This is a genomic window from Nitrospina gracilis Nb-211 (assembly GCF_021845525.1).
GTDB lineage: Bacteria > Nitrospinota > Nitrospinia > Nitrospinales > Nitrospinaceae > Nitrospina > Nitrospina gracilis_A.
This window is the reverse complement of record NZ_JAKJKD010000001.1, coordinates 2470490-2528160: the sequence shown is the minus strand read 5'-3', so window position 1 is coordinate 2528160 and position 57671 is coordinate 2470490. Positions and strand designations below refer to the sequence as shown.

Below are 57671 nucleotides of genomic sequence, written 5' to 3'. Positions count from 1 at the left end.
GCATGATGGCGCAGGGACTGAACGCCATGCCGCGCAATTTCACCTGCGCGGAAACCATGCAGGAAATCACCGACGGCCAGATGTTCTGGATCATCAAGAACGGTACGCCCACGGGCATGCCGCCGTATCCGTTCATGGATGAGAACGAGGTGTGGAAGGTGATCCTCTACATTCGCCAGATGGCGAAATAAGTTCCGGGTTTGCCATTTGGCCAAACCCATTCAAAACCGCGTACCGGGCTGGTCACACGACCCGTCCTTTGAATACTTCCACATTGCAGGAGTTCAGGCTCCTGCAATGTGGAAGGTTTGTGGATTTTGAAAGGAGCTGTGCTATGAATGGTCTGCCTGTATCCCGACCGGGTTTTCGTCTTGTCGTTTCCGCTTTTCTGCTGTTGCTGTTCCTGCCAACTCCCTCGGTTGGCGCGGCGGATGAGTCCCTCGCCAAAGACCTCATCGAAAACAAGTGTTCCAACTGTCATAAGTTCCGGGGCAAGCCGGAGTCGAAATTCAATCTCCAGGCGCCCGATCTCATGTGGGGCGGCGTCAAGTACCAGCGCGGCTGGCTGGTGGGCTGGCTGATGGGTAAGGAGGAAAACCTGTACCCCAACGGCTACCGCTGGGATGAGAGCCGGACTCCGGCCAAACACATGACCCTGTCCAAAAAGCAGGCGGAGGCGGTGGCGGATTACATGGAAAAACATCACCGCGACCCGCGCGTCAAGGAAAACGCCATCGATCTTTCCGACTTCAACGCGATGGAGCGGCAGTTCGGCGAGCAGATCTACCGGCAGTATTCCTGCTTCGGCTGTCACCAGATCAAGGATGAGGATGGAAAGAAAATCGGCGGGCCTATCAGCGTCACCCTCTACGATGCGGGCAATCGGTATGATGTGGACTGGCTCTACCGTTTTGCGCTCAACCCGCAGGATTTCACGCCGCACAGCGGGGAATACCTGGCGGACCTGAGTGGGTTGGGGGTCCGCTACCTCGTCGGCTACCTGATGACCCTTGGCAACCCGGATTTCAAATTCTACGAGCCGTGGACCTCAAAACATTTCAAGAACGCCAGCGTGGACAACGGTAAAAAATTGTACGGGATTTATTGCGCCCAGTGCCACGGACCGAAAGGCAAGGGCGATGGCGTGGGTGCGGCGGGACTCGATCCGAAACCCGCCGTGCACGCGGAGTTGCCGTTGAGTGCCTACCCGGAAGATTACCTGTACAACGTGATCTATTATGGCGGCAAAAGCGTGGGCAAATCGCCGAACATGCCGGACTGGGGGTTGACCCTTCCACCGCAGGACCTCGCCGATGTCATTGCTTACCTGCGCGCCACGTTCAAGGGAAAATGAACCGCAAATAACACCGGGGGGCCTTTCGTATGGACCGATCGCCTGCGAGAGGCCCTTGTTTTTATCAGGACATTAAACGATGAAAAAGTTTGCCGGGGTGGGGCTTGGATGCTGGATGGTTGCGTTGTCCGCCTGCGCCGCCGCCGTGGAGGTGGAAGTGCCGGACTTCATGACGGGCAGGCAGGAGGCTCAGGTCACGCGTGTTTCATCGTCGGGCGTCTGTCCGCAAAAACGCAGTACGCCGCGCGCGCCCACGGCATTTTACAAGCGCGCCAATCCGCTTGAGGCAACCGTTGAAAACCTGGAGCGGGGAGAGATGCTGTATCAGCAGACGGCGAAACCATTTGCCTGCAAAACCTGCCACGGCGAGCAGGGCAACGGTTTGGGCGATCCGGATTTCGAAAGCACGCCGCCGGCGCGCAACTTCACCTGCGCCGTCACCATGCAACCCCTTCCCGACGGGCAGTTGTTCTGGATCATCCGGAACGGCTCGCCGGGCACCTCCATGCCCGCGTATCCGAATCTCTCCGAGACCGAAATCTGGCAGTTGATCCTTTACATCCGGAGTTTTTCCGCGACTTGAAGGAACGCCCGCCCGGCCTCAATGCAGGGTGAGTTTCTTGTACTTCGACCGGCGGTTTTCCTCGCGTCCGCCCAGCTCCTGGCGCCGCACTTCCTGATAAGCTTCGAAGTTGCCCTCGAACCAGCGCACCTTGCTGTTGCCCTCGAATACCAAAAGATGCGTGCAGATACGGTCGAGAAAAAACCGGTCATGGCTGATGACCACCACGCAACCGGGAAAATCGAGGATTGCGTTTTCCAGGTTGCCGAGGGTGGTGACGTCGAGGTCGTTGGTCGGTTCGTCGAGCAACAGCACGTTGCCGCCGCGCCGCAGGAGTTTCGCCAGGTGCAGGCGGTTGCGTTCGCCGCCCGACAGGTTGCCGACTTTTTTCTGCTGGTCACTGCCGCGGAAGTTGAAACGCGCGACGTAGGCGCGGGAGTTCATGACGCGGTCGCCGACTTCGATCTGGTCGGTGCCGCCGGTGATTTCCTCGAACACGGTTTTATTGTCATCGAGTTCATCGCGGTGTTGATCGACGTATGAGAGTTTCACGCTCGGCCCCACCTCCAGCGCGCCGCCGTCGGGTTGTTCTTCGCCGACGATCATGCGGAACAGCGTCGTTTTGCCGGTGCCGTTGGGACCGATGACGCCGACGATGCCGCCGCGCGGAATGGAAAACGTGAGATCCTCGATCAAGGGCGTGTCGCCGTAGCCCTTGCTGAGGCCGCGCACCTCAATCACCTTGTCGCCCAGCTGCGGGCCGGGCGCGATCTGGATATCGAGGCTGTTGTCGCCGTTGTCGGCTTTTTTCTGCGACAGTTTTTCGAATTCCTTGATGCGGCTTTTATTCTTGGTTCTGCGCGCGCCGGGATTGGTGTTGATCCATTCCAATTCCTTCTCCAGCCGTTTACGCAGGCTGGACTCGGTCTTCTCTTTCTGCGCCAGGCGCGATGCCTTCTGCTGGAGCCACGACGAATAGTTGCCCTCGAACGGGATGCCGCGTCCGCTCTCCAATTCCAGAATCCACTTGGTGATGTTGTCGAGAAAATAGCGGTCGTGGGTGGAGACGATGACGTTGCCGGGGTATTCCTTTAAGGTGTTCTCCAGCCAGGCAACGGTTTCCGCGTCGAGGTGGTTGGTGGGCTCGTCCATCAAGATGATATCGGGCTTGAGCAAAAGCAGGCGGCACAAGGCGACGCGGCGTTTTTCACCGCCGGAGAGCGTGCCGGTCTTCTGGTCGTCGGGCGGCAGAACCAGTGCGTCCATCGCCACCTCGATCTGCCGGTCCAGCTCCCAGCCGTCCACCGCGTCGATGGCATCCTGCAACTTACCCATGCGCTCCATGGCGCGTTCCATCTCTTCTTCCGGCAGGGCCTCGGCCATGCTGGCGCTGACTTCGTTGAACTCGTTGATCAGTTTCTGGATCGGTTCGAACGCTTCCTCCACCACCTCGCGCACGGTTTTGTTTGGATCCAGTTGCGGTTCCTGGTGCAGGATGCCGACCCGCGTGCCTTTCAGCGGTTGTGCCTTGCCCTCGAACTCCTGGTCCTCGCCCGCCATGATGCGGAGCAGGGTGGACTTGCCGGTGCCGTTTTCGCCGACAATACCGATCTTCGCGCCGTGGTAAAAATAGAGATTGATGTCCTCGAATACCGTTTTCGCGCCGTAGGTTTTGCGCAGTTGGGAAATGGAAAAAATATATTCGCCAGCCATGATGCTTTCTGTGGTGAAGGAGTGGATAAAACGTTCAGGTTAGATAATCCCTGATTTTGAGAATTTTTCAAGAGGGAACGGGTAAATTAAACGCCTGTCCGGCCTGTGCGTTGCAGAATGACGAAATCCTTGCCGTTGTCGAACACGCGCCGAAAGCCCCAGGCGCGGCCGATCCAGTCGAACGTCTCCAGCCGGTAAAAGCAGACGTGGGTGGGGTCGCGCTGGTAGTACCAGTTGAGAAACGACGAAGCATTCGGCTCCGGGCTCATCTCCGTATAAAACCGCGTCATCACCGCGAGGGATCCCTCAGGTTCCAGCAGTTGGCAGATGCGGTCCATCTCCCGCGCCGGATCATGGAAATGCTCGAAGGTTTCGGTGGAAATGACGACATCGAAACGCCTGTCCTCAGGCAAATCCGGGAAGAAAATGGAATCGTACTTTTCGGCACGGTAGCCCTCGCGTTGCAACAGGGTGGCCAATACCGGTTCGTAGCCGCAACCGTAATCGAGCGCCGTCCTGGCCCGCGGGCAGTGTTCCTTTATATGGCGGATTTTGTCCATGAACATGGCGACGTAGCCGGGGTTGTCGAGGCTGTTTTCGTGTTCGCGGTAACGCGTTTCCTCCTCCTCGCGGGAAGGGAGTGACCCGGGCGGCACGGAAATCAGGTGGCAGGTGTCGCACAGGCGGTATTTGCGTTGTGGGTTGTGGGCGAACCTCCGGGTGGGGGCGGCGCAGAGCGGGCAGTCCATGACGCGGATTGTGCCACAATTCCGCGGATTTGGCGATGCGGCCCGGTGCGCTTGTGCGGATTTTGTGATATGATCGGTCCTCGATTCGATTCGAATCCCACTCTTCCAGGTCCCGTAAACATTCACCAACCCAGTCGGCTTGCGGTCCGTATGAGCGCGCGGTGCGGGACGGTTTTGTAAATCGTTGTGCATTCAGGAGAATTTTTAGATGGCGAACTACATCAGCGGCAACTCCATCCGTGCCGGTCACGTGATCGTGTATAACAAGGACCTGTACCGGGTGATGAAGGCCGAGCACCGCACCCCCGGCAACAAGCGCGCCTTCATGCAGGCCAAACTGCGCAGTCTGAAAGACGGCACCCAGACCGAGGTCAAGTTCCGCGCTGACGAGGAAATCGAGCGCGCCACCTTGGAACAGTCGGAGATGGAGTTTCTGTACGAAGACCCGACCAGCGGCTACTGCTTCATGAACAGTGAAACCTTCGAGCAGATTTTCATCGAGGCCGACGTGCTGGGCGACGTGAAGCTGTACCTGCTTCCCAACAGCCGTGTGACCGTGGAGTTTCACGACGGCCGGCCGATCGGCGTGCAACCGCCGGAGACGGTCGAGTTGAAAGTGGTCGATACCGAGCCGCAATTGCGCGGCGCCACCGTATCCGGTTCCGGCAAGCCCGCGACGCTCGAGACGGGTCTGGTTGTCACCGTGCCGCAGTTCGTGGACATCGGCGAAGTCATCCGCGTGTCCACTTCCACCGGCGCTTACCAGGAACGCGTGAAAGGCTGAAGCTGGCCTTTTCCGCTCCACCCCTCCCCCGTTTCTTTCTTCTTCTTTCTCTGTCTTTGAATACAAGGTTCCTCCCCCGTTGGGGGACAAAGCCTCTGAATTTCCCGCCCCTTGTTATTTTGCAGATTCCCCTGATTGAATTGCTCCTCCAGAATGGGGTAAACTAAAGGCGTTTTTTTAATATATGATTGATTTTAAATAATTTAAGGCGTTCCTGCCCGGAAGTTCGCAAGCACGTTCCATCCATCACTCATAGGATTTTTCTTTCATGGAAACGCTCAATCCATCGACCATGCCTCTCAGCATCTTTGAAATGGTTTCCCGTTCCAGCACCATGGCGAAAGCGGTTCTGGTACTGCTTCTCATATTCAGCATCGTGTCCTGGGCCATCATCCTGACCAAGTTCATCGCTTACCGCAAAGCCAAGCAGGAGGACCAGAGTTTCCTGCGCGTGTTCAGCCAGAGTTCCAGCCTGGTCAACATCTACAATTTCTCGCAGAAGCTGAAGTACAGTCCGGTGGCGCGGGTGTTTCTGACCGGCTATTCGGAGCTGTATCGCTACAGCGGCAACAACGAGCAGACGCGCGAAGCCGGAATGGCGCGGGAGGTGGCGCTCTCCGAGCAGGACCTCAAGGGCATCGGCCTGTCGTTGACTAAAGCGATCAATCACGAGATCGAACGGCTGGCGCACCGCCTGGACTTTCTCGCCACCACCGGAAGCACGACGCCGTTCATCGGCCTGTTCGGCACCGTGTGGGGCATCATGCATTCGTTCCGCATGATCGGGGTGAAAGGCTCGGCCAGCATCGGCGGTGTCGCGCCGGGCATCGCCGAGGCGTTGATCGCCACAGCGGCGGGCCTGTTCGCGGCGATTCCGGCGGTCGTGTTCTACAACTACCTGAACGCCAAGATCCGCGGCTTCACCGCACGCATGGACGACTTTTCCCGCGATTTTCTGTTCATGTCCGAAAAGGACTTTCTGCGCAAACCCGTCGATTACTGATCCCCCAGGAAACACGTTATGGATTACCGCAAAGACCCCCGCCTGATGGCGGACATCAACGTCACCCCGTTCGTGGACGTCATGCTGGTGCTTTTGGTCATCTTCATGATCACCGCACCGCTCATGCAACACGGCATGGACGTGGACCTGCCGGAAGAAAGCACCGAGACGGTGGAGGTGAAGGACGTGCCCACCATCTCCATCCGCAGTAACAAGAAGGTGTATTACGACAAGGAAGAGTTGGTGACACTGGTGCAGTTGGGCGAGAAACTGCAACGCTACCTGGAAAACAACGAGAAGGGATCGGTGTATTTCCGCGCCGACCGCAATCTGGATTACGGTTACGTGGTGAAGGTCATGGCCACCATCCGCCGCGCGGGCGTGAAAAACATCGGCATGATGACCGAGCCGGGCGAATGAGTTTGCATTCTTCACAGTTTTACAATTTCAACCAGATGCTCGTCATCAGTGTGTTCGTGCACTGCCTGATGCTGACCATCGTGCTGTTCATGCCGAAGACCGAATGGGTGCAGGAGAAAATCCGGCCCGTGTTCACGGTGGAGCTGGTGGAAGTTCCTGCCATTCCGGGAGGGCAACCCGGCGACCTGCAGGAAGAAGGGCAGAAGCAGAAAACCGTGGTGCCGCCGCAGCAAGAAAAAACGATGGAGGCTCCGGTGGCGCAGAAGCCGCTGGTGAAAAAACCGTCGGCGACCAAACCGGAGCCGAAGCCCGTACCGGAACCCAAAAGCAATTTCACCACGGGGGAAAAGAGCGTGAAGGTGGATAGCCTGCCGTTTGCCGACACGTCCAAAACCAAGGCGGGGCAGTCGCTGTCCACGCTGGAACAACTCGACCAGGTGGCGAAACTGCCGCCGACGGCCAAACAGACGGTCAATAAAAAATCATCGCCGACCTTGCTGGAGGATTCCCTGCGCGAACTGGATGCGTTGAAGACGCCCTCCAAGTCTTCGGGGGAGAAAAAGAAGCCGGGGCCTTCGCGCGTGACCGAAGCGTTGAAAGGGTTCGACACCCTGCAGATGGAGAAGCACGTTCCGATTGAAATGCCCAAGCCCAATCCGGTTGCGAAGAAACAGGATCTGAGCCTGGAGGAGTTGGAGTTCGCCATGCTGGTGGAACGCAAGATCCAAAGCGGCACGCCGGACACCACGGTCACCGGCCGGAGGGAATTGCTGGATAAACTGGAGGAGTTGCAGAAGCTCAAGAAATCGAGCCAGCCCGTAGTCATCCAGAAGAAAACGGACACGAAGGAGTTTGAAACGCTCATCGTTCAGCAGATGGAATCGACCCAGCAGGTTCTGGACAAGATCGCCTCGCTTGACAAGCAACATGAAGTGGAAGTCAGCTTTGACATGGGCGAGTCCCTCAAAGCCCAGCCGGTGAAATTCAAAAGCCGCATCTGGGCGGTGCAGTCCGCCACGCTGGGCAAGGGCGTGAAGGGACAAGGCACCGGCGCCGCCGGCAAGCAGACCTTCGTGTACCAGGGCCCGGTGGGACAGGCGCAGGCGGCCGACCCGCTTTCGCAGTATGTCGGCCGTGTGCATCAGCAGATTCATAGAAACTGGAGGAACCCCCTTGGCGCGGGGCACAGCGAGGTGAAGATTTCTTTTTATATTTTCCGTGCAGGCAACATCGATCAACCGGAACTGGTGGCCAGTTCCGGCGATGAACAGTTGGACAAGCTGGCGCTCATGGCGGTCAAGGACTCGGCTCCGTTTCCCGGTTTTCCTCCCGCATTGAAAGAGCCCAACCTGCATATCACCATCAACTTCAAATACATTGCGAAAAAATAATATGCGATTCGCGTTGAAGATCGTTTTGCTATTGGCAATATGCTTCCTGCCCGTTACGGCGTGGGCCGAGCTGGATGTGGAACTCGAACTTTACAAGGAGACGGCGCCGGAGATTGAGATCGCCATTCCGCCGTTTTACGAAACCGAACCGGGGCAGGATACCGGCCTTGCCAAAGAAGCGCGGCAGATCCTGGAAACCAACCTGCGTTACTTCGAGCTGTTCCGTCCCATGGGAACCGAAGTGTATGCGGACCTGGCGGCCACCGAGGGTGGGCAGTCGCGTCCCCTGTTCCTGGAATGGAGCCGCCTCGGCACGCAGTGGCTGGTGAAGGTGCAGTACCGCACTGAAGGATTGAACGGCGGCGTGCAGTTTGTCTTTCGCCTGTACGATGTGGTGCACAACCGTTACCTGATGGGAAAGCGCTACCAGGGCGGCCGGGAGTATGTGCGCACCATCATGCAGAGATTTGCCGACGAGTTGATGGACCAGCTCACCGGCAAGCGCGGCGTGGCGGAGACGCGAATCGGTTTTCTCGCCACCAGCGATTTTGGTAAGGAATTGTATGCCATCGATTTCGACGGCGAAAACATGAAACAGATTTCGGACGAGCAATCGGTGGTGTTGTCGCCCAACTGGTCGCCGGACCGGCGTACGATCGTGTTCACTTCGTACCGTGACCGCAACCCGAACATGGTCCTCATGTCCACCAATGGCCAGAAACGCCGCACGCTATTGGACATCCCCGGTCTTAACTCCGCGCCGGCGTGGTCGCCGGACGGCTCGCGCATCGCGCTGTCGCTCAGTAAAGACGAAAATTCCGAAATCTACACGCTCAGCCGGTGGAACGAGTTGACGCGGCTGACCCGACACTTTAATATAGACACTTCACCCACCTGGTCGCCGGACGGCAAACGCATTGCGTTCACCTCCGACCGTGCGGGAACGGGGCGTCCGCAGATCTACATCATGGATGCGGAGAGCGGGGATCAAGAGGGCGTACGTCGCATCACCTTCGATTCCTGGTACAACGACAACCCCGCCTGGTCACCGGATGGCGATAAGATCGCCTATACTTCGCGGGTGGGGGATTACTATCAGATTCGGTTGTTCTTTCCAGAAACAGGAAAAACGGCGCTTTTCACCCAGGGGCCCAGCAACAAGGAAGAGCCTACGTGGTCTCCGGACGGCCGTTTTCTGGCCTACCGCGTGGCACACGGACAGTATTCATCCATTCACATCAAAGGGTTCAACGGAAACCCCAGCCGCCAGTTGACGCACCTGCCGCAGGGCAGTTACAGCCCAACCTGGTCCCCTTATCCCGGACGGTATCTGCAAAGAGAGAGCCAGTGAACCCTGCATGCATTCGTGGCAACACGGGTCAAAGCGGGGGCCTGCGGGTAAAATCGGCTACAGGGATTTCCGGTTGAAAAATGGTGGTTTAAACGGCCGGGTAGGCGGTTATTCCTTAACTGGTTGTTTTTAAAAATTTTATTTGAAAACTGGATTTGGTTTTTTTGGCAAAATTGATTACAATGATTAGAGTCATTTTCCCTGTAAATACGGCATAGTTAAAAAATCAAGAATCGGTTTGATAATATAGCTTCATAAACACAAGAGGGGAGTCGTTAACAAGAGGTTGAAAATTATGAACACTTTACTCAAGGCAAAAGAAATGCGTTTGATTTGTGGCATTGCCATCTTTATTTTGGCGGTAGGGATCACCGGGTGCGCGAAGAAACTCGCACCAGAAGTGGAAAATCCTCCTGAGGAGCCCGTCGAAACCGTGTCGGTGGAACCGGAACCCACTCCAGAACCGGAAACCCAGTTGGAAGAGGGGTTCGGCATCCAGGTTCAGGATACAGAGGAAAGTGGTGCTTTCATCACGGAGTCTCCTGAACAGCCGGTGGAAGAAACGGTGGAGTCGACCACGATTCCGGATTTCCAGGTAGAGACGCCTAAGGAAGAGGCAACCACCCAGGTCGAACAGATGGACATGACTAACGAGCCGTTTGTGGCCACACCGCAGGAAAATCCGGTTATCGAGGATACCGCCAAGGTATTTGAACAGCCGGAAGAGCCGGAAAAAATCGAAGAGGCACGCCTGCTTGCTTTCGAGCCCACGGCACAGGTGGAAGATGTCTATTTTGCATTTGACAGTTTCGACCTCGATGAAAAAAGTAAAGACCGTCTGCGCGCCAACGTGGAATGGCTCAAGCAGAATCCCAACGCGAAAGTGGAAATCCAGGGACACTGCGACGAGCGCGGCACCAACAACTACAACCTGGGTCTCGGCGAGCGCCGGGCGCTGGCCACCAAGAAATTCCTGGCCGCTCAGGGCGTGGATGAAAGCCGTCTGCACACCATCAGTTACGGTGAAGAAAAACCGTTCTGCTTTGAAAGCAGTGAGAACTGCTGGTGGCGCAACCGCCGCGCGCATTTTCTGATTTCTGAATAAGGTTGACGATTCAGCAGTTAGAAAATTTGCTCTTCAAGGGATCGACCGCAACAGGGTATACTTGTTGCGGTCGATTTTTTTTTTGCCTTCGACTTTTGTAAGCCTGTCATCGTCTTTTTCTACAAAGCCGATCCACTTTCAACCCAATCTTTTCGCGGGAAGAAACCATGAAAACCAAGCCTCTGATTATTTTCTTGACCGCTCTGTTTGTTTTGTTTCTGTTCGGTTCCAACGGTTTTGCCCAGTTGTTCGGCGGGGGAGACGTCTCGGATGAACAAATCCACGCCGAACTCAAAAAGCTGAACACACGTATCGTCGAAAACCTGTTTCCCGAACTGGCGGCGGTGAAAAAAGCGCAAAGTCAATTGGTGGAGCAGATGAACAAGCTCAACGAGATCACCCTCAAACGCCACAACCAGGTGGCCCGGCAGGTGGACCTGCTGAACAGCAGTCTCGCTTCCCTGCAGGGTTCCATCGAGCAGAACCAGGTGATCAACCAGAAAGCCAACGTGAAGCTCGACGACGACATCACCCGCGTTAAAACCCAGATGAACAGCCTGGAGGCGAAACTCACCGGTGATCTGAAAAATCAGTTTGCCGGTCAGATCGAGGCTTTGAACCGGCAGGCGGAACAGCAGAAAGTGGATCAGCAGGCGTTCATGAAAAACCTGGAGAATAATTTTCAGGCTCTCCAAAAGGGATTGGCGCAGGACATGGACCGCATCGGCCAGGCTCAGGAACAGCGCATCGGCCGTGCCGTGACGGCAGTGACGGAGATGGCCAACCTGCAAAAGCAGAACAGTCAGGTGATGACCAGCGGGTTCCAGACGCTCAACAAGCACGATGAGAACATTCTCGCCGGTGTGTCGCGGATGGAAGTCGCGCAGAAAAGCGATCAGGAAAAAAATAAAAAGCTGATCGACATCCTCTCCGACAGCCTGAAGCAACAGCAGACGGAGCTGATCAAGCTGGACGAGGTGGCGGTGCGCCAGCAGGGGAACAAGCAGGACATCGAATTGACCCGCGAGACCATGAAGAAGTTGAAGGAAATCGTGGACAAGCGCCTCACCGAAACCGCGCAGACGCAGGAGGCGTTGCGCGTCATGAACCAGCAACTGCTCAAACAGCAGGAAGTGATTCAGAGCAATCTGCTGGTCTCGGATGAAAAGATGAACAAACTCGCGGCGGGACTGCAATCGCTCGATTCACAGAACGCCGCCACCAAACAACAGTTGGACACGGCGAACCAGAAGCTGGACCAGGTGCGTCTTTTGAATGAACAGATTGACGGCAAGTTCATCAAGCTGGTGGACACCACCAAGAGCATGCTCACCGGCACGGCGCAGGTCAGCGAGAAAATGGATGCGGTGTCGCAGAAAATCGATGCGGGCCGCACCGAGGCGAACCTGAGCAATGAAAAGCTTTCCAAGCTGGTGGAAATCCTGAAAACCATCGCCCAGGAACAGGACAAGCTGGCGCAGGTTCTCGGCAATCAGAACCAGATCAACCAGAACATCCAAACCGTGACCGGGTCGCTCAATGAAACGCACAAGGAATTCCGCGACCGTCTGGAGGACCTGCGACGGAAGGGCAACGTGGCCATTGCCCGTGGCGACGACATCCTGAAACTCTTGCAGAAATAACGAGGTCGTGTTCCGTATCGGTTCAAACCTGCGGTTCCACCGGTTGACTCGAGAATGAATCCATCATGGCGAAAACCCTGACCGCGTTTGTGTGCCAGTCGTGTGGGCACCGCGCTCCCAAATGGATGGGCAAATGCCCCGCGTGCGAGGACTGGAACACGCTGGTGGAGGAAGCCGCGCCCCCGGCGGCGGATCACAAACGCGCTCCCCGCATTAAAAAAGAAACACCGTCCCTGCAACCCATCACGCAGGTGTCGGAAGCGCCGTCCTCGCGCCTGCCCACGGGGATCGAGGAGTTCGACCGCACGCTGGGCGGCGGGCTGGTCCCGGGGTCGCTGGTGTTGATCGGTGGTGATCCGGGCATCGGCAAGTCCACGCTTGTTCTGCAAAGCATGTGGCGCGTGGCGCAGGCGGGCAAAAAGGTGCTGTACGTTTCCGGTGAGGAGTCCCCGGAACAGATCAAACTGCGAGCCCAACGCCTCGGTTGTCTGGATGACAACCTCATCATCGGTGCAGAGATCTGCATTGAAGAGGTTCTGCGCCTGGTCGATCAGGCCAAGCCCGATGTGCTGGTGCTCGATTCCATCCAGACGTTTTACACCGTGGATCTGCAATCCGCGCCGGGGAGCATCGGCCAGGTGCGCGAGGTGGCGTTCAAGGTGTTTCAGGAATGCAAGACGCGCTCGCTTCCGGTGGTCATCATCGGTCACATCACGAAAGAGGGCGCCATCGCCGGGCCCAAATCGCTCGAGCACATCGTCGATGCGGTGCTGTATTTCGAGGGCGAGCGCGGCCACTCTTATCGTATCCTGCGCGCCATCAAGAACCGGTTCGGCGCGACGCCGGAGATGGGCGTGTTCGAAATGTCGCAGGAAGGATTGACGCCTGTCGGCAACCCGTCGGAAATTTTTCTGGCCGAGCGGCCGCAGGACACCACCGGGTCCGTCATCGTCGCCACCATGGAAGGCACGCGTCCTTTATTGGTCGAAGTGCAGGCGCTGGTCAGTGCGTCGTCCTCCATCGGCATGCCGCGTCGCATGGCGACCGGGGTCGATCCCAACCGCATGACGCTGTTGGTGGCGATCATGGAAAAGCGTCTGGGATTGAATCTCGCCGGTGAAGACATTTTCGTCAACCTGGCCGGCGGCATCAAAGTGTCGGAACCGGCGGTGGACCTGGGCATCGCCGTCGCCATCGCCAGCAGTTTTCAGAACCGGCCCGTCGATCCCGGCGTGGTGGTGGTCGGCGAGGTCGGCCTCACCGGCGAAGTGCGCTCGGTGGTGCAGTTGGAGCCGCGTCTTTTGGAAGCGGCGAGCCTCGGGTTTTCGCGTTGCGTGGTGCCGCACAGTGCGCGCAAGGCGCCGGGTGGTGGTTCGCCCGCCATCGACGTGGTGCGGGTGAAAACGCTTGCTGAAACGCTGGAAACGATTTTATAGTGGACACCATCCCATCTCTTTACTTGCAACAGGAACGATCATGAAAGTGGCCGCCGTCATTCCCGCCGCCGGACAGGGTGTGCGCATGGGAACGAATGTCCCAAAACAGTTTTTGACCCTTTGCGGAAAACCCATTCTGCAACACACCCTTGAAGTGTTTGAACGGTGTGGTGCGGTGAATGAAATCGTGCTCGCGGTGCCGGAGTCCGATCTCGACATGGTGCGGCAGTTGGCGGAGTCGGTTTCCACCAAAATCAAAAACGTGGTGATTGGCGGAAAACAGCGGCAGGACTCGGTCTATAACGGCTTCCAGGCGCTGGATGCGGATACGGACCTCGTCGTGGTGCATGACGGAGTGCGGCCGTTCGTGCGAACCGAACACATTGAAGCGTCCATTGCCGCCGCACGGGAGGACGGTGCGGCGATCGTCGCCATTCCGCTCAGCGACACGATCAAGAAAGTGAACAAGGAACAGTTCGTCGAACGCACCGTGGACCGGACCGGGTTGTGGCGCATGCAGACGCCACAGACGTTCCGTTACGCGTTGCTCAAGGAAGCGTTTTCAAAAGCTCTCGCGGATGGGTTCTACGGCACGGACGAAGGATCGCTCATCGAGCGGCTGGGACATCCGTTGAAAATCATTCCCGGTTCGGAACTCAACATCAAAATCACGCGGACGGAAGACCTGGCGCTGGGTGAAAAAATCGTCGAACTGCTTGCAAACGGGTGACAACGATGGAGGATCGGAGCCTGAGCAAACGCATTCTCGTGGCCGTGGCGGGCCTGCTGGGCCTGCTTTATCTCATCAACCCCACCGCCGGGGTTTTCGAGTTGATCCCCGACAACCTGCCTCTCGTCGGCAATCTGGACGAGGCCGCCGCCTGCGCCCTGGTGCTGGCCGCTCTCCGGTATTATGGTATTGATCTTACAGCCTTTCTCGGTCGCGGGCTGAAGCCCGGCGACACCGGGGACAAGGACGGTGGCAAGCGCCGTCCGTGAAGTTTTTAAACCTCAAGACACCGGGCCTGCATCCTATCCTGAAATGATCAAATGGTCGCTTGTCAAATTCATCGCCCAGACCCTTTGGGACCGTATTCTTGGAAGGAGGAGACAGATGCTGCAAGTTGGAACGGAAGCACCGGATTTTCTGGTCAACGATCACAACGGGAATCGCGTCACGTTGAAAGACCTGCGGGGCAGGAAGGTGATCCTGTGGTTTTTCCCGAAAGCAGACACGCCCGGTTGCACCATGGAGGGACAGGGCTTCCGCGATGCGTTCGACCAGTTCAAGGAAAAGAACACGACGATCCTGGGCGTCAGCCTGGACAATGAAGCCGACAACAAGGCGTTCGCCGAAAAATTCAATTTTCCGTATCCCCTGTTGTGCGACGTCGGGCGGGAAATTTCCCTCGCGTACCATGCCATCAAGAGCAAGGACGATCAGTACGCCGCGCGCATCACTTACGTTATCGATGAAAACGGCAAGATTGTGGAAGCGATCGACCAGGTGGACACGAAAAACCACGCTAACGACCTGTGCTCCCGCATTTGACGCGGTGTTCCAGCGGTGCGGGCCGTTGCCATTTCTTCTCCGGGCTTGATTTTGAAGGAATGGAAGGCTATGATTCCCATTTCATCAGCAAATAACCGGAGTAGAAATGGCCTACAAAGATTTCATCAAAAGTCTTCATCCCCTCGATTCCGAAGAAAAAAAGCTCAAAAAAAACCTGCTGAAAACCAAAATTTCACCCATTGACTACGCGCAGATCAAAAGCGTGGCCGACTTGGTGGATGCGTTCAAAGACTCGTCGATCCAGGCGCGCAATGTGGGCATGTGCGCCAGCATTTTTGAGAGAATGCTGACCGACAAGGAACGTCCGACCATCATGCTGGGGCTGGCGGGTCCGTTGATTGCGGCGGGATTGAGGAAGGTCATTCGCGATCTCATTCATCACAACATGGTCGATGTGGTGGTTTCCACCGGCGCGATTCTGTACCAGGATTACTATGCGGCAAAAGGATCCGGCCATTATCGCGGCAGTCCGCATGCCGACGACCGGGTTCTTCGCGACCTGTTGATCAACCGCATCTACGATACGTATGTGGATGAAGAAAAGTTCGCATACTACGATTCCATGATCGGCTCGTTTGCCGATACGCTGAAACCGCGTGCCTACTCCAGCCGCGAGTTTTTGCATTACCTTTCGAAGTCAATCGACGATCCGGAATCCATCCTCGTCACCGCGCGCAAAAAAGGCGTGCCCATTTTTTGCCCCGCCATCAACGATTCCAGCATCGGCATCGGGTTGACCGAGCATTACTACGTTGCCAAGCAGGAGGGCCGGAAGCCGCTCACCATCGACTCCATCCGCGACAACTACGAGATCACGCAGATCGTCTGCAAATCCAAACGCACCTCGGCGTTTTATGTGGCGGGCGGCGTGCCGAAGAACTACATCAACGATTCGATCGTGATGAGTTACATCTTCGGCAAAAACACCGGCGGGCACAAGTACGCGATCCAGATGACTACGGATTCTCCTCACTGGGGTGGGTTGAGTGGCAGCACTCTGGCGGAGGCGCAGTCCTGGGGCAAGATCAACAGGGAAGCGAATCACTGCATGGCGTTCGTAGAGCCCAGCGTGTCCCTGCCGCTTATCTTTGGCTCGGCTTTTCAGAAAAAAGCGCACAAAAACCGGCCGAAGTTGTCCATCAAGTGGTCCCGCGAAAATCTGAAAGAGTTCAAGGTCAAAAAATAAAGCCGGTTCAAGCCTCCCCGGTTCCCTCGTAGGTCGCCTTGTACCCCAGAATATAAAATTCGTTGAACTCCAGCGGCTCCAGCGCGGCGGGATAAACCATGTCCACGAAGCGCCTCGTCGCCGGTGACCGCTGGTGCCGTTCCACCGCCTTGTCGTCCTCGAAGATCATCACGTGGAGAAAACGTGTCGGTCGCCCCATCTCCTGGTTGGCCATGTAGAACAGGGTGGTGGGTTCGTTGATGCGGATGTACTTCACGAACTCCTTCACCGTTCGCTTGACCTCCTCCACCATCTCCGGTTCCACCTGGTAACGCGCCGTCATGCAGATTGGCATGAAACTCCTTTCGTTAAGATAAAGGCTCATTCGGTCTCGAGGTACACCCGCACTTCATCCACGTGATCCAACGCGGAAAGACGTTCCTTGAGTCCCTGCACCGTTTGGATTTCCTGTTCCCGGCTGAGGGACGCCTCAAGTCTCACATACACTTCCAGCACGACCTTGCCGTGATGGAAGTGCGTGCGGATTTGCGTGCGCTCGGCCACACCGGGCGTGTCGCTGATCACCGGATCCGCGAGGCGGATCAAATCGCCGCGGTTCATCCGGTAGATCGGTTCGAAATTTGTATCGTCTTCGGTATCGACGTGCACCATCACGTCTTGAATATTGCCTTCTTCCCGGATCAGCCGCCGGCGTACCGATTCCGCAATCTGGTGGCCTTCCGTGACCGATGCCTCCCGATCCACCTGGATATGCACGTCCAAAAGAAAATCGCCGCCAATCTTGCGCGAGCGCAGGTCGTGCGAACGGATGACGCCGGGAACGCTGTTGATGAACTGCGTGATTTCCAGCGCCTTCGACTCACTCATCCCCGCGTCCATCAAATCATGAATCCCGTTGCGCACAATAACGTACCCCACGTGCAGGATGCCGATGGCGACGACCGCCGCGGCGATCGGGTCCAGAATCGGGTATCCCATCATGGCGCCTGAAATGCCCACCAGCGTGGCCAGCGACAGGCCCGCGTCGGCACGGTGATCCCATGCCTTGGCCACGACCGAAGGACTGCTTTCCTTTTCGCCCATCAGCCGCGTGTACTGGTACAGCCCTTCCTTGATGACAATGGTCAGGCCGGCCACGATGGCGGCCACCAGTGTCGGTACCTGCTGGGTATCCGCCTGGATGGCGTGCCACGACTCGTAAATCAAACCGGCGCCCACGGTGATGATGACCGCGCCGATGATGGTGGAACCGATATTCTCCACCTTGCCGTGCCCGTAAGGGTGGTTGTCGTCGGCGGGAATCTGGCTGATGCGGTAGGTGAACAGCACCACCGTGTCGGTCAGCAGGTCGGACAGCGAATGCACACCATCGGCGATGAGCGCGGTGCTCCGCCCGACCATGCCGGCGACGATCTTCATCACCGACAACACAAAATTGCCGAGCGCACCGACCAGGATGGCTTTCGTCGCGGGCGTCAGTGTGATGATGGGTTTCACGTATTGAATAACCGTTAAGATTTCGTTTTTGAGCCGCCGTTTTGAATGAGGTGGTTCACGATTTTCACATTGGCGGCGGGAAAGGTGTACTTGTCCAGTTGGCGAAGAGCAACCCAGCGCCATTGTTCGCAATGCGTGGGACGCAGGCGGCCGGATTCCACCGTGCAGTCGAACACATGCAGGGTCACGCGGAACCGGGTGTACGCGTGCCGGATGGTCATCACCTTTTCGCGGATGGCCACCTGCACGCCCAGTTCCTCCTGAATTTCGCGCACCAGACAGGCTTCCGCGTTTTCATGCGGTTCGCGTTTGCCGCCGGGGAATTCCCACAAGCCTCCCATGAGGCCGTTCCGCGGGCGTTGCTGGATGAACACCTTGCCTTCTTTTTGGATGATGGCGGCACTCACTTCGATTTTTTTTGTTGCAGTACGCTGTTTGGGCGGCGGGTACTTTTCCGGCTCGCCCTGCCGGTGCGCCTCGCAGTGCTGAACGATGGGGCAGAGCAAACACATGGGATTTTGCGGCAGGCAGAGCGTGGCGCCCAGCTCCATCAGCGACTGGTTGAAGTCGCCGGGCCGGTTTTTGGAAAGCAGGGATTCGGCGTGCTCCCACAGGGTGTTTTCGGATTGCTTCGTCGCACCGTTTTCCGCAAGCCCGAACAGGCGGGATACGACGCGCTTCACGTTGCCGTCGAGAACGGGCACGGGTTGGTCGTGGGCGATGCTCAGCACCGCACCCGCGGTGTAGCGCCCGATGCCGGGAAGCGACAGGATGCCCTCCAGCGTGTCCGGAACTTTTCCGCCGTGATCGCTCACGATTTGCTTGGCCGCCTTGTGCAGGTTGCGGGCGCGGGAGTAGTAGCCCAGTCCTTCCCAATGCTTCAGCACCGTGTTCTCGCGGGCGCGCGCCAGTTTCTCGACAGTGGGAAACGATTTGACCCAGCGTTCGTAATAAGGGATCACCGTTTTCACCTGCGTCTGCTGGAGCATGATCTCCGAGACCCAGATACGGTACGGGTCTTTCGTCTCACGCCACGGCATGGCGCGCTGGTCGGTGTCGAACCACTTGAGCAGAGCGCGCTGAATGGTTTTCACGTTTGCGGCGTGTTTCATGAATTCCGGCAATCCTCCGTAACGATCCAACTGGAGGAGGTGAGTGGAAAGAAGGGACGGATCAGACGCCGATGGCGTCCTTGCCCCAGATCCATTTGTGCAATTGCGTCTGGACGCGAACCGGCAGGCCGTCTTCCAGCACCCATTCGGTCAGGTCCTTCAAAGGCAGTTTGTCGTACACGGGCGAAAACAGGACCTGTGCTTTTTGATCGATATCGTATTTGCGCAAGGTGTCCCGGCTCCATTCATAATCGGTGCGGTCGGCGATGACGAACTTCACCTCGTCATGCGCCTGCAGGCGTCCGAGGTTGTCGTAGTGGTTTTGCAGTACCTCGCCGCTTCCGGGGCATTTGAGATCGACGATCTTGATCACCGCCGCGGGCACGCGTTCGATGGAAAGCGAACCGCCGGTCTCCAGCATCACCGTGTAATTACGGTCGAGGAGTGCCTGCATCAGCGGATACACCTCTTCCTGCAGGAGCGGTTCGCCGCCGGTGATCTCCACCAGCGAAATGCGATGCGGTGCCAGCGCGTCCATGATGGCATCCACGCTCATGGACTTGCCGCCGTAGAAGGCGTACTCCGTGTCGCACCAGCGGCAACGCAGGTTGCATCCCGTCAACCGCACGAACAGGCAGGGAAGCCCGACGCGGGTCGATTCCCCCTGAACGCTCTTGAAAATTTCGGTCACTTTCAACATAGGACGATTTTACCCCAACCCCCGGTCCGGTTCACGCCGAAAAACCAGGGCGGCAGGAGGGGGCCAGGCGGCGTGGCCGCTTTGGGGTGGCGGGGGGAGGAAATTTTTCCTATCATTGAAAAACTTTTCTGCATTGCGAACTTTTGAACCGAAGGAACTCATGAAACCCGTCGTCTCCGTCACCAACATTTTTTCCGAAACCGCACTCGACCGGCTTCGCCAGCGCTGCGAAGTGGTTTACAACGGCTCCGGCGTATCGCTGTCCGCCTCCGAGTTGAAACAACGTGCCGCTGAAAGCGATGCGATGGTCACCTACCTGTCCGACCGCATCGACAGCGAGGTGCTGGACGCGGGGAAGAAACTGAAGCTCGTTGCCAACTACGGCGCGGGCTTCAACAACATCGACGTCGCCTGCGCGCGGGAGAATCAAGTCTGGGTGACGAACACGCCGGGCGTCCTGCACGAGACCACGGCGGACCTCACCTGGGCGCTGATCCTGGGCATTGCACGCGCCATCGTGCCCGCCGACCGCTACACCCGCGCGGGACGCTTCACGGGCTGGCAGGCGAAGCTGTTTCTCGGCCACGATGTGTACGGCAAAACGCTGGGGGTGATCGGCTGTGGCGAGATCGGCCGCGCCGTCGCCAGGCGCGCGCTGGGGTTCGATATGAAAGTCCTGTACTGCCAGCGCAACCGCCTGCCGGAAGAAAAGGAAAAACGTCTGAATGCCACTTACGTGCCGCTCGAACGGTTGCTCCGGGAATCGGACTTCGTGACGCTCCACGTGCCGCTGACGGAGGAGACGCGGTACATGATCCGCGCCGAGCAGATCGCCATGATGAAGTCGACGGCGTACCTCATAAACACGGCGCGCGGCAAAGTGATGGATGACCGCGCCTTGGTGGAAGCGTTGCGGAAGGGGATGATTGCGGGGGCGGCGCTCGACGTGTTCGAAAACGAACCGGATCTGACCGAGGGCATGACGGAGCTGGATAACATCCTCATCCCGCCGCATATCGGCAGTGCCAGCCACGCCACGCGCGAGGTGATGGCGAACCTGGTGGTGGACAATGTGTTCGATGCGCTGGACGGCACCACGCCGCGCACGCTGGTGCCCGGCTGGAACGGAGGCTGAGCCTCAGCCGGATTGCACCATCAGTCCGCGTTGCACGAAACGGAAATCCAGAATCCGCGCGTTCTGCTTTTGCAAAACATCCTGAACGGCGAGCTTCTTCTCGGGCGGAACAAAAAAGGCCACGCACCCGCCGCCGCCGGCGCCGCACACCTTGGCGGCCAGCGTGCCCGCTTTTCCCGCGGCGCGGATCATCGTCTCCATTTCCTTCGTGCAGATGCCCGGAGCGAGAGCGCGGCGGGCTTTCCATTCCTCTGCGAACAGTTTGGCGAAGCGGTTCCAGCTTTTATTTTTGAGGACGACTTCCATCTCGCGCGCGATGGTGGCGATGCGCTGCAGGTTGGTTTTGACGGAGGATTTGCCGTTGATGGTTTCCTTGTACACCGTCCAGTTGTTGATGCCGGAGTTTCTGGGTTTTCCGGTGAAGCACAGGACGAATCGGCGGGTGGTGTCGGCCGGATCGAAGGTGATGCGATTCGATGCCAGCCGGTCGTAATACGGTTGCACCGCCTGCAGGCCGCCATACATGGCGGCGAAGTAATCCTGCGTTCCTGCCGGAACGTCGATGACCTGGGTTTCGATATTCTTGGCGATTTCTATCATCTGCTCGCGCCGGTAGCCGCGCCCGGTGAATCGGTTGAGTGCGCCGTTGAGGGCGATGTTGAGCGCCGACGAGCCGCCGATGCCGGAACCCGCAGGTGCGGCGCAGTGGGTGACGATTTCCAGCCCCTGCCTGGGCGCGTAAAACTTCACCAGCCGCAGAATCAATTCCAACGGGTGTTTTGTGTCGGGCAGGTGTTTCAGATTCGCGAAAGTGACGCGCCGGTTCAGGTCGCGCGACTCGACGATCAATTTGCGGTCGCGGCGCGGACGGATTTCCACCCGTGCGTAGAGATTGATGGCGGCGTTGAGGGTCGGCGGGTTGCCGAAGAAAAGATGGAGCGGCCACAGATCCAGCGTGCCGCCTGCGAGGTCGATGCGGGTCGGGGCGGAACTTTCAATCATGCTTTGGCCGGAAAGAGAGGGCAGGGGATCAGAGTTCGTCCTTGTCGTCGGCGACGCCCGCTTCCAGATCCTTCACCTTCATGCCCAGTTTGTTCATGAGTACCGGAAACGAGTCCTTCTTGATGATCTTGTTGAACTGCGAACGGTAGTTGCGGATCAGGCTCACGCCCTCGACGATGAAATCGTACACCTGCCAGTCATTGCCATTCTGGATTAGCTTGTAATCGACGCCGATGACATCGTTCTTTCTCACGATCTCGGTTTTCACCATGGCATACTTGCCCTTGATGACTTCATCGACGTATTTGATTTCCTCGTCCCGGTAGGACTCGATTTTCTTGGCGTAGGAGTTTTCCAGGAGCTGGCCGAACAGGTCGATGAAGTCCTTCCGCTCCTGCGGGCTCAGGTCCCGCCAGTTGCTGGCGAGCGAACGTTTGCCCATTTCGATGTAATCGAATTTGGGATTGATGATGCCGCGCAGTTTGGCGCGCCGCGCCTGCGGATCGTTTTTGTACTTTTCGTCGGTGACGACGTTGACGACCCGGTCGATGGTGGACTTCAACCCGTCGGTCACCGCCGACGCCCAGGCGCCGGAGACCATGGAGAGGGCCAGCGCGAAGGCCAGCGCTCCCAAGGACAGTTTGCAAGCCGATTGCTTTTTCATAAATAGATTCCGTGGAATTGGAATGATCAAACGTCGCCGAAGACCGCTTTGCTGATCAGACTTTCGAGATCGAGGGCCGGTTCGGTCTCAAGCATAAGGCCTCCCGGTGGCACGGTTTCCTCCGAGCCGCCCATGGAAAGACTTAAAATCTTGTCGCCGATGAGCCCGCGGGTTTTCACCGACACGATGGTGTCTTCCGGCAAGGTGATGTCGTTGCGGATTTTGAGTTCCACCCGCGCCATGCCCTTGTGCAGGCCGATGTCGCCGATGTTGCCGATGACCACGCCGGCGATTTCGATTTCACCGTTTTGGCGCAGACCGGACACGGTTTCAAAGTCCGCGTACACCGAGTAGTGGTCGGTGCCGAGGAGTTCCTTCTTGCCGAGTTTGAAGGACAGCCATCCCAGGCTGAGAATGCCCACGACCACGAACAGGCCCACGGCGATTTCAATACGGCGGCTATTCATTGAACGAAGTCTCCCGATTACCTGCCATTCGATTTTCAAGGATACCCGATTTGAGCCGGGGTTGTCAGTTGTTAATTGATCTGGATGGGACCGTCGAGGTCCCCGTTCAAAAACTGCCGCACGGCGGCGTTTTCTGACTGCTTTATTTCGTCCGGTGTCCCTGCTTCGTGGATGACGCCGTCGAACAGCATGGCCACCCGGTCCACGAAACCGAACACTTCCGGAATATCGTGGCTCACCATCACGGCGGTGAAGCCGAACTGCCGCTGGGTGTCGAAAATCAGCTGGTGGATCGCTTTTTTCATGATGGGGTCGAGGCCGGTGGTGGGCTCGTCGAACAGGATGATCTCCGGTTGCGTGACCAGGGCGCGGGCGAGCCCCACCCGTTTTTTCATGCCACCGCTGAGCTCGGCGGGGAACTTGTGGTTCATGCCGACGATGCCGACGTTGGCCAGCCCCTTCTCGACGCGTTCCCTGATTTCCTCTTCCTTCATCTTCGTTTTCTCGCGCAGGGGAAAGGCGACGTTGTCGTACACGCTCATCGAGTCCAGCAGGGCCGCGTTCTGAAACAGCATCCCGAACTTCTTGCGCAATTCGTTGAGCTGGTGTCCGTCGGCCTTCGTGATGTCGTCGCCGTTCACCATCACGGTGCCGGCATCCGGTTTGAGCAGGCCGATGATGTGCTTGAGCAGAACGCTTTTTCCCGTGCCGCTCCGGCCGATGACGGCGGTGATCTGTCCGTTCGGAATTTCAAGGTTCACGCCGCGCAGAACTTCCTGGGTGCCGAACCGTTTTTGCAGGTTGTGAATTCGAATCATGGCGTCAGATCATGAAGGAAGTGATGACGTAATCCCAGACGAGGATGTTGACCGAGGACAACACCACCGCGTGCGTGGTGGCCTGGCTGACGCCCTCCGCGCCGTGGCCGCTGTAGCGTTCGACGAAATAGCCTTCAAAACAGCAGATCCACGCCATGAGGAGGGCGAAGCAGATGGATTTTACGATACCGCTGTACACGTCCTTCCATTCCACGCTGAGTTCCATGCCGCTGACAAACGATCCGGCGCTGACACCGAACATGTGCACACCCACCATGTAGCCGCCGAAAATGCCGACGACATCGAAGATGGCGGTGAGCAGGGGGATGGCGACCAGCGCGGCCACGACCTTCGGCATCACCACGTACTTGAGCGGGCTGAGCGCCATGGTGTCCAGCGCGTCGAGCTGTTCCGAGATGCGCATGATGCCGATCTCCGCGGCGATGGCACTGCCCGCGCGGCCGGTGACCATGAGCGCGGCAAGTACGGGGCCCAGTTCGCGGATGATGGTCAGCGCCACGGCGGAACCGAGCAGGCCTTCCGATCCGAATTTACGGAGCGAGTAATAACCCTGCATGCCGAGCACCATGCCGGTGAAGACGGCAGTGAGCAGGATGACGAACAGGGATTTGACGCCGATGAAGTTGGCCTGCTTGATGGTTTCGCGGAGTTTGAACGGCGGGCGGAATGTCCAGCCGATCACCTGCAGAAGAAAAATCAGCCGCACGCCCAGTTTCTGGATGAAGTCGAGGGTGAGGCGTCCTGTCGTTTGCAGAAAATTCATGTCCGGGGTGTGTTGCCTCCAGGAACCGCGTTCCGGTTCCCGTCGCTTTGAGGGGTGCCTTGATCGCAGGTTGGGTGTCGATGCCGCCCGGTGGAGCGGTGGATTGAAGCCGGCGAAACCGCCGGGTCCGTCGTGTTGCGGAAACCCGGGCCGAAGCTCACCCGGCTCCGGGTTTGTTTTTATTCTGAACTTCGAGAGTCAACAGGTGTTCCAACTGCCTCAGTTCCGTTTCCGGGATCTTCGCGTGGAAGCTCAGGTAATTGTCAGCATCCTGCTTCATCTGCCGTAAGATTTCCACGTATTTTCCGAAGTTGATGGACAGTTTTTCCATCACGTCGGACAGGCCGGTGCGCCCACCCTGCAGGGACTTGAGGCTGGTGGCGGCGGAAAAATAATAAGACCCGCCCTTGTCCATGTAGGCCTCACTGTCCTGGTATAAGTCGGAGCGGAACAGCCCCAGGTTCAGCAGAAGGAAGTCCGCGTTCACGCGGAACAGGGTGAAGCGGTTCGACTTGCTGTTGAGCGACACGGCAATGCGGCCCGCGTCGGAATTGATATCGATGAGGTACTCGTTCACGCAGGCGAGGGACCGTGGATTGGCCAGCTCGGAGAGCGTCAGCGTGATGTACTGGTTGACGTCCTCCTCGTACCTCAGGTCGTTGTCCTTGACCTCTTTCCAGTTGGCCTCCAGCCACTCTTCACTGCGTCCATCGGTGAAGATGGGATCGAACCCCTCGTTGGACTCGTACCCGGTCTTGATCCGGGCGCTCAGAAATTGATGGGAGAAAAACGACTCGGTGGTGTCCTCCTCCCGCAGATCGACGTGTGTGAACTTGATCGGCATTTCATCACTCCCACAAATCGACAGTCATTCAGTTTTCACTTGAGCAGGATCCATGTGAATCCATCCGACCCCTATTATTTTAATGCGCCGCCGGGTGGAAGCCAACGGTTAATCAAAAGAATTTGAAAAAATTGAATCTATGGGAAAACGGTGCGAGCGTATTCCCTTCTACTGGCAGGAATTTCAGGTCTTTTTGGATACAATGTTGCGTTATCCATTTCCCGAAAACCACACGCAGGTGAAAGCGCGGTTATCCGTGTGCGTATAAGAACTAATCCCATCCTTTCCGTTCCCGGACCGGAGATGGGTATCACGTATTCCAACGAACTGACGCCGCGCAATTTCATCGATCCTTTCTATTTCGGCCTGGGGTTGCACGATTTGGTAAGCCGGATGGAGATCCGTTGGAGCGATGGCGCTGTGTCCACGATTTCCAAGCCCCTGGCCGCGGGCGGGGGATACCTCATCTCCCGCAATTGAGCCTGAGCGGGCGTCCTTCCTCAATTAATCCACACAGACCCGGTCTCGACGGGATACAATGGGAAGATTGGTCCAACTCGGAACTTCCTTTATGGCCATTTATCAAAGAGCCTTATGCTGGGTCCGGCGCGATTTGCGCCTTCGGGACCACACCGCGCTCGCGGCCGCCACCCGTCAGGCGCGTGAGGTGATCGTGGTGTTCGTGTTCGACACCAACATCCTGCGCCAGCTTGAGGACAAGGATGACCGGCGCGTCACTTTCATCCATCATTCCTTAAAGGAAATGCAGGCGCGGCTGGCCAAAAAAGGGTCCAGCCTGCTTGTGTGTCACGGCGATCCGGTGCTGGACATCCCCCGCCTCGCGCAGGAGCTGAAGGCCGAAGCGGTGTTCACCAACCGTGATTACGATCCCTACGCCAGAAAGCGCGACCGCATCATCGAGCAGAAACTCAAGATCTGGGATGTCGCGTTCCATTCGTATATGGACCAGGTGGTGTTTGAGTACCCGGACATCGTCACGCGGCAGGGAGAGCCGTTCAAGATGTTCACGCCTTATAAAAACGCCTGGCTGGGGACGCTCCGGCCGGAGCATGTGGCGGAAGAAAAGCCGAACCTCAAGCGGCTGGCCCCGGTGAAGGCATTCAAGGAATGGATTGATCCGTGGGACCTGGAATCCATCGGTTTCAAGGAGAACAATCTGTGGGTGCAACCCGGCGAGGAGGGAGGCCGTGCGGCGTGGAGGAAATTTCAGAAGCACATTCACCGCTACCACAAGGACCGCGACTTTCCCTCATTGAAGCACGGCACTTCCGGTTTGTCCGTGCATCTGCGCTTCGGCACCATTTCCATACGTGACCTCGTACGCTTTGCCATGAGGCGCGAGGATGAAGGCTCCCGCGCGTGGCTGTCGGAGTTGATCTGGCGCGAGTTCTACCAGACCATTCTCGACCGCTTTTCATACGTGGTGCGCGGGGCGTTCCGCTCGGAATTCGACCGCATCCAGTGGCCGGGCAAGGAAGTCCATTTCAAAAAATGGTGCCGGGGTGAGACGGGCTATCCCCTTGTCGATGCGTCGATGCGCCACTTCGCTCGCACCGGGTGGATGCATAACCGTCTGCGCATGGTGGTGGCGTCGTTTCTGGTGAAAGACCTGCTCGTCGACTGGCGCCAGGGCGAGGCGTGGTTTGCGCGCAAACTCCTGGATTTCGAGCTCGCGTCCAACAATGGCGGCTGGCAGTGGTGTGCCTCCACCGGTTGCGACGCACAACCGTGGTTCCGCATTTTCAATCCCGTCACCCAATCCAAAAACTTCGATCCGGAAGGCCGCTTCATCCGCGAAAACCTGCCGGAGCTCGCCGGGTTCTCCAACACCCACATTCACTGGCCGCACGAGGCGCCCGAATCTGAAAAAGAGAAGGCCGGGTGCCATCTGGGAAAGGATTACCCGCACCCGATTGTGGATCACGCCGTCCAGCGGGAAAAGGCGTTGCAGTTGTTTCAGGATGTCGCCCAGACTGCCGTGACCCAGACGGAAAACTCCTGATCCCCCCAATCACCTCCCATTCCCACTCAGGGAATTTCACACCCGTTTTCTATCCCTGTCTTGATTTTTGTCTAATTTTTTTTTGAAACCCCTCCCCCTCGTAGGGCCCACAGACCTGCCTGCGCTTCCCAACCCTCAAGATAGTTGAGTAAAAACTCATTTAATATCAATGCTTTGTAAAACAACTATACAAAATAATGCTTTTTGTTTAAAAAATATTTGACAAATTTAATAAAATGTCTAATATTTATCTTATACAAAGCAACCGGGCAGTCTGAATCCAACAAACCGAAACAAAGCATAAAAGGAGAAACACCATGAAACGCTTCCACCAAATCAAACAATCCGCAGCCATTCTTTCCTTCGTCCTGATCGCGTCCGGCACCGCCGGGGCCTCGTCGGTTCACGAGCATGCCACCGTTCCGGTCAAGTGGGAATTTTCGAAAACCATTCAGTCCAAAATCGACCGCAGTCTTCAGGAAAAAATTTCTATGGGAACCTTGGGGCTCAGCAAGTTTGAGCAACGCAAGCTCGATCACTACGGCATTAAAGTGAACAACCGTTTCCAAAGTCACTACAAAGGGCATGTGATGGATGTGGAACGCACCACGATGGGCCTTCGCGTGATCGGAGTGACGGGCATGAGCCGCATCGCCGCCACCGAGACGATTCCGATTCGTAAGCTGGAGACGATCGATGCCGTGATGATGAGCGGAAGTGAAGATCATGCCGGTCACGACCATGCCGTGCGCAAGGTCGAGTGGACTTTCGGCCACGGCACGCAGGCGAAGATCATGAATCGCCTCAACAGCACTTCCGGCCCGGCCCTCGTCGGGTTGAGCGGGTTCGAGCACACTCTGTTGGATGAGTACGGCATCCGCATCGGCAACACGTTCCAGGCCGATGTCATGGGCCTGCCTTATCTGGTCACCCGCACCTCCGGTGGACTGCGTGTGGACCGGAAACTGCAAGGCGGCATGGTTGCCGAGCGGCCGGTATCCGGCCATGCGGACCGGTTCTGACCGGTCCGCACGGGGAGAAGGAAACAGGTTTTAAACCAATTTGAACAGGAGGAACCAAGCCATGAATACGATTAGAAAAAATTCCGCGATCATGATACTGTGCGCCCTGATTCTTGCCTCTGCGGGAACCGCTTCCGCCGGCGAAACCAGAGTCGGCGGCTACGAATGGATGCACGGACCCAACAGCACCGTGCTTCTCAAGCCCGGCTGGGTCACCAGTTGTCAGAACGATTTCATCATTGAGAACAGCTCATCGACCCGCGCCCGGGTGCAGGTGGATCTCGGCATCGAAAAGTTCCGCACCGATTCCATCACGAGCAACGGAAAACGGCTGTACTCGATGCGGGAAAGCCTTTCGTTCGCCAAGCAGTTGGGCAAAACCGTGCACATGGATGACGTGGCCCTGGTCCGCAACGAAAGCAAAGAAGCCGCCGTACGGGTGCACTGCTGATGAATGAGCAGGGAACCGGAATCATGAATGCCATGACCGAAACCGCCAAATGGATACCGATCGGAGAATTGTCGCGACTGACGGGGATCAGCACCCACACCCTGCGCATCTGGGAAAAGCGGTATGGGACGCCGCAGGCACATCGTCTTCCTTCGGGTCATCGCCGGTATCCGCGAGATGAAGTCCCCCGGCTGAGGGCGGTGGCGCAGGCACTGGATTCCGGTTTCCGTGCTGGACGCGTGGTGGGAGCTTCCCTGGAAGAATTGCAGGCCTTGCTTGGGGTCGGGCCTGGCAAATCTTCCAGGGGAGCTCCTGTTGCTAAGGGCGGCTCTGCCAAAGAGGCGACCCAGGCCGTCATGGTGGAGAACTGGATACACGCGGTTCATTGTTATGATGAAGCCTTGCTCACCCAAAGCCTGCATGAAGAATGGGGGCGGCATGGACCGCTGGGCTTCATTCTGGATTACGCATCGCCGTTTCTGAAACGCCTCGGTCAAGGCTGGGCGATGGGAGAGCTTACGGTATCGCAGGAGCACTTCGCTTCCGAGCGTCTGTCCGATTTTCTGGCCGGCAAGTGGCGCACCCTCAACGACCGCAAGGAGGGCCCGGCGGTGGTGCTCACCACCCTGCCGGGGGAGACGCACCGGCTGGGCCTGCTGATGTGCGCCGTCATCACATCGCTCACCCGGTTCAAGGTTCTGTACCTGGGGGCCGACACGCCTCTCAGCGATGTTTTGGACGCCGTCCGCAGATCCGAGGCGCGAATGGTGGCCGTCAGCGTGTCTTCGTGGATGGCTCGCGGGGAGGTGGAAGCCGCCCTGATGGAGTTGAGAAAGGGATTGGCAAAGGACGTGGAGCTGGTCGCCGGCGGTGCGGGTGCTCCGGACGGCCTGCCCGGCATTCACTGTTTCTCTCAGTTCCGCGAATACTTCGACTGGTTGTCCGCAAAGCCGACCGCGTCCTGACTCCCAGCCCGGGCGCATCTTTACGGCGCTTCACCCCCCTGCTTTGGAAAACGCATTAGACCTTTCCCGTGTTTTCTGTAAAAATAAATCAACGGTATTTTCCCGGAGTTTCTTCTTCAATCCATACATCCCATTCCCATGCTCTGGAACCGCTACCCAGGCTACAATATCCTTACCATTCTGCTGGCAGCCTTCAATTTGTTCCATATGGGGATCGTGCTTTCGTCCTTGGTGACGGGACTGATGAGCGGCATCCTGTGGGCGGCGGACAAGCAGGCGTGGGCGCTGGTGTTCCTGGTCATCGCGAGCGGGGGATTGTTACAGCAGGTCGCCTCCCGCATCGTCCACGTACTGTCCATCCGCGGCCTGCGTCGAAAAGGCGGTGGCTTGCAGGTGAAGAATCCCCGTAATGGACAATGGCTGGACTGGGACCAGGTGCTTTCCTTTGAGAAAACCAGCTTCCCATCGTCCGGCGTCAAGCGTTCCTACGCCAACTATCCGGGTATCCGTTTCGCACTGAAGAAAGATCCCCGGTCGGAGGAAGAGTCCTTGCTGGTGGCGGAAGACCGGTTTGGCTGGGGCATGGAGCCGGTGCGCGACCGGGTGTTTGACGACCTGCTTAGAAAGTACCCGCAAAACGGGGTGGACATGTGATGGAAAGAAAAACCCGCTCCGGCCCGCCTGACAGCCGGAGCGGGATGGGCTTCAGGGAAGGGTCCCCCTGTCCACCCAGTTGTTCAGGTAAAACTCATTTGAAAACCGCCAGATCATCCTTTTCCGATTTGGGGTTTTCCGGCAGTTGAATGCAACGGAGCCGGATGTCGGATTTCGGCCCCAGATTGATGATCACCGCCTCATCCTCTCCTTGCTGGATTTGATGGCCGTGGAATTTGGCCGTCAGTATGGTTCCCGGCAGACTGAAGGCGCGGCGTTCCTGCGGGTTCAGCAGCTCATCGACGTACACCTTGTGGCCCAGCACCACTTTGAGATCGGCCGTCTCCCCGGCCATGTTTTCCACGATGAAATCCGTTTTGCAACGTTCCGCTTCCCCGGGTTTGATCACCGTCATCTTGACCGTGGCGGGCGTGGTGACACTTTGCTGTTGTGCCGCCGCCAAGCCGGGGAAAAACAGGCACACGAGAAGCACGGTCCCCGCTATCCAATTCGTTTTGTTATTCATAACCCAACTCCCTCCAAAGTTTTGTGAGTAGGTCGGTCCGCCTGGACCCTCTCCCCCTTCCGGGCTACAGGTGGAAATGCATGCATACACCTCAATATGTTCCCGTTCTTCGGTTTGGCAAGCACTGTCGCCGCGGATTTTGTTTCGGAAAGGGTGATCGGCACGGTTTTCCAGACGGGGAAGGCCGAATGGGCCAGAATCCGTGCGAAAAATCATAATGTTCTGACAAAAATTGTCAGAAATTATTACGGGTTGCCGATAAAATTTACGCCGTTTTTGTCCTCATTAGCCCAAAGGTATTGAAAAATAACAAAAGTGAGTGAGGGGGTGCCGAACTGGCCGGGTTTTGGCACGGATTTGGAATAAAAAGGGTAAAAGGAGCGTGATTTGCTAAAAACAGGTAGGCCACGATTCAATAAACGAGAGGGAGGAACCTTGCAATGAAAAAAGCAATCGTAACGATGATGATCGTTTTATTTGTGAGCTTTTTAGCGACGGCGGGCACCGCCTTTGCCAAGCCGCCGGAGCACAGTAACTCCAAAAGCCAGGGGTGCAATGCCAGCGATCAGGGCAAAGCGCACGCCAACCCGGACCACTCGGTGCCTGGCTCCTGCGACGAAGAGCCGGCTCCGGACCCTGCGCCGACCGGCTCGGAGGAACCGACGGATCCGGCTCCGACCACCACCACGAGCACTACGGAACCCCAGCCTTCCGCTACCTGCGATGGCTCGGATCCGTTCAACCCGGCTTGCATGTAATTTCAAGCCAGGAGTAACGTCCCACAAGGCCCGGCGCCCTTTATGGGTGCCGGGCTTTTTATTTTGGCCCGGCCGGTAGGGGCATCCCGTATAATGAAGTTTCACTTTTCAGATATCAGAAAGCGGGAGGCTTGAATGCACGGGATCAAGAATGGAGTCAGACTGGCGGCGGGGTTGGTGTTCTGGGGCCTTTTCGCCGCAGGCACGGCGTATGCGGAAATCGACCCGGAAAAAGACCGCGACATCCGCAAACTGCTCCGCGTCTCCGGAATCTACCAGCAGTTGGATTACATGAAGGAAGGCGTGCTGGATGCCTATGGCGCCATGATCGCTTCCGCTTATCCCAAAGTGCCCGATGCGTTTTGGAAGGATTATTACGGCCTCGTCGGCGACAAAGAGATGAAGAGTCTCATCGACCGCGTGGTGCCGGTTTATGATTCGCACATGTCGCACGACGTGATCAAACAGCTCATCGGCATGTTTGAAAACCCGTTCTGGGAGGAATGGAAAAAGAAGATGCCTGTCATCAGCCGCGAGGCGGGGCTGGCTGGCAATGAATGGAGCCAGGAACTGGTCAAATCCGAGGCATTTCGAAAGCAGGTGGATGCGCTGGTTGCGAAACACAAGCTGGAAGCCTTGAACCCCAAAGGCACGCCTCCACCGGCCTCATCAAAATAAATTCTTCTGCAGGAACGGAAACCCGCGTCATGGACGCTTTCGCCAGGAGGAAACCATGAGCACCCAAACGGTCGATAAGGTTCGGGTCCTTTTCTTTGTGATCGCCATGCTGTGCCTGGGCGCGTCCCCTCTTTTTGCCGGCCCGGAATCTTCGGAAACCGATCCCGCCCCGGTCTGTGGAGAAAATGTTTCCGAAAAAGCGGGTGATCCCGAATCCGGATCCGCCGCCTGCGAGCCGGTGGCCGACCTCGACCCCAAGGGCGGGGAAGATCCCTCCGATTTCAAGCCCAGCGCCGGAGAGGATTCCCACAAGAAACCGGCGCCGGAGAAAAAATCCCTGCCTCAATGTTCCGATCCCCTTTATGCCGAGGCCAACCCGGGGTTGTGTTTTTAAGGTGGCAAACGGAAAGCCGCAAGCCGCAACTCACCGGTCGCGCACCCGGGCCGCGTTCAGTTTGAAGTCAGGAACGGGAGTTCGCGGAAGCCGTGACGGGGTGTTCCTCGCTGGGCCACTCGAAGATGGCGAATGAAAACACTTCAAATGGGCCGATGTCGTCGTACAGTTTCACCAGCCGCAACTCTGGATTTGCCTGCCTCGTCTGATCGAGAGGAAACATCCGCAAACTGCTGACAAAGTAAAGCCGCCTGCCTTTCAGTTCCTGCACGGAAACGGTGCGCCGGTCCTTCACCTGGTATTTGGAGGACACGGCGACGAACTCCTGGGCGTTCTTCAGGGAATGAGGGAAAGAAATCGGCCGCCACGCCTCATAGAGATCGATCCCCGGCTGATCCTTCAAATACAGATAGAGCGCATCGCTCGGTATCCCCAGCTTGAACGTGAGGAATACGGCGATCGGTCCCTTTCGACTTTCGTTTTTGAGAAAGTTCACCGCATCGGCGACGGCGTGGGGCCCTTCGGGGTACCGCACGTACTGCCAGTGGTCGATCTCCGTCCATGCCACTTTTTGCGGTGCGGCGAGGTAGCGCAGGTCCCACTTCCATGCCGGAATCAGGCAGGCCACGCCCAGCGCAAAGGCCGCCGTCCCAGCCACAAGCGGCGAACGCGGTTGCAGGGCGTTGTTGACGTGCGCCATCAAAACGCGCAAACCGTCCGCCGCCAGAATAGCCAGCGGCGGCAGGGCCACGAGGAAGTAACGCGGATACGCCACCTCAGCAAAAATGAGGAACACCGCCGTCGGCAGAAAAAACCACATCAGCATAAACACGGCGGTCCGGGGTTGAGATCGGAGTCCCATTGCCGCTCCCACCACGGCGAGGATCAGCACCGGTAAGGTGACGTACAGCAATCCGACTTCACTCAGCTCCCTCAGGTGCGGCCGAAGTTGTGGGTGATCGAATGTGAAAACGGCAAGCAGGGTGTCGAGCAGGGGGACCTTGTGATGCAGGACCTTGCTCGAATGAGGAAAAATATAGTCGGGTTCATGCAACAAAAAGGGCAGGGCGAGAAGCCCGAACACCGCGCCGCTCACCATGAGCCGCTTCCAGAGTGCGATGTTGCGGGGGCGGTTGTATAAAAACACTGCCAGCACGGGCAGGGCGAGAAACATCAGCAACGGCGTTTTGGTGAGAAAGCCCAACCCGGCGAACCCGCCCAGCGCAACCGCCCATCGCCACGACGGCGCGTCGTCCTTTGCCAGGTGCAGGCCCGCGTACACGGTCCAGATGACACACGCCGCCAGCAGGGCGTCGGTCAACCCCAGCCGGTCGTGGGTCAAAACCAAAGGCAAAGACAGGTAGATCAACGCCGCCAGCGCCGCCGTCTTCCGTGAATAGAGGAGTGCGCCGATGCGCCATACCCCGATCACCGCCAGCGCTCCGGCCACCACCGAAATCATTCTCGACGAGACGAGGAAATTGTCGAACCATCCCAGCGTGACCGCGTTCAGCCAGAAAAACAAAGGCGGCTTGCCGTCTACCGCCGAGACAAATAAAGAAGAGGGGTCGTTGCGGATGATGTCGGCCCAGCGCAGGTAAATGGCTTCATCGAACACCATCGGCAGGCCCAGCAGGGCAAACAGGCGTGTGGCGGCATAGAGCGCAACAAGAAATACAGGCGCAAAAAATGGATGCGTGAAAAACGATCTCATACAAGGCTGGCAAGCAATCCGTTCAAATCCTTCAAAACAGATTCGTGCAATTAACTCGAAATTTCAAATTTTAAATTCCTGAACACAGGGTTGTAAAACGCACGCGGCGCGGATACAAGGGCAACGGGAGCCTTTTGCAAAAAGGACTTCCAGCTTGCCCTCCGCTTGGATGCAAAACAATGAAATACCGTGCGTTAAGCCCGATAATAAAGCGAATCCCGCCCCCTTGCCTTACCATCTAAATATTAAGTGCCAAGCGGTTTTTGGGGACCTATATTCATTAAAAGGTTGTATGGGTTCACTAGAGAAGGGAGGCATGGCATGGATACAGCATCCCGGCTGGGAATCAGGAAGGTGTTTTCGGTGGAGTTCGTGGTCGATTTCTTTGACCGGAGCCGGAACTTTTACATCGAGAAGATGGGCCTGGTGGAAACCCATCATTCCACGCCGCAATGGGAAGAGCGCTTCAAAAGCAAAGCCCTTTATTTTTCCGCCAACGACGTGCGCCTGATGGTCTCGACGCCCCTGTCGAACCACAGCTACACGGCGCAATACCTTAAAATTCTCTGCCCCGGCATCCGCAACGTCACCCTGCAGGTGGAAGATCTCGACCGCGCCGTCGATTACCTGAAAGAGCATCACGCCACCTTCGTGCATCCGGAAAAAGTGGTGGAAGCGGGCGACAGCCGCCACCGCTTCATCACCATCGCCACGCCCATCGGGTTTCTCGAGATCACATTTCTGGAGGTGACCGGCAACGAGGAAGACATCCCCATGTTCGAGAAGGTGCCGCACCCGCCTGCGGAGCAGTCGCCCTTCAAGAATATCGATCACATGACGATCAACGCCCGCACGCTGTATCCGGTTTACAATTTTTTCGAGCACGTGATGGATTTCAAAAAATTCTGGAGCGTGTCGTTCCACACGCCGGACACCCGGTCCGGGCGCAAGGGCACGGGGTTGTCGTCGCAGGTGATGTACGATCCGGGATCGCAGGTGAAATTCGCCACCAACGAACCGCTGTACCCGCACTTCAACGAATCGCAGATCCAGACCTTCGTCGAGCGCAACCACGGTGCGGGCATCCAGCATATTGCGCTGGCGGTGGACAACCTGCTGGAAACGGTGGAGACGCTGAAGGGCCGCGGCATCGAATTCCTCGACACGCCGGACACGTATTACGACATGCTTCCGGAACGCATCGCCAAACAGAATATCGGCGAGATCAGGGAAGAGATCAAGGATCTCAAGAAAGCGGGCATCCTGGTGGACGGCGAAAACGGCGACTACCTCCTGCAGATTTTTCTGAAGGATGCGTCGGGCCTCTACCATGAGGAAAATGCGGGTCCGTTTTTCTTCGAGATCATTCAGCGCTGCGGGCATCCGGGATTCGGTGAGGGCAACTTCCGCGCGCTGTTCGAAGCCATCGAGATGCAGGAGTCGGTTTCATGAAACTGTTGCGTTACGTGGGGCCCGGCCAGCCGCCGCACGACGGCCTCCTGCACGGAGGCCGGGTGTTTCCGTTGATCGGCATGAACACGGTGGAGGCGCTCAGCGCCCTGCATGAGGACGATTCTCTCTGGCACCGGGTCATTGAACAACCGGGCTTGCCGCTGGACGTGGTCACGCTTCTGCCGCCGGTGGAAAAACCCGGCGCGTTCATGGATTTTTACACCTTCGAACAGCACGTCAAAACTGCGCGGAGCAAGCGGGGGCTGGAGATGGTGCCGGAGTGGTACCAGTACCCGGTGTGGTACAACGGCTCGCCGCGCTGTTTCAGCGGTCACAACTCGACCGTCGTGTTCCCCCCCGGCGAGCCGAAAAAAGATTTCGAACTGGAGCTGGGCGTGGTCCTCAAAAAGGAATGCCGCGGCGTGACGGAGAAGGAGGCGGCCGACTGCATCGGCGCCTACACCATCGCCAATGATTTTTCCGCGCGTGCCCTGCAGGCCGAAGTCATGAAAGTCGGGTTGGGCCCGGCGAAGGGCAAGGACTTCAACACCGGCCTTGGCCCGTGGATGGTGACGCCGGACGAAATCCCCGATCCGCGCAACCTCACCATGCGCGCCTGGGTGAACGGCGAATTGCTGACGGAAGCCAACAGCGGTTCGTCGCATTTTACCTTTGAACAGGCCATCGCCTTCGCCTGCGAGTACCAGACGTTGTACCCCGGCGACGTGCTGGCCAGCGGCACCGTGGGCGGCGGTTGCGGACTGGAACTGGACCGTTTTTTGAACAGCGGCGACGTGGTCGAACTCGAAATCGAGCACATAGGGAGGCTGACCCACAAGGTCGGTTGAATTTTCATGTTCCGATACATGCAGTTGGGCGACATTTCACCCATGCACCACACCGCGCACTATGCGGGATCGAAACTGCTCAACGAATACTGCTTCACCCGCGAAGGGTTTGAGGAACCGTATTCGATCCTGTACATGCACCACCCGCCGACCGGCGAGTCCATGCGCGAGGTTTATACCGAAGCCACGTGGGGACGCCCCGCACCGCGCGAGGATTCCCTGCTCGAGCGGCGGCATTTCCGGGGCTGGCAGGTTCAGCCGGACAAGCATTTCATCTCCGGTCGCACCCTGCTCGCGTTCAACGACGATCTCACCTACGGCCTGTGTCATCCGGCAATGGAAGAGATGGCGTTTTTCGCCAACAATGACGCCGACGAACTGTTCTTTCTTTATAAAGGAGAGGCGACCCTGCAAAGCCTGTTTGGCAAAATAAAATTGCGCGCGGGCGACTACCTCATCATCCCGCGGTCGTGTCCGTACCGGTTCCGCTTCGACGCTCCTCCTGGCTTGCTGTATGTCGAGGGCAAACGCGACATCGATATCCCGCATGAGTTCCGCCACGATGCGGGGCAATTCAAGATGGATGCGCCATATTCGGAACGCAGTTTTCGACTGCCGGAGTGGGATACGGACCTGTTCGAGAACGAAGAGCCGGTGTCCATCGTGCGCAAGCGACAGGGCGCATTCACGCGCACGCATTACTCTGAAAACTATTTCCGTCTGGAAGGCTGGGACGGCTATGTGTATCCGTACGCGATCAATCTCGACGCCATCCAGCCGAAGACCGGGCGTGTGCACCTGCCGCCCACCTCGCACCTCACGTTCATGGGCGGGGGATTCGCGGTGATGAGTTTTCTGCCGCGGCCTTTGGATTTCGATTCCAGGGCGGTGCCGTGTCCGTTTTATCACTCGTCGGTCAACTGCGACGAATTGCTGTTCTATCATTCCGGAAACTTCACCAGCCGCAAGGGCATCGAACGCGGCTCGATCAGTTACCATCCGTCGGGCATTCCGCACGGACCACACCCCGGCGCGTATGCCGGGTCCATCGGTGCGAAACAGACCGAGGAGCAGGCGGTGATGGTCGATACCTTCGCACCGATGACATTGACGGCGGAAGGCGAGGCGCTGGAGGACCCGGATTATCCCAAAAGCTGGCAGGAGACACGCACATGACCCAACACAACGGCTATGCCGCCATCCGCCCGGCGGACCATTTCTGGGTGGACGTGTATCACCTGATGAACTCCATCGTGCAACCGCGCCCCATCGCGTGGATTTCCAGCATTTCCGCCGATGGCAAGCGCAATCTCGCGCCGTTCAGTTATTTCAATATCTGTTCGATGAATCCGCCGATGATCTCCAACTCGATCTTCTTCAACCGCGACGGATCGGAAAAGGACACGCTGAAAAACATCAAGGCCACGCGCGAGTACGTGGTGGGCGTGGTGTCGTTCGAGGCGGCGGACAAGGCGAACCTGAGTTCCGCGCCATTCGACTACGGCGTCAGCGAGTTCGAAGAAGCCGGGGTGGCGGTGGTCGAACGCGGCCAGGGCAAACCGCCGTTCATCGCCGAAAGTCCGGTACAGTTGGTGTGCGAGCTCAACCGCACCGTGCCTTTGGGAAGCGGCGCGGGCGCGGGCACGCTGGTGCTGGGCGACGTGCGCGAAATCTATCTCTCCGAATCCCTCACCGCCATCGAATGGCAGAAAGGCATCCCTCCCGAACTGCTGAACACCGTCGGCAGGATGGGCGCGGACTACTACACCAAGACCACCGATCGGTTCCGCATGGAACGCCCCACGGTCAAAAAATGACGGGCCAGCCTGAAAGGTCAATCACATGAACCGGGAAAATTCCTTCACCTACATTTATAGTGCTGTGCGCACGCCCATCGGGCGGTTCAACGGCACGCTTGCACCCGTGCCCGCGCCGGAGTTGGCGGCGTTCGCCATCCGCGAAGCGTTGAGGCGCGGTGGATTCGAGGGCGAGGACATCGACGAGGTGATCCTCGGCAACGTGCTGTCGGCAGGCGTGGGGCAGGCCCCGGCGCGGCAGGCGGCGTTGCATTCCGGCATCCCGGACAGTGTCGGCGCCACCACGGTCAACAAGGTGTGTGGTTCCGGCATGAAGGCGGTGATGATGGCGGATCAATCCATTCGGCTGGGTCAATCCGACTTCGTCGTCGCCGGCGGCATGGAGAACATGAGCCGCGCGCCGTTCCTGGTGCCGCACATGCGGCGCGGTCACAAGCTGGGCAACGCGCACATGGTGGACGGCATGATTCACGACGGACTGTGGGACCCGCACGAGAACCGCCACATGGGTGAGTTGAGCCAGATCCTCGCGCACCGCCTCGGTTACACCCGCGAAGTGCAGGACGCCTATGCGAAGGAAAGCTACACCCGTGCGCGCAAGGCGATGGACAAGGGCATCGTGGCGAAGGAACTGGTGACGGTTCCCGTATGGCACCGGACTTATACGCAGACCGTCGATCACGACGAACAGCCGCATCTCGACAATTTGGATCAATTCGACACCATGCCGCCGGTGTTCGAAAAGCCGGGCGGCACCATCACCAAAGCCAACGGCGCGAAACTGAGCGACGGCGCGGCGGCGTTGGTTATCGGCAAGCCGTCGGCCAACCACAAACCGCTGGCGCGCATTCTGGGGTATGTCACGCACGCGCAGTCGCCGGACACGTTCGCCCTCGCTCCGGTGGAAGCAATCCGGAAAGTGCTTGCGGCGTGCCTGATGGAAATGAAGGACATCGACCTGTTCGAGATCAACGAAGCCTTCGCGTCGATGTCGCTTGCGGTGCACGATCAATTGGGCCTCGATCCGGAGAAGGTGAATGTGCACGGCGGGTCGATTGCGTTGGGTCATCCCATCGGTGCAACGGGCGCGCGCATCCTGGTGACTCTGCTCAATGCGCTCAAGACGCACGGCAAAAGGCGCGGTTGCGCCAGCCTGTGCATCGGCGGCGGCGAGGCCACGGCGATGCTGGTCGAACTGGTGTGACGCGATTCACCTGACTTTTTTAAGGAGACGGTGATGAACCCGATCCTGTGGCGGCCTTCCAAGCAACGGGTGCGCCATTCGCACATGGCCCGATTCCTAAAAGGCGTGAACCGGGAATTCGGCCTGCACATTCACGATTACGCCACCCTGCACCGCTGGTCGGTGAAGCGCCTCGAACAGTTCTGGGAATACTACCTGCGCCAGTCAGGGATTGATCTCACCCGCCCGCCGAAACAGACTCTTTCCTCCCGAACCATGCCCGGTGCGGTGTGGTTCGACGGCGCGGAGCTCAGTTACGCGGCGAACCTGCTGAAGGGGCCGGGAAACAAGACGGCGATCATCAGCCGCTCGGAGACGCGTCCCACCACGCACATGACCTTCGACACCCTGCGCCACCAGGTGGCGTGCTTCGCTTCCGCTCTGCGTCGGGCCGGTGTGGAGAAGGGCGACCGCGTGGCGGGCTATCTGCCCAACATCCCGGAGACGGTGATCGCCATGCTGGGCACGGCGGCGGTGGGCGCGGTGTGGACCTCGTGCTCGCCGGATTTCGGATTGCAGGGCGTGCTCGCCCGGTTCGGCCAGGTGGAGCCGAAAGTGCTGGTCACCGTGGACGGTTATACCTACAACGGCAAGGCGCATTCTCTCGACGATCGCATAAAGCAACTCGTGCCGCAGATCAAGGGACTGTGCGACGTGGTCCTCGTTCCATACCTGAATGAGCAGTACGACCTCTCCAAACTAGACCTTCCTTCCGCGGTGCCATGGAGTGAATTTGCGCGTGAAGGGGGCGACGTGGAGTTGCGGTTCGATCCGGTGGGCTTCAACGATCCCTTGTTCATCCTTTACTCATCCGGCACCACGGGACTGCCGAAAGGCATCGTGCACGGTGCGGGCGGCACGTTGTTGCAGCATCATAAGGAACACGCGCTTCATACCGACATTGGTCCCGAGGACGTGGTGTTCTATTACACCACCTGCGGATGGATGATGTGGAACTGGCTGGTTTCGGCGCTGGCCCGGCAGGCGACGATCGTGCTCTACGAAGGTTCGCCCGCGTATCCGTCCATTGACGTGCTGTGGCAGTTAGTGGAGGAAACGGGTTGTACGGTTTTCGGTACCAGTCCGAAGTTTCTCGCCATCAACCGCGAGCAGGGGAAGGTGCCGGGGAAAACGGCGGACCTCTCCAGCCTGAAAGCGATTCTTTCCACCGGCTCGCCGCTGGACCGCGAAGGCTTCCGCTACGTGTACCGCGCTATCAAGAAGGACGTGCAGTTGTCGTCGATCTGCGGCGGCACCGACATCATCTCCTGTTTCATGCTGGGCAATCCCATATTGCCGGTGCGCGAGGAAGAGATCCAGTGCCTGGGGCTGGGCATGGACGTGGCGGCGTTCAATGCGGAGAACCAACCGGTGGTGGGCGAGCAGGGGGAACTGGTGTGCCGTTCGCCCGCGCCGTCCATGCCGGTGGCGTTCTGGAACGATCCCGACGGAGCGCGTTACCGCAGTGCGTACTTCGAGAAGGTGCCGGGCGTGTGGGTGCACGGCGACTACATCACCATCACCGAGGAAGGCGGCGTCATCGTTTACGGACGGAGCGACGCCACGCTCAACCCCGGCGGCGTGCGTATCGGCACCGCGGAGATTTACCGCGTTGTCGAAAACCTGCCTGAGGTGGAAGACAGCCTGGTGATCGGCATCGAGGAAGCGGGCGATATCCACGTCCTCTTGTTTGTGGTGCTGGCGGAAGGGTGCACGCTCGATGATGCGTTGCAGGCGCGTATCCGCCAGGCGTTGAAGACTGAAGAATCGCCGCGCCATGTGCCGCACGAGATTTTCCAGGTACGCGAAGTGCCGAAGACGATGAACGGCAAGAAGGTGGAGCTGGCGGTGCGCGGGGTGTTTTCCGGCACGTCTCCGGCGAACCTGCACGTCATTGCCAACGCCGGGTGCCTTTCGGAATATGAGGATCTGTACGGCCGGAGACTGGCGTTGCGCGGCGAGTGACCGCCCTCTTGTAAAAAACCGGCACGGAGACCGGAAGGCCCCGTGCCGGTTTATTTTTACGCCAAAATTAGCGACTCTAAATAGTTCAGGCCCCCACGACGAGCGGATAGTAATTCCGCATGGCTTCGCGGTTGTGCCGGTCGCGGTCGAGGCCCATCCAGAACGTATAGATCGCGTCCAGCGCTTTTTCGCCCGCCTGCAGAAACTTTTCGCTGTCGAAACCGGGCTTGTAAAACGCCTGCTTCAATTCCTCCAGGACGTTGTCGCCGTGCCCCTTCTCGCTGTTGAAATGGAACTCGAAGAAGTCGAGCGGGATGGCGGGGTCGCCGTAGGCGTTGCAGGTTTCGTTGTAGATTTCGAGGCCGTCGATGAGCTCCTTCCAGAAGTTGTTGGACTCCTCGGCACCCTGACCGATGCCCCACGCCGCCCAGGTTTCGATGGCGTAGCTGGCGCCGCGTCCCACCTCTCCGTCCTTACTGCCGTAGGTTTCCTCCAGGCCGCGGATGAAGCGCCTTGTGGAAGGCGTGGCCGTGTTCCAGCTACCCAGCAATTCCGGGTTCAGGCCCAGCGGTTGGGCCGTATCGCGCAACCAGTTGATGTGCGCCCAGCGGGTTTTGAACGGTTGGTTTTCGGTGGTGCCATCCGGGTTGATGTGCACCCCCAGTTCGTTGGCCAGAATGTAGCGCGCGTGTGCCTCCGCTTCCAGGTCCGGTGCGTGCATCATGCGCATCATCTGCACGAGCAGAAACCATTTCGAAAACACCGCGAATTGTGTGAACAGGTGAATCAAATCCTCGAGGGTGAACGTGCCCTGCCGGAACCATTTGCAATAGGGGTTGTACACGATGACAGGATGCTGGTGAATGCGCGTCTGAATGGTCGCCCAAAAATTGTCGAATTGCTTTTTGGAGTTCATGGCAAACCTCGATGTTGTTTAATGGTGCCTGGACACATGGAACGGAGCTTTTCATCAAAAAAGGTCCATCTGTATTTAAGGTAATCCTCCATGGGGGAATTTTCCATTCAAACAGAAGGGGGATGGAAACCCTGAACTGTCCCTTCAGCGAGTTTCGGATAATCGAAATAAAACCGTTTTTTGTAAGAAAATTTTGGACTCCGGCGAAGGATAGGCAACCCCCATGAGTGGACCAGGGAAGATTCAATTGCAGAATTTAAGGGGTGGGTTTGATGCTTCCAGTGCATGAAAGCATTTTAAATACAAGGGTTATGGCTGAATGCGGAAATTGTGGGGGAGCACGCCTGTAGGAAAATCCTTATAAAAAATATTCTGTTCACCTAAATTCTGTGAAAAGAATGGTAGTTTTCAGATAAAATGGTCGCAAGCTAAGCGGTTAAGAAATCAGGTCGGCATCCCCAGTTCCTTTTTGCAGGGGGGATCGGCCGGGGGGCAATTTTTTAGAAGATGGAGGTTCAGGGTCGGAGATCGATTTTTGATGTGGCAAATTTAGATATTTGGATTTAATTGCGGGTCCGACCGGTCATGGGGACAGGGGAGGGGTCCCATATGCCAATGAGTGCTTCCAAGAAAGTCTTTGGTGCGATTTTGCTGGTGGCGGGTTTGGTTGGAATGGCGGGCTACTTGTTGCTCAATCATTCTCAGACCATCCTTAAGGAACGCATCGCCGGTGAAATTCAGAACCTGACGGCAAACACCTTGGATTCCGTGAACCGCATCATTTTCATGCGGGGAGAAGAGCTCCAGATCCTGGCGCATGAGTTGACGATGAGGAGCGAGGTGGAATCCTCCACCCGCAAAATGGAATCGATGCCGGACCGCGATGTTTTCATCCGGCAAATGGATGAGGACTGGACGGCAGGAAAAACCACGCCTCCGATTCAGGCCATTCTCGACAATCCCCTGTCCGGCACCTTCGCCGAAAAGCGACGATTCCTGAAAAAGAAATACGGCGTGGAAGTGTTCAATGAAATCTTCGCCACCAACCGTTTCGGGGCGCTGATCGCCGCCTCCCCCCGCACCACCGATTACTTTCAGGCCGATGAAGCCTGGTACCAGCAGGCGCGCAAATCCGGAGAGGACGTCCACGTTGAGGCCATCGCCTACGACGAGAGCACCGATGCCTTTTCCACCACCGTGGCCGTGAAGCTGATGGACGACTCCAACCGTTATCAGGGCATGCTCAAAGGTGGATTGCACATTGTCATCATCCGCAACCTGCTGGATGATTTTCAACGGCAGGCGGCCATCCATTCCCTCCGCTTTTACCTGGTCAATGAAAAAGGGGAAGTCATCCTGAGCAGTATGGCTCCCTCCGGCCAACACGATGCAAGGCTGGTCCGGATTCATCCATTTGGCGGGGATCTGTCCGCCTGGGCCCCGGTGGCGCGGGCCCTGCAGGGCCAGAGCGGTTATTACTTCCACGAAAAAGACGGTCAGGACTGGCTGGTGACGTATCAGCGTTCCAAGGGGGTGGAAGGGATTTCCGGACTCAACTGGTCGCTGGTCCTGGAAATGGATGCGAAGGAAGTGCTGAAACCCGTTTCCATTTTGCGCGCCGGTCTTGGAGGCGTTTGGGGAGTTTTGTTTCTTGCCGCATTCATTATGGGAGGCGTGATGATTTACGCTTTCATTAATCCTGCGGAAAAACTTCTGAAATCCACCCGCCTCCGCGTCCCTCTCACTCCGAAGTCGGCCCCCTCTTCTCCCGTAGGGAAGAAACCCGAGGAAGACCTGGACAGCATTTCTTTTTCCTTTAAAGAGTTGACCGATGATCTGGTCACTCATCTGGAAGAGTTGGAGAAACAGGTTTCCACTAAAGCGCAGGCGCTGATGGATGCGAAGCGGGAAGCCGAAAAAGCCAACCAGGCCAAAAGCCTGTTCATTTCCAACATGAGTCATGAAATCCGCACTCCCCTGAATGCAGTATTGGGATACGCGCAGATTCTGGACCGCGATTCCAACCTCGACCCCAAGCAGAAGAACAAAGTGAAGGGGATTTACCATTCCGGTTCCCGGCTTCTTCATTTGATCAATGACATTCTGGACATGTCCAAAATCGCAGCGCGGAAGGAAGTGTTGAATGTGCGGCCCTTTGATCTGGGCGGGTTGATCTGTGAAGTGAACTCCCAGTACGGAGCCCTGTGCCGGAGCAAAAAACTGCAATGGGTTCTCACCATGTTTTCCGGCCCGTCCCCGGTTTCAGGCGATAAGCAGAAAATCCACCAGGTGCTGAGTAACCTGCTCGACAACGCGATCAAATTCACGGAATCCGGGTGTGTGGAGTTGCGCGTCACCAAAATGGAGGCGGACCGCTTCCGGTTTGAAGTGATCGACACCGGGCCGGGCATTCCGCCCGAAAAACAGGAGGCGATCTTTGGGGTTTTTGAGCAGGGAGATGTGGGTCTCGAGAAAGGAGGGGCCGGTCTGGGGCTTGCCATCAGCCGGCAGTTGGTTCAGTTGATGGGCGGGAAACTGATGTTGGAATCCCAAACGGACGGCTCCACGCGTTTTTTCTTTGAGCTTGTCTTGCCACCCTCCCGGCAGGAACTCAAAGTAGTGTCTGCTGATTTGAAAAAACCGGTCACTCTTCCTCCCGGCGTGTTGCTCCGAGTCCTCATTGTGGACGATGATCCCACTCATCTGGAGATCGTTCAGGAAATGTTGAGGCGGACGGGAATGGAGGTCCGCACCGCCGCTTGTGGCGAGGAAGGGCTGGCAATGCTTCGGAAATGGAACCCGGACCTGTTGCTCGTCGATTACCGCATGCCGGCAATGAACGGGTTGGAGTTGATCTGCGAGATCTCCCGGGAATATGGGCCCGACCGTTTCAAGATCATCATGGTCTCCGCATCCGCTTTCGATCAGGAAAGGCAGATGTTCCTCGAGCATGGGGTGTCTGCGTTCATTTCCAAACCCCTCGTTCGGGAAGAACTGCTGGAACAAATTGGGCTCCTGATGTCCATAGAGTTCGTGCCCCCACCCCAGGACAGCTGTGTGATCAGCGATGACCGGGAAGGGGATACTCCAATTCAGCACGCCAACCTTTCAGTCCCTTCCGTTCTGGTGGACGAAATGAAAATGACGTTGAGCAAGGGACTGTTCGATGAATTCGAACAATTGTTGGCAGTGGTGGAGCGTTTCGGGCCGGAAGAAAAGAAGCTGGCCAACCAGCTGCAACGCATGGCCGAGGTGTTCGATAAAACCGCCATCACAAAGGAACTGGACCGCATTCCGCCGCATCATTGAGCCTGCTTCCTCCACACCATTCCTTGAAACTGCTCCAGTGCAAACAGGACAGCCCACAGAGATTTGAGAGGGGTTTGGGTGGTTGGGCTGGAACCGGGGGCTGGCAAGAAAGCCCGGAGTCCGGCACCCGGCCATGAGAGGGACGCCGTTTCTCCATTCTTGTATTTCTTCAAACCAGCCTTTATGGTATTAAAATGAAATTTCAATTCCTGTTTCCTTGCGGCCAGGGCGCTTTGGCCACACGATAGCTTTCAGGGGGTGGTCCTGAATGGTATCGTGGCGAAGTGACGTGGTGGCATTGGGGACAGCGGCTTAACTGAGCAATCGTTTCATAAATTATTGGGGAGGTTGTATGGCTGAAGAAAAAAAAGTTGCAAGCCCGGGAGGGACCGGTCCTCAAGCGGCGCAGAAAAAAGGAAGTCAGAGCCTGAAGTTGAACTGGGATGACTCCAAGATGCAAACCACCTACGCGAATGTGGTCAATGCTTCCAGTACGCGTGAAGAGGTGTCCATCTTTTTTGGCACCAACCAGACGTGGAACGTGCCGCAGGACAATGAAGTGACGATTCAGCTCAGCGACCGCATGGTGCTCAACCCCTTCGCCGCCAAACGCCTCCTGGTGCTGTTGAATAAAATCATTTCCGAATACGAGGAACGCTTCGGCCGCCTTCCCCTGGATGGCGAAACCCGCTGACTGACGGGAAGAGGCCGGGATACGGATCCGGTTCCAAGGTTGCCGTGGTTCAACCGCTTCGAAAAAAGAAAATCCCCGCTTGCATCAAGCGGGGATTTTTGTTTTCCGGTTATGTTGTCAAAACGGGGCCTTTTCTTTTTGAGGCCCGTTCGCGGTATTCGAAGGAATCGTTGAACATCCGGGTTCAAGTTAGCGGTGGGCCAGCATCAGGGCCGGTGCGCCCTGCTCATTCCTCTCCGCCATGACATTGGTACGTGCTTCGATCCGTGCCAGGTAGTGCGCTCGCATGTCGCCCGCGGTGTTGTCCACCACCAGGTAGTAATCGCCGCTCTTTGGGGTCACCAATGAAAATTGAATGTGCTGGGAAGTGTCGGAGCGGAACAACGGACGGTCGATTTCCGGATATCGCATGAACCCTTCCTTGTCCAGCAACAACACGCGGATTTCGCCATCGCTGGTGAGGTCAAACTGAAGGGTTGATCCCTGGGAAACGTTTTGCAGCCGGGTGGAGTTCCACTCGTGGGCCGGAATGGAGGCGGTCAACTCAACCGATTTCTGCTCGGCCCATGCCGGGCTGGAAACCATCATGGCGAGTAGTAATGTGGCAAGCAGGCGATTCCTCATGTGCCCCCCTTATTGGGTTGAAAAATTCTATAAATAACGGAGCGCTACTAAGAAATATTCCTATTTATTATCGGAAAATTCCTATATGGGGTCAATGGGAATTGTGCGGTTCGGTGGGGCAGGGCGAAATTAGGAACTTCTTAATTTTTTCCCCATTTGATTTCAAAGACTTCCGTATTTATTCTGCTTTGCGATATTTTTAAGTCATTTGTTTTCAGGGTTTCTCAAATAATTTTCCAATTCAAGCAGGAAATAGTTTCGGTTGACTTTTAAATAGAATGAGCGTTTAATCCGGGTACTCGCGAGGGCCTGCTCCTGTTCAAACTCGCCTGTAAGGGAGCCGGGTTGCCATTAGCAGTGATGAGGGATCACCTGTTAATTGGCCAGTTGGGAGTGGGTCCGCGGAGTAGAAGGGGGCAATGCCTGAGGGGGGACAGGGTAGGAAATTCACTCCCGCGCGGCCTGCACCAAGGTATCCAACGAAGGTATGCTTTCGAGTTTTGTGGGAGGGACTCATGGCTTATCCATTTGGTCCGGTAACGTGCGACCCTGCGTCTGTACGAGAATACAACCCATCCGCCCGGCTGGGTCGCAAGCGCTGGGGACGGCGCACCACGCGTGTTCCCACGTCTCTTCGTGAGCGAGGACGTCCCGTATTTGAAACCCTTGAGCCCCGGCTCCTGCTTTCCGCCGATCTCACCTACGGCGCATTCAACGATCTCACTCTCAAATTCGATGCCGGTCTGGATCAGTATCAACTGATCGACGATACGGATACGGTGCGGTCCTTCGCCGCCAACGATGGCTCGAACATCATCAACGTCACCGGCACCGCCGGTGCAGATTCGTTGGGCCTCGACCTGGGCACGCTTGGTAGCGGCAAGACCATCAATTTTCTGGGGACCGGCGACGATACGCTGAAGTCCACCAAGAATTCCAACCAGACCCTCACCAACACCAGCCTCAATGCAGGCGGACAATCATTCACCCTGTCCGGATTTGAAAAAGCCGAACTCACCGGCGGCGCCAGCGCCAACACGCTGGACGCGTCCGCTTTCACCGGCGACGCCACGCTCATCGGTCTGGGCGGAGCCGACCGTCTGATCGGCGGTACGGGTAATGACATCCTCATCGGTGGTCTGGGCAACGACATTTATGAGTTTGCCGACAACTGGGGCGCGGACCAGCTGGACGAAGCGGCCGGAGAGGGCACCGACCGTCTCGATTTCACCGCCACCACCGGCACCCTGCAGGTCAACGAAGGCCTGAACAAACGAATTTCAAGCGGGTTGCACACCCTGACCAACCTCGACACCGCTGCCGAAGAACTCGACATCGCCATCACCGCCGACATCCAGGATTCGCTGGAAATCGGCTTCAATGCCGCCAAGGATCTGATCACGCGTCTCACTTCCTCGGTTTCGGAATTGAGTTCCGCCCTGCCGATGCTCGATCCCGATACGGGCTCGTTTTCCGCCCTGTTCGGTCTCGCCGACATGTTTCAGGAATTGCGGGAAGAGATTGAAGCGCTGGGTGCGGGGGTCAACCTGTCAGACGTCACGGATGCCATCACCAACCTGTCGGTTGCGGGCAGCGCCGTGGACCTGTCTCCGGGGTATCAGGGGGACTTGTCGAACAACCTCGAAATCGTGGTGGATGCGGGCATCTCCAAATCCATCCTGAACCAGTTGATCGACATCGACCTAGGTACCGAAGGTGCGTTCCTGAATTTCGACATCGACGCCGACCTGTCTGTCGACGCCACGTTTGCCGGCAGTGTCGGCATCGGCGTCACCACCGTCGGCGCGCCGACCGCGTTCCTGGCCGGGGCCGAACTCGACTTCACGGTCAACGTGGATGGCAATCTCGACAGTGCCGCACTCGATCTGGGCTTCCTCGACGTCACTGTGGACGGCGGGGCGGGCAATGAAGTTTCCTATTCCGGCGGCCTGTTGATCGTGGTCAACGATCCAGTGGACAACAAGATCGCGCTCTCCGAGGTCACCGATCTCGGGTTCGATCTGGCGTCCCTGATTTCGGTCACGCCCACCGGCACTGGTTTCACCACGGGAGATTTGAGCGTCACCGTTCAGTCCGGTGTCAATCTGCCGGGAGACATCCCGCTGGCCAGCGGCATTTTGAACATCACGTTCCCGACGTTCACCGATTTTTACAACGGCGTCCTGCCGACCATCACCCTGACCAACGGCGCCATCGATCTGTTCGATTTCAGCCGCATCACGCCCACCGACGTTGCGGGCATGCTGAGCGACTTGGTGGATACACTGTCGGCGTTGTCCAACAGCGACCTGCTGGACTTGACGATTCCGCTCACCGGCGTCAAGGTGGGCGATTTGCTGAACTTTGGTGAAGCATTCAAGCAGGACATCCTCGATCCCCTGTTCGCCAGTGGCGACGCCTCCGTTCCGGATTTCGACGACGACGGCATTCCGGACTTTGATTTCGACAGCATTCAGGACCTGGTCGATCAACTGGCTCCGGTATTGGGACTGCCGGTGGGCGCTTTGTTGGCGCGGTTCAATCCGTCCAGCCGCGAGTTGTCCTTCAATCTGAATTTCAGCTCCCTGCTGAACCTCGGCACGTCTCCGATTTCCTTTGGAGCCAGCCTGGGGGATCTCGTGGGCATCAGCACCACGAGCGAGTTTGATCTCAGCACGAGCTTCGATTTCAACCTGGACTTCGGCATCGGGCTCGCTCCGAGCGAGGACATTGAACTCCTGCCTTCGCCGTTTTCTCCGGACAACGTGGCGGAGCTGAGCATCAACCAGCAGGACGGCGCTTCGGCGTCGGATTTCTCCGTGCAGGTGGTGCGCGTGGACAACGCGACCCTGGGCAGTTACAAGCTGGCCGATCCCACCGGTGCGTTCGAGACCGGAACGATTTCTTACAACGCCTCCGCCGCCTCCGTGGCCGCCGCGCTCAACAGCATGGCCACCCTCAACGGACTCGGCTGGACGGTTCAGGTCACCAAAACGATCGAAGGCAACGACAGCGTGTACGCGGTGGTGTTCAAGGACGCCACCGACACCGACAAGCCGTTCAATCCAGCGGGACTCCTTTTGCCGCCCTTGGACGATGCGGACAACACGTTGAAAGGCGCGGCCGACGGCGTGCTCTCCAGCACCGCCACGTTCGATATCACCCTGTTCAGCAAAGCCGTCACGTTGCTTGCGGACACGGCTTCGGAATTCACGGTGCCGGAGACGGAACTGGGCTCGATCACCGTCACGGTCAACCGCGATACGGGCAACGCCAGCATCGACGACCTCAAGGTCGATGTGCAGACACAGATCAACACCCAGCTGGTCAATCAGGGTCTGACTCTTGGATTTATCAGCGGTGGCGAGTTGTCCACCGGAGCCAAAACGCAGGCGGATGCCACTGTCATCGCCACCGGCACTCCCATCGACACCCTGCATGAGGATGTCGAGTTCACCGTCGTCATCAACGGCTCCGACGAATACACCGGTACGTTGCGCGCGGTGGATGTGCTGGATACCAACGGCGACGATGAGCTGGATTCGGGCGAGCTGGCCGCCACGGTTTCGGCCAGCGACCTGGGCGATGCCCTGGAAGCGGCCATCTTCGATGTTCTGGATTCCGCGGGCCTGACCCCTGATTACAACGTCAGTATCGGCGTCACCGGTGGCAAGCTCACTTTTGATGTTGCCGCCGCTCCGGGCGCCGACACGGTGGAACTGGTTTTCAAATCGCCGATCACGGTGGACGCCGGTGGCGGGCGCATCGCGCTGTCCACGACCACCGGCAACCTGTCGGCGGAAGTGTTCAACCCGAGTGTCGGCACCACCAGCCGCATCGAGGTGTCCGCCGATTACAACGACCCGGCGTTTCAGGAGATGGGACTGCTCAGCGCGCCCACGCCTTTCGACGGGGTGCTCGACGACGATATCGAATTTTCGCTGGATGTGGACGGCACCGCAGTCAATGTTTTCCTGTCCGCCGCAAGCACCGTGGGCAACACCAGCATCGACGACCTTTTGGTGGACCTCAACGCCGCCGTCGATACCGGCCTCACCAATGCCGGACTCGGTACGGGTCTGGTCGATATGTTCCGCGTCGATCCGGAAGGCAACCGGCTGGGCATCTCCGGCGACCACACGAATGTGAGCCGTCTGTCGATCGATGTGCCGGATGCGTTGACCACCGGACCGAACGCAGGCGGGGACAACGGCGCGATCACCGAACTGGGCTTTGAGTCGGGTGAAGGCGATCCCTTCGCCGGCGCGTCCGCCGAATTTTTCATCGACAACGTCACCCTGGATGCGCTGGCCAGCATCGACGCCACCACGCTCAACCTCGTGGCCAATGTCGGTTTTCTGGAAGTGGAAGCGGACGGCAGTGGCAGTATCAGCGCCAGCGCCAACCTGAGCGTCCTCAACCCGCTCGACGGCGGTACGCGGGTCAATGGCGAGACGCTCATCGCCGCGGTCTCGCAGGGCAAGTTTTTATATGAGGATCCGCCCGCTTTCGGCGGTACGCTGGACAACCTGAACACCGGTTTCCTCAATGTCGCCATCGGCGGCGGTCTCAACTTCAGCCTGGATATCGATCCCACCGCCGGGCTGTTCGACGGCAACAACAACCCGATCAGCGATTTCGATGCGACGTTGACCATCGACGGCAGCAGCCCCAACTGGCTCACCAGCTTGCCGGACGTGAACGTCAGCTTCACCGGGCCGGATTTCGACGCCATCATCAGCGAGTTCCAGGATCTCAGTTTTCAGGACATCATCGACGGTCTGAGTTTCTTCGTCCAGTTCCTGCAAAGTTTGGACGGCACCGGCTCGGCGGGCAGTGCCATTGCCGATGCGCTGGATTACGAACTGCCGCTCATCAATCGCAGTGTGGCGGACCTCGTGCAGATCGCGGACGAACTGGCCGACCGGCTGGATGCGCTCGCCGCCGATCCTTCCAGCTCCGTGCAGGCGTTGAACGACCTGCTGGTGGACATTTTCGATCTGCCCGCCGCGGCGAGCAACATCCTGTCATTCAACCCGACCACTTCGGTGCTCGGCATCAATCTGGGATTCGACGCGGCGTCGTCGTTGACGCGGCCCTTTGCGCTCAACCTGGCGGACGTTCTGGCCTCCGCCGGCGCGCCGGATTTTCTGACCGACCTGGTCAGCCTGGAGGCGGGCGGCAACCTGGGTGTGAGTGCGGGCGTCGATGTCGATCTCGCTCTCGGTCTCGATCTCACCGGCGCGGACAAGGGCCTGTTCCTGTTTACGGGAGCCAGCGGCACGCGGCTTGCCGCCAACGCTTCGGCCACCGGCAGCAACCTGTCGTTCCGCGCGGGACTCGGTCCCTTCCAGGTTCTGGTGGAAGGCGGAAGCGGCAGTCTGGGCGCGGGCATCGACCTCACGCTCAATGACGACGGCGACGGGCGTCTTGACCTGATCACGCTGGGCAGTGGCGGCGGCATCAGCCTGCCTTCGCTGAGTGACCTCAATATCGACATCACCGGCATTGCCGAAGCCACCCTGCCGCTGTTCGTCGGCAGTGTGGACAATCCGATTCCCATCGGGGCCGACAACGAAATCATTCTGAGCGCCGATCTGGATGACCTCATCAACGGCGTGCCCGGAGCGTTCAACGTCACCCTGCCGAACCTGGACCTGTTCTCCAATCCGCCCGGCATTTTTGAACTGCTTGCCGACCCGGCGGTGGTGGTCGATGGTCTGGACGCCGTCCTGCTGCAAATTCAGGAAGCGCTTGAAGGTCAGATCTTCGGCTTCGAGTTGCCGTTTGTCGCCGATGCCCTCAAGGACAACCCGGTTTCCAATTTCATCGAGGATTTCCGCGACGATTTCCTCAACCCGTTGGCCAACACCCTGCGCGCCAACAACGTCAATCTCGACGGACTCATCAGCCTCATCCAGAATTCGATCTACACCACGTTCAATGGCCTGGGCATTTTGAAGGACAGCGATGGCGTCGGCGGCCTCAGTGCGGACGACATCGTGCATTCCGGCGCCAGCCTTTCGAACCTGAGCGAGGATTTCATCCAGTTCGATTTCAGGCTCGGCGATTCCTTCACCCAGGCTCTGGATATCGCGTTTGATTTTGGCATCCCCGGACTGGGACTGGAAGCGGACTTCACGCCGACCATCACTCTCGACTGGAACCTGGATTTCGGGTTCGGTCTGGACGAGACCAAGGGATTCTATTTCGTCACCAGCGATCCGGATGAGCTGACCCTCAGCATCGATCTGGATCTGGGCTCCACGCAGGGCATGCCCGCATTCGCGCGCGGCCAACTGCTGTTCCTGGCGCTGGGCATCACCGACGGCATTGACCTTGACGACGACGGCACGCTGGAGTTTTCCGGCCTGAACCTGACCGGCGCGATCAACATCGAAGACCCCAACGGCGACGGGCGGCTGACCATCGGCGAAATGATTTCCGGCAACGTGCTGGATATTTTCCAGCCGACGCTCACCGGCTCGGCCGATATCCTGATGCAGGCGGAAGTGGACTTCTCCGCCTTTGGCTCGGATTTGGCCCGTGTTCTGCCGTCCATCACCACCGGCCTGATGATCCACTGGGGCATGTCGGCTTCTCCCAACACCGGACTGGTGGTGGACGATCCGTCCATTGTGCTGGCGGATGTGAGCCTCGATCTCGGTTCCTTCATTTCCGACTTTGCCGGTCCCATTCTGGGCAACATCGCCGACATCATCGAGCCCCTGGACTTTTTGATCGGTCCCGACGGTTTCCTTAATAAGCGCATTCCGTTGCTGTCGGACCTGGCGGGCAAGACCATCACCGGCCGTGACCTGATCGAAACGTTCGACCCGACGGCGAAGATCGGTCCGTTCCTCGACGCCATCGCCGAGTTGTTCTTCCTGGTGGACCTGATCGACGACGCCGAAGCGGCGCTGGCCAGCACGGGATCGCTCAATTTCAATTTCGGCGACCTGGTGCTCACCGACCCGTCCGGATTTTTCGATACCGGTCTCGCGGCGGGATTCCTCACGGGTGACCGCATCGACCTCAGCCTGCCGAACCTGAACAAGAACACGTTCAAGAGTGTCAACTTCAAGAACATGTCTCTGTCCGCGCCCAGCCAGCAGGGCAGTGGCGGCGGGCAGGCGGTCACGCGCTTCCAGTCCGGCGTCACCAGCGGCGGTTCGTTCCAGTTCAACCTGTTCGATCCGGCGACCATCTTCTCGCTCATCATGGGGCAGGATGACGTCACCCTGTTCACGGCGGAGTTGCCGGAGTTCGGTTTCAATTTCTTCTACAAGCAGAAGTTTCCGATTTTCGGTCCGTTGACCGCAAGCCTCGGCGGCGGCGTTGGCGGCACCATCGATCTCGGCTTCGGTTACGACACGCGCGGCCTGCAGCAGTTCATCGGCTCCTTCAACCCGGCGGCGCTCATCAACGGGTTCTTCCTGAACGACCTCGATCCGATCACCGGCGAGGATCGTCCGGAAGCGACGCTCACCGCGTCCATCGTGGCCAGCGCCCAGTTGGATTTCCTCATCGCTTCGGCAGGTGTCGAAGGCGGCGTGGACATCAATATCTTCTTCAACCTGGCGGACCTCGACCACGACGGCAAGATCCGCTTCGACGAGATGGCCGCGAACCTCGCCGCCAACAGCTTCAATCCGCTGTCGGTGTTCGACACCAGCGGCGTTGCCGAGTTCTTCCTGCGCGCGTTCATCGAAATCAACCTGCTGATCAAGAAGATCAGAAAGACCTTCGAGTTTGCGCGCGTCGAGCTGTTCTCGTTCGACATCCCGTTCAACCGGCCGGGCATCCTGGCCACGCAGGACGGCGACGTGTTGACCCTGTCCATCGGCACGAACTCTGAGAACCGCTTGAACGGCGACGTCAGTGACATCTCCGAAAAGATTCATGTCAAATCCGATGGCAGTGACGTGCTGGTGTGGTCGGATCAGTTCTTCGTCGGCGAGGGTCTGGCGCAGAGGTTCTCCGGCGTCAACACCATCATCGCCGATGGCGGGCTGGGCAATGATGAAATCGATCTGAGTGGACTCAATTCCGGTTACGAGGTCATCGCCCACGGCGGCGTCGGCAACGACGTGATCGTCGGCAGTAAGGGCGACGACGAGTTGTACGGCGACGCGGGCAACGACACGATCCTCGGTATGGGCGGCGCGGACCTGGTGGACGGCGGCGCGGGCAACGACAACCTGTACGGCGATTTTCAGGCCATTGGGCTGGTCATCGAAGGCCGCTCCATCAACTCCATCTTCGGCGGCTCCGAGGATGAAGACACGCTGAAGGGCGGCGCGGGCAACGACAACCTGTTCGGCAACGGCGAAAACGACACCCTCGATGCGGGCACCGGAACGGACAGCCTGGACGGCGGCGCCGACGACGATGTGTACCTGGGTCTGCTGGTGGGTGGCGCCAATACCATCACCACCGGAAGCGGATTCAACACCCTCGACTTCAGCGATGTGCGCGACCGGGTCACCTTCACCCTGCGTAACGGCCAGGTGGTGGCCTCGTGGGACGGCAACACCATGACCGCCGATCTGGATGAAATCTCCACCATCCTCGGCGGCCGCAGTGACGACACGTTCCATGTGTACGAGACCCGCGATGACGGCGTTACCACGTTGCTCGACGGTCAGGAGAAAAACGACAAATACATTTTCTACGCCGAGGACGGCGACACCATCGACGCCTTGGTCAACGATCAGGGCAACCCGTGGGACAACGGCAACATCATCGAAGCCCGCGGCACCATCGGCGATGACACGATTTCGCTGACCGACGCGACCATCTCGCTGGGCGTCGATCAACTCATCACCTACGTAGCGCCTCCGGCCACTGAAAACATCCTGCAGATCAAACTGAAAAGCCGCGCCGGACGCGACACCATCAACATCAAGAGCACCGCCGACACGGTGCCGGTCACCGTGTTCTCCGGTGAAGGTGACGACACGGTCACCGTCGGCGACAACGGCACGCTGGACAACATCGGCGCGCTCCTCCGCCCGGGCCTCAATGTGCCGTTCGGTCTGGGACCGCTCACCCTGGTCGGTGAAGGTGGACACGACACGGTGGTGTTCGATGACTCCAACGACGCCAGCAATGAGTTCGGCAACCTGACGGCGTTCCTCGAGAACCGCGCCGGCAACCAGCAGGTGGAAGTGGGCGTGCTCTCTGGACTTGGCATGTCGCTGGATTCGGAAGCGGGCGGCCTGACCGGGCGCGTGGAATTTGAGGGATTCGAGGCGGTCGATGTGCAGTTGGGCGGCGGCGCGGACGATTTCCGCGTCGGCGGCGACGATGTGTTCGACGAACTGACGCTCATCCGTCAGGGCAACGTAGCCCAGTTCACCAACCTCATCGACGGCATGGTCAGCATCTCCGGCAACTCCGGCGGCGACAAGTTCCGCGTCGAGGCGACCAACGATATCGACCGCGATGTGCTGAACGCGGCGCTCGGCATCGTCAACGCCACGACCACCACCACCGGCGGCGTGTCCAACGAAATTCAGCGGGTCAATGTCGGCGCCAGCATCGGTTACTTCACCCTGAAGTTCCGCTTCATGGAAACCGCACCGATCGCCCTTGACGCCAGCGCGGCGGAGGTTCAGCAAGCGCTGGAAGACCTGTTCATCATCGGTACGGGCAACGTCGATGTCACCAAGGACGGCAGCGATTTCGTCGTCGAATTCGTCAACGACCTGTCCAACACCGACGTGGCGCAGTTGGAAGCGAAGGTGCTTCCGTTCACCGTGTTCGGCAACGGCGGCGGCGACCAGTTGTTCGTGCAGTCGCTCACCGAACGCATGTACTTCCAGGGCGGCACCGGCGACGATCTGGTGAAGCTGAACGTCAATGCCACCACACTGGTTCCGCTCACATCCAACGGCGTCAATTCGGAGATCACGCTGGACGGCGGTGAAAACAGCGACACCTATCAGCTCGGCCTCATCGGCGGCACGACCGATTCGTTGATCCACGTATTCGACTCCGGCCTCGCCGGTACCGACGTGCTGGAGGTGACGGGCACGGTGAACCCGGATCTGTTCCTGCTGCGTGCCGCGGCGGCGGAAAGCGGGCTGGCTTTCATCGCGCTGATGAACACAGACCCGAACGTCGAGCGCATCAATTACAACACCAACCTGGAAGTCATCACCATCGACAGTCTCGCGGGTGAAGATGAGTTTTACATCGACGACACGCGCGCCGCCATCACCATCAATTCGGGCGCCGACAGCGACTTCTTCCAGGTCGGTCAGCTTTACAAATCGCGGCGCACGCCGGAACTGGCGGGCGTGGCGCAGGAAGATGTGTTC

General features: G+C 58.0%; 51 protein-coding genes (2 of these 51 running past the window's edge). 34 read left to right on the top strand and 17 right to left on the bottom strand.

Annotated features, from left to right (window positions below; translation table 11 throughout):
- The 3 genes from J2S31_RS11905 to J2S31_RS11895 form a co-directional block, all read left to right on the top strand.
- Window positions 1–191, top strand: the 3' portion of a protein-coding gene (locus tag J2S31_RS11905) for a c-type cytochrome (protein WP_237099312.1). It extends 376 nt beyond the left edge of the window; the window shows 191 of its 567 coding nt (coding positions 377–567); its start codon lies off the left edge, out of view; its stop codon occupies window positions 189–191.
- 143 nt (window positions 192–334) lie between these two features.
- On the top strand, window positions 335–1354 hold the full coding sequence (locus tag J2S31_RS11900; protein ID WP_237099311.1) for a c-type cytochrome: 1020 nt from the start codon (window positions 335–337) through the stop codon (window positions 1352–1354).
- A gap of 79 nt (window positions 1355–1433) precedes the next feature.
- On the top strand, window positions 1434–1937 hold the full coding sequence (locus J2S31_RS11895; RefSeq protein WP_237099310.1) for a c-type cytochrome: 504 nt from the start codon (window positions 1434–1436) through the stop codon (window positions 1935–1937).
- Between the two features lie 18 nt (window positions 1938–1955).
- Here J2S31_RS11895 and ettA read toward each other — a convergent pair whose 3' ends face one another.
- Window positions 1956–3629 (bottom strand): energy-dependent translational throttle protein EttA, encoded by a 1674-nt coding sequence (gene ettA / locus J2S31_RS11890; protein WP_237099309.1) that lies wholly within the window; start codon window positions 3627–3629, stop codon window positions 1956–1958.
- A gap of 86 nt (window positions 3630–3715) precedes the next feature.
- On the bottom strand, window positions 3716–4378 hold the full coding sequence (locus tag J2S31_RS11885; protein ID WP_237099308.1) for a class I SAM-dependent methyltransferase: 663 nt from the start codon (window positions 4376–4378) through the stop codon (window positions 3716–3718).
- Window positions 4379–4586: 208 nt separating this feature from the next.
- Here J2S31_RS11885 and efp point away from each other — a divergent pair, with 208 nt between their 5' ends.
- The 12 genes from efp to J2S31_RS11825 all read left to right on the top strand — a co-directional run bounded on the left by efp (window position 4587) and on the right by J2S31_RS11825 (window position 16270).
- A complete protein-coding gene (gene efp / locus J2S31_RS11880) occupies window positions 4587–5162 on the top strand; it encodes an elongation factor P (protein WP_237099307.1) in 576 nt (191 codons plus the stop codon).
- A 268-nt stretch (window positions 5163–5430) separates the two neighbouring features.
- Entirely contained in the window at window positions 5431–6165 is a 735-nt protein-coding gene (tolQ, locus tag J2S31_RS11875) for a protein TolQ (RefSeq protein ID WP_272908802.1), read from the top strand.
- Window positions 6166–6183: 18 nt separating this feature from the next.
- Window positions 6184–6585, top strand: coding sequence for an ExbD/TolR family protein (locus tag J2S31_RS11870; protein WP_237099306.1), 402 nt, complete (start codon window positions 6184–6186; stop codon window positions 6583–6585).
- Window positions 6582–7976: an energy transducer TonB gene (locus J2S31_RS11865; protein ID WP_237099305.1), complete on the top strand. Its 1395-nt coding sequence runs from the start codon at window positions 6582–6584 to the stop codon at window positions 7974–7976. The genes J2S31_RS11870 and J2S31_RS11865 overlap by 4 nt, the downstream gene beginning before the upstream one ends.
- 1 nt (window position 7977) lies before the next feature.
- A complete protein-coding gene (locus tag J2S31_RS11860) occupies window positions 7978–9327 on the top strand; it encodes a hypothetical protein (RefSeq protein ID WP_237099304.1) in 1350 nt (449 codons plus the stop codon).
- 295 nt (window positions 9328–9622) lie between these two features.
- Window positions 9623–10432: a peptidoglycan-associated lipoprotein Pal gene (pal, locus tag J2S31_RS11855; protein WP_237099303.1), complete on the top strand. Its 810-nt coding sequence runs from the start codon at window positions 9623–9625 to the stop codon at window positions 10430–10432.
- A gap of 167 nt (window positions 10433–10599) precedes the next feature.
- Window positions 10600–12075, top strand: a complete 1476-nt coding sequence (locus tag J2S31_RS11850; RefSeq protein ID WP_237099302.1) for a hypothetical protein — start codon at window positions 10600–10602, stop codon at window positions 12073–12075.
- A gap of 65 nt (window positions 12076–12140) precedes the next feature.
- On the top strand, window positions 12141–13511 hold the full coding sequence (gene radA, locus J2S31_RS11845; RefSeq protein WP_237099301.1) for a DNA repair protein RadA: 1371 nt from the start codon (window positions 12141–12143) through the stop codon (window positions 13509–13511).
- Between the two features lie 40 nt (window positions 13512–13551).
- Entirely contained in the window at window positions 13552–14241 is a 690-nt protein-coding gene (gene ispD, locus J2S31_RS11840; RefSeq protein WP_237099300.1) for a 2-C-methyl-D-erythritol 4-phosphate cytidylyltransferase, read from the top strand.
- Window positions 14242–14246: 5 nt separating this feature from the next.
- The gene (locus J2S31_RS11835; protein ID WP_237099299.1) at window positions 14247–14510 is read left to right on the top strand and encodes a DUF1232 domain-containing protein; all 264 of its coding nucleotides are present in this window, start codon (window positions 14247–14249) and stop codon (window positions 14508–14510) included.
- 115 nt (window positions 14511–14625) lie between these two features.
- Window positions 14626–15063, top strand: coding sequence for a peroxiredoxin (locus tag J2S31_RS11830; RefSeq protein WP_237099298.1), 438 nt, complete (start codon window positions 14626–14628; stop codon window positions 15061–15063).
- A 106-nt stretch (window positions 15064–15169) separates the two neighbouring features.
- Entirely contained in the window at window positions 15170–16270 is a 1101-nt protein-coding gene (locus tag J2S31_RS11825) for a deoxyhypusine synthase family protein (RefSeq protein ID WP_237099297.1), read from the top strand.
- A gap of 7 nt (window positions 16271–16277) precedes the next feature.
- Here the strand turns inward: J2S31_RS11825 and J2S31_RS11820 are convergent, their stop codons facing one another.
- The 4 genes from J2S31_RS11820 to J2S31_RS11805 form a co-directional block, all read right to left on the bottom strand.
- Window positions 16278–16604 carry a putative quinol monooxygenase gene (locus J2S31_RS11820; protein ID WP_237099296.1) on the bottom strand — a complete coding sequence of 109 codons (327 nt, stop codon included), beginning with the start codon at window positions 16602–16604 and terminating at the stop codon, window positions 16278–16280.
- A gap of 26 nt (window positions 16605–16630) precedes the next feature.
- Complete coding sequence (locus tag J2S31_RS11815) at window positions 16631–17767, bottom strand: cation diffusion facilitator family transporter (protein ID WP_237099295.1); 1137 nt, start codon at window positions 17765–17767, stop codon at window positions 16631–16633.
- 14 nt (window positions 17768–17781) lie between these two features.
- Window positions 17782–18879 carry an A/G-specific adenine glycosylase gene (gene mutY, locus J2S31_RS11810; protein WP_237099294.1) on the bottom strand — a complete coding sequence of 366 codons (1098 nt, stop codon included), beginning with the start codon at window positions 18877–18879 and terminating at the stop codon, window positions 17782–17784.
- Window positions 18880–18940: 61 nt separating this feature from the next.
- Complete coding sequence (locus tag J2S31_RS11805; protein ID WP_237099293.1) at window positions 18941–19579, bottom strand: radical SAM protein; 639 nt, start codon at window positions 19577–19579, stop codon at window positions 18941–18943.
- A gap of 160 nt (window positions 19580–19739) precedes the next feature.
- Between J2S31_RS11805 and J2S31_RS11800 the strand changes: the two genes are divergently transcribed.
- Window positions 19740–20714, top strand: a complete 975-nt coding sequence (locus tag J2S31_RS11800) for a 2-hydroxyacid dehydrogenase (protein ID WP_237099292.1) — start codon at window positions 19740–19742, stop codon at window positions 20712–20714.
- 3 nt (window positions 20715–20717) lie between these two features.
- On the opposite strand, the gene J2S31_RS11795 is transcribed toward J2S31_RS11800, so the two are convergent.
- The 6 genes from J2S31_RS11795 to J2S31_RS11770 form a co-directional block, all read right to left on the bottom strand.
- Window positions 20718–21716 (bottom strand): GHMP family kinase ATP-binding protein, encoded by a 999-nt coding sequence (locus J2S31_RS11795; RefSeq protein ID WP_237099291.1) that lies wholly within the window; start codon window positions 21714–21716, stop codon window positions 20718–20720.
- A gap of 28 nt (window positions 21717–21744) precedes the next feature.
- The gene (locus J2S31_RS11790) at window positions 21745–22380 is read right to left on the bottom strand and encodes an MlaC/ttg2D family ABC transporter substrate-binding protein (RefSeq protein ID WP_237099290.1); all 636 of its coding nucleotides are present in this window, start codon (window positions 22378–22380) and stop codon (window positions 21745–21747) included.
- Between the two features lie 26 nt (window positions 22381–22406).
- Complete coding sequence (mlaD, locus tag J2S31_RS11785; RefSeq protein WP_237099289.1) at window positions 22407–22847, bottom strand: outer membrane lipid asymmetry maintenance protein MlaD; 441 nt, start codon at window positions 22845–22847, stop codon at window positions 22407–22409.
- 71 nt (window positions 22848–22918) lie between these two features.
- On the bottom strand, window positions 22919–23665 hold the full coding sequence (locus tag J2S31_RS11780) for an ABC transporter ATP-binding protein (protein WP_237099288.1): 747 nt from the start codon (window positions 23663–23665) through the stop codon (window positions 22919–22921).
- Window positions 23666–23669: 4 nt separating this feature from the next.
- Window positions 23670–24449, bottom strand: coding sequence for an MlaE family ABC transporter permease (locus J2S31_RS11775; protein WP_237099287.1), 780 nt, complete (start codon window positions 24447–24449; stop codon window positions 23670–23672).
- 157 nt (window positions 24450–24606) lie between these two features.
- Window positions 24607–25293: a hypothetical protein gene (locus tag J2S31_RS11770; protein WP_237099286.1), complete on the bottom strand. Its 687-nt coding sequence runs from the start codon at window positions 25291–25293 to the stop codon at window positions 24607–24609.
- 303 nt (window positions 25294–25596) lie between these two features.
- Between J2S31_RS11770 and J2S31_RS11765 the strand changes: the two genes are divergently transcribed.
- The 5 genes from J2S31_RS11765 (at window position 25597) to J2S31_RS11745 (ending at window position 29754) form a co-directional block, all read left to right on the top strand.
- On the top strand, window positions 25597–25773 hold the full coding sequence (locus J2S31_RS11765; RefSeq protein ID WP_237099285.1) for a hypothetical protein: 177 nt from the start codon (window positions 25597–25599) through the stop codon (window positions 25771–25773).
- A gap of 91 nt (window positions 25774–25864) precedes the next feature.
- Entirely contained in the window at window positions 25865–27316 is a 1452-nt protein-coding gene (locus tag J2S31_RS11760) for a cryptochrome/photolyase family protein (protein ID WP_237099284.1), read from the top strand.
- 317 nt (window positions 27317–27633) lie between these two features.
- Window positions 27634–28338 carry a hypothetical protein gene (locus tag J2S31_RS11755; protein ID WP_237099283.1) on the top strand — a complete coding sequence of 235 codons (705 nt, stop codon included), beginning with the start codon at window positions 27634–27636 and terminating at the stop codon, window positions 28336–28338.
- A 61-nt stretch (window positions 28339–28399) separates the two neighbouring features.
- Window positions 28400–28789 (top strand): hypothetical protein, encoded by a 390-nt coding sequence (locus tag J2S31_RS11750; protein ID WP_237099282.1) that lies wholly within the window; start codon window positions 28400–28402, stop codon window positions 28787–28789.
- 23 nt (window positions 28790–28812) lie between these two features.
- Window positions 28813–29754, top strand: a complete 942-nt coding sequence (locus J2S31_RS11745) for a MerR family transcriptional regulator (protein ID WP_237099281.1) — start codon at window positions 28813–28815, stop codon at window positions 29752–29754.
- Between the two features lie 30 nt (window positions 29755–29784).
- Here the strand turns inward: J2S31_RS11745 and J2S31_RS11740 are convergent, their stop codons facing one another.
- Window positions 29785–29961, bottom strand: a complete 177-nt coding sequence (locus J2S31_RS11740; RefSeq protein ID WP_237099280.1) for a hypothetical protein — start codon at window positions 29959–29961, stop codon at window positions 29785–29787.
- A gap of 9 nt (window positions 29962–29970) precedes the next feature.
- Between J2S31_RS11740 and J2S31_RS11735 the strand changes: the two genes are divergently transcribed.
- A complete protein-coding gene (locus tag J2S31_RS11735) occupies window positions 29971–30408 on the top strand; it encodes a hypothetical protein (protein WP_237099279.1) in 438 nt (145 codons plus the stop codon).
- A 94-nt stretch (window positions 30409–30502) separates the two neighbouring features.
- On the opposite strand, the gene J2S31_RS11730 is transcribed toward J2S31_RS11735, so the two are convergent.
- The gene (locus J2S31_RS11730) at window positions 30503–30934 is read right to left on the bottom strand and encodes a hypothetical protein (RefSeq protein ID WP_237099278.1); all 432 of its coding nucleotides are present in this window, start codon (window positions 30932–30934) and stop codon (window positions 30503–30505) included.
- Window positions 30935–31374: 440 nt separating this feature from the next.
- On the opposite strand from J2S31_RS11730, the gene J2S31_RS11725 reads away from it, so the two are divergent.
- From J2S31_RS11725 to J2S31_RS11715, 3 genes are all read left to right on the top strand, one after another.
- Window positions 31375–31692, top strand: a complete 318-nt coding sequence (locus J2S31_RS11725) for a hypothetical protein (RefSeq protein WP_237099277.1) — start codon at window positions 31375–31377, stop codon at window positions 31690–31692.
- Window positions 31693–31827: 135 nt separating this feature from the next.
- Complete coding sequence (locus J2S31_RS11720) at window positions 31828–32370, top strand: DUF2059 domain-containing protein (RefSeq protein WP_237099276.1); 543 nt, start codon at window positions 31828–31830, stop codon at window positions 32368–32370.
- A 55-nt stretch (window positions 32371–32425) separates the two neighbouring features.
- Window positions 32426–32764, top strand: coding sequence for a hypothetical protein (locus J2S31_RS11715; protein ID WP_237099275.1), 339 nt, complete (start codon window positions 32426–32428; stop codon window positions 32762–32764).
- Between the two features lie 67 nt (window positions 32765–32831).
- On the opposite strand, the gene J2S31_RS11710 is transcribed toward J2S31_RS11715, so the two are convergent.
- Window positions 32832–34478: an ArnT family glycosyltransferase gene (locus J2S31_RS11710; RefSeq protein ID WP_237099274.1), complete on the bottom strand. Its 1647-nt coding sequence runs from the start codon at window positions 34476–34478 to the stop codon at window positions 32832–32834.
- A gap of 321 nt (window positions 34479–34799) precedes the next feature.
- On the opposite strand from J2S31_RS11710, the gene J2S31_RS11705 reads away from it, so the two are divergent.
- Genes J2S31_RS11705 through J2S31_RS11680 form a run of 6 tightly spaced genes read left to right on the top strand, consistent with a single transcriptional unit; the run spans window position 34800 to window position 41803 of the window.
- Window positions 34800–35930 carry a VOC family protein gene (locus J2S31_RS11705; RefSeq protein WP_237099273.1) on the top strand — a complete coding sequence of 377 codons (1131 nt, stop codon included), beginning with the start codon at window positions 34800–34802 and terminating at the stop codon, window positions 35928–35930.
- A complete protein-coding gene (locus J2S31_RS11700) occupies window positions 35927–36778 on the top strand; it encodes a fumarylacetoacetate hydrolase family protein (RefSeq protein ID WP_237099272.1) in 852 nt (283 codons plus the stop codon). The genes J2S31_RS11705 and J2S31_RS11700 overlap by 4 nt, the downstream gene beginning before the upstream one ends.
- A 6-nt stretch (window positions 36779–36784) precedes the next feature.
- Entirely contained in the window at window positions 36785–37954 is a 1170-nt protein-coding gene (locus J2S31_RS11695) for a homogentisate 1,2-dioxygenase (RefSeq protein ID WP_237099271.1), read from the top strand.
- Window positions 37951–38595 (top strand): flavin reductase family protein, encoded by a 645-nt coding sequence (locus tag J2S31_RS11690; protein WP_237099270.1) that lies wholly within the window; start codon window positions 37951–37953, stop codon window positions 38593–38595. The genes J2S31_RS11695 and J2S31_RS11690 overlap by 4 nt, the downstream gene beginning before the upstream one ends.
- A gap of 25 nt (window positions 38596–38620) precedes the next feature.
- Window positions 38621–39799: a thiolase family protein gene (locus J2S31_RS11685; protein ID WP_237099269.1), complete on the top strand. Its 1179-nt coding sequence runs from the start codon at window positions 38621–38623 to the stop codon at window positions 39797–39799.
- 33 nt (window positions 39800–39832) lie between these two features.
- Window positions 39833–41803: an acetoacetate--CoA ligase gene (locus J2S31_RS11680; RefSeq protein WP_237099268.1), complete on the top strand. Its 1971-nt coding sequence runs from the start codon at window positions 39833–39835 to the stop codon at window positions 41801–41803.
- A gap of 85 nt (window positions 41804–41888) precedes the next feature.
- Here J2S31_RS11680 and J2S31_RS11675 read toward each other — a convergent pair whose 3' ends face one another.
- Entirely contained in the window at window positions 41889–42719 is an 831-nt protein-coding gene (locus J2S31_RS11675; protein ID WP_237099267.1) for a hypothetical protein, read from the bottom strand.
- A 615-nt stretch (window positions 42720–43334) separates the two neighbouring features.
- On the opposite strand from J2S31_RS11675, the gene J2S31_RS11670 reads away from it, so the two are divergent.
- Window positions 43335–46028, top strand: a complete 2694-nt coding sequence (locus J2S31_RS11670; protein ID WP_237099266.1) for a hybrid sensor histidine kinase/response regulator — start codon at window positions 43335–43337, stop codon at window positions 46026–46028.
- Between the two features lie 352 nt (window positions 46029–46380).
- Complete coding sequence (locus tag J2S31_RS11665; RefSeq protein WP_272908796.1) at window positions 46381–46722, top strand: DUF3467 domain-containing protein; 342 nt, start codon at window positions 46381–46383, stop codon at window positions 46720–46722.
- A 189-nt stretch (window positions 46723–46911) separates the two neighbouring features.
- Here the strand turns inward: J2S31_RS11665 and J2S31_RS11660 are convergent, their stop codons facing one another.
- Entirely contained in the window at window positions 46912–47346 is a 435-nt protein-coding gene (locus J2S31_RS11660; RefSeq protein WP_237099264.1) for a hypothetical protein, read from the bottom strand.
- Between the two features lie 515 nt (window positions 47347–47861).
- Here J2S31_RS11660 and J2S31_RS11655 point away from each other — a divergent pair.
- Window positions 47862–57671, top strand: partial view of a calcium-binding protein gene (locus tag J2S31_RS11655; RefSeq protein ID WP_237099263.1) — the 5' portion only. The gene runs 8229 nt beyond the window's last position; 9810 of the gene's 18039 nt are visible here — the first part of the coding sequence; the start codon lies at window positions 47862–47864; its stop codon lies off the right edge, out of view.

Excerpts from the sequence above, each read along its gene's own strand:
- J2S31_RS11895 (WP_237099310.1), top strand. The coding sequence starts at position 1,434 with ATGAAAAAGTTTGCCGGGGTGGGGCTTGGATGCTGGATGGTTGCGTTG.
- J2S31_RS11690 (WP_237099270.1), top strand. The coding sequence starts at position 37,951 with ATGACCCAACACAACGGCTATGCCGCCATCCGCCCGGCGGACCATTTC.
- mutY (WP_237099294.1), bottom strand. The coding sequence starts at position 18,879 with ATGAAACACGCCGCAAACGTGAAAACCATTCAGCGCGCTCTGCTCAAG.
- J2S31_RS11760 (WP_237099284.1), top strand. The coding sequence starts at position 25,865 with ATGGCCATTTATCAAAGAGCCTTATGCTGGGTCCGGCGCGATTTGCGC.
- J2S31_RS11730 (WP_237099278.1), bottom strand. The coding sequence starts at position 30,934 with ATGAATAACAAAACGAATTGGATAGCGGGGACCGTGCTTCTCGTGTGC.
- J2S31_RS11740 (WP_237099280.1), bottom strand. The coding sequence starts at position 29,961 with ATGGAACAAATTGAAGGCTGCCAGCAGAATGGTAAGGATATTGTAGCC.
- J2S31_RS11870 (WP_237099306.1), top strand. The coding sequence starts at position 6,184 with ATGGATTACCGCAAAGACCCCCGCCTGATGGCGGACATCAACGTCACC.
- J2S31_RS11750 (WP_237099282.1), top strand. The coding sequence starts at position 28,400 with ATGAATACGATTAGAAAAAATTCCGCGATCATGATACTGTGCGCCCTG.
- J2S31_RS11825 (WP_237099297.1), top strand. The coding sequence starts at position 15,170 with ATGGCCTACAAAGATTTCATCAAAAGTCTTCATCCCCTCGATTCCGAA.
- J2S31_RS11780 (WP_237099288.1), bottom strand. The coding sequence starts at position 23,665 with ATGATTCGAATTCACAACCTGCAAAAACGGTTCGGCACCCAGGAAGTT.
- J2S31_RS11805 (WP_237099293.1), bottom strand. The coding sequence starts at position 19,579 with ATGTTGAAAGTGACCGAAATTTTCAAGAGCGTTCAGGGGGAATCGACC.
- ettA (WP_237099309.1), bottom strand. The coding sequence starts at position 3,629 with ATGGCTGGCGAATATATTTTTTCCATTTCCCAACTGCGCAAAACCTAC.
- J2S31_RS11770 (WP_237099286.1), bottom strand. The coding sequence starts at position 25,293 with ATGCCGATCAAGTTCACACACGTCGATCTGCGGGAGGAGGACACCACC.
- J2S31_RS11715 (WP_237099275.1), top strand. The coding sequence starts at position 32,426 with ATGAGCACCCAAACGGTCGATAAGGTTCGGGTCCTTTTCTTTGTGATC.
- J2S31_RS11685 (WP_237099269.1), top strand. The coding sequence starts at position 38,621 with ATGAACCGGGAAAATTCCTTCACCTACATTTATAGTGCTGTGCGCACG.
- J2S31_RS11670 (WP_237099266.1), top strand. The coding sequence starts at position 43,335 with ATGAGTGCTTCCAAGAAAGTCTTTGGTGCGATTTTGCTGGTGGCGGGT.
- J2S31_RS11675 (WP_237099267.1), bottom strand. The coding sequence starts at position 42,719 with ATGAACTCCAAAAAGCAATTCGACAATTTTTGGGCGACCATTCAGACG.
- J2S31_RS11695 (WP_237099271.1), top strand. The coding sequence starts at position 36,785 with ATGTTCCGATACATGCAGTTGGGCGACATTTCACCCATGCACCACACC.
- J2S31_RS11865 (WP_237099305.1), top strand. The coding sequence starts at position 6,582 with ATGAGTTTGCATTCTTCACAGTTTTACAATTTCAACCAGATGCTCGTC.
- pal (WP_237099303.1), top strand. The coding sequence starts at position 9,623 with ATGAACACTTTACTCAAGGCAAAAGAAATGCGTTTGATTTGTGGCATT.
- J2S31_RS11710 (WP_237099274.1), bottom strand. The coding sequence starts at position 34,478 with ATGAGATCGTTTTTCACGCATCCATTTTTTGCGCCTGTATTTCTTGTT.
- J2S31_RS11700 (WP_237099272.1), top strand. The coding sequence starts at position 35,927 with ATGAAACTGTTGCGTTACGTGGGGCCCGGCCAGCCGCCGCACGACGGC.
- J2S31_RS11680 (WP_237099268.1), top strand. The coding sequence starts at position 39,833 with ATGAACCCGATCCTGTGGCGGCCTTCCAAGCAACGGGTGCGCCATTCG.
- J2S31_RS11850 (WP_237099302.1), top strand. The coding sequence starts at position 10,600 with ATGAAAACCAAGCCTCTGATTATTTTCTTGACCGCTCTGTTTGTTTTG.
- J2S31_RS11835 (WP_237099299.1), top strand. The coding sequence starts at position 14,247 with ATGGAGGATCGGAGCCTGAGCAAACGCATTCTCGTGGCCGTGGCGGGC.
- J2S31_RS11820 (WP_237099296.1), bottom strand. The coding sequence starts at position 16,604 with ATGCCAATCTGCATGACGGCGCGTTACCAGGTGGAACCGGAGATGGTG.
- J2S31_RS11800 (WP_237099292.1), top strand. The coding sequence starts at position 19,740 with ATGAAACCCGTCGTCTCCGTCACCAACATTTTTTCCGAAACCGCACTC.
- J2S31_RS11765 (WP_237099285.1), top strand. The coding sequence starts at position 25,597 with ATGGGTATCACGTATTCCAACGAACTGACGCCGCGCAATTTCATCGAT.
- radA (WP_237099301.1), top strand. The coding sequence starts at position 12,141 with ATGGCGAAAACCCTGACCGCGTTTGTGTGCCAGTCGTGTGGGCACCGC.
- J2S31_RS11720 (WP_237099276.1), top strand. The coding sequence starts at position 31,828 with ATGCACGGGATCAAGAATGGAGTCAGACTGGCGGCGGGGTTGGTGTTC.
- J2S31_RS11665 (WP_272908796.1), top strand. The coding sequence starts at position 46,381 with ATGGCTGAAGAAAAAAAAGTTGCAAGCCCGGGAGGGACCGGTCCTCAA.
- J2S31_RS11790 (WP_237099290.1), bottom strand. The coding sequence starts at position 22,380 with ATGAAAAAGCAATCGGCTTGCAAACTGTCCTTGGGAGCGCTGGCCTTC.
- efp (WP_237099307.1), top strand. The coding sequence starts at position 4,587 with ATGGCGAACTACATCAGCGGCAACTCCATCCGTGCCGGTCACGTGATC.
- J2S31_RS11795 (WP_237099291.1), bottom strand. The coding sequence starts at position 21,716 with ATGATTGAAAGTTCCGCCCCGACCCGCATCGACCTCGCAGGCGGCACG.
- mlaD (WP_237099289.1), bottom strand. The coding sequence starts at position 22,847 with ATGAATAGCCGCCGTATTGAAATCGCCGTGGGCCTGTTCGTGGTCGTG.
- J2S31_RS11755 (WP_237099283.1), top strand. The coding sequence starts at position 27,634 with ATGAAACGCTTCCACCAAATCAAACAATCCGCAGCCATTCTTTCCTTC.
- J2S31_RS11900 (WP_237099311.1), top strand. The coding sequence starts at position 335 with ATGAATGGTCTGCCTGTATCCCGACCGGGTTTTCGTCTTGTCGTTTCC.
- J2S31_RS11775 (WP_237099287.1), bottom strand. The coding sequence starts at position 24,449 with ATGAATTTTCTGCAAACGACAGGACGCCTCACCCTCGACTTCATCCAG.
- J2S31_RS11885 (WP_237099308.1), bottom strand. The coding sequence starts at position 4,378 with ATGGACTGCCCGCTCTGCGCCGCCCCCACCCGGAGGTTCGCCCACAAC.
- J2S31_RS11830 (WP_237099298.1), top strand. The coding sequence starts at position 14,626 with ATGCTGCAAGTTGGAACGGAAGCACCGGATTTTCTGGTCAACGATCAC.
- J2S31_RS11725 (WP_237099277.1), top strand. The coding sequence starts at position 31,375 with ATGAAAAAAGCAATCGTAACGATGATGATCGTTTTATTTGTGAGCTTT.
- J2S31_RS11745 (WP_237099281.1), top strand. The coding sequence starts at position 28,813 with ATGAATGCCATGACCGAAACCGCCAAATGGATACCGATCGGAGAATTG.
- J2S31_RS11660 (WP_237099264.1), bottom strand. The coding sequence starts at position 47,346 with ATGAGGAATCGCCTGCTTGCCACATTACTACTCGCCATGATGGTTTCC.
- J2S31_RS11705 (WP_237099273.1), top strand. The coding sequence starts at position 34,800 with ATGGATACAGCATCCCGGCTGGGAATCAGGAAGGTGTTTTCGGTGGAG.
- J2S31_RS11860 (WP_237099304.1), top strand. The coding sequence starts at position 7,978 with ATGCGATTCGCGTTGAAGATCGTTTTGCTATTGGCAATATGCTTCCTG.
- tolQ (WP_272908802.1), top strand. The coding sequence starts at position 5,431 with ATGGAAACGCTCAATCCATCGACCATGCCTCTCAGCATCTTTGAAATG.
- ispD (WP_237099300.1), top strand. The coding sequence starts at position 13,552 with ATGAAAGTGGCCGCCGTCATTCCCGCCGCCGGACAGGGTGTGCGCATG.